The 56856-nt window shown below is 59.9% G+C and carries 49 protein-coding genes and 1 pseudogene; 29 read left to right on the top strand and 21 right to left on the bottom strand.

All coding sequences use genetic code 11. From position 1 onward, the window contains the following. Positions 1 to 257 precede the first annotated feature (257 nt). Positions 258 to 938, bottom strand: a complete 681-nt coding sequence (locus M0D69_RS30565) for a flagellar basal body L-ring protein FlgH (protein WP_301785634.1) — start codon at positions 936 to 938, stop codon at positions 258 to 260. Here M0D69_RS30565 and M0D69_RS30570 point away from each other — a divergent pair. Then, on the top strand, positions 928 to 1134 hold the full coding sequence (locus M0D69_RS30570) for a hypothetical protein (RefSeq protein WP_301785637.1): 207 nt from the start codon (positions 928 to 930) through the stop codon (positions 1132 to 1134). The genes M0D69_RS30565 and M0D69_RS30570 overlap by 11 nt on opposite strands. On the opposite strand, the gene M0D69_RS43895 is transcribed toward M0D69_RS30570, so the two are convergent. Both M0D69_RS43895 and M0D69_RS30580 read right to left on the bottom strand, forming a co-directional pair. Beyond that, complete coding sequence (locus tag M0D69_RS43895) at positions 1064 to 1450, bottom strand: DUF6726 family protein (protein ID WP_367619777.1); 387 nt, start codon at positions 1448 to 1450, stop codon at positions 1064 to 1066. The two genes, M0D69_RS30570 and M0D69_RS43895, sit on opposite strands and share 71 nt — an antisense overlap. 210 nt (positions 1451 to 1660) lie before the next feature. Further along, complete coding sequence (locus M0D69_RS30580; RefSeq protein ID WP_301785590.1) at positions 1661 to 2362, bottom strand: hypothetical protein; 702 nt, start codon at positions 2360 to 2362, stop codon at positions 1661 to 1663. A 479-nt stretch (positions 2363 to 2841) separates the two neighbouring features. On the opposite strand from M0D69_RS30580, the gene M0D69_RS30585 reads away from it, so the two are divergent. After that, entirely contained in the window at positions 2842 to 3102 is a 261-nt protein-coding gene (locus M0D69_RS30585) for a hypothetical protein (RefSeq protein WP_301785591.1), read from the top strand. A gap of 58 nt (positions 3103 to 3160) precedes the next feature. On the opposite strand, the gene M0D69_RS30590 is transcribed toward M0D69_RS30585, so the two are convergent. The 4 genes from M0D69_RS30590 to M0D69_RS30605 all read right to left on the bottom strand — a co-directional run bounded on the left by M0D69_RS30590 (position 3161) and on the right by M0D69_RS30605 (position 6748). Beyond that, a complete protein-coding gene (locus M0D69_RS30590) occupies positions 3161 to 3388 on the bottom strand; it encodes a hypothetical protein (protein WP_301785592.1) in 228 nt (75 codons plus the stop codon). 972 nt (positions 3389 to 4360) lie between these two features. Beyond that, complete coding sequence (locus M0D69_RS30595) at positions 4361 to 4915, bottom strand: ATP-dependent Clp protease proteolytic subunit (RefSeq protein WP_301785593.1); 555 nt, start codon at positions 4913 to 4915, stop codon at positions 4361 to 4363. Positions 4916 to 5050: 135 nt separating this feature from the next. After that, positions 5051 to 6271 carry an HD-GYP domain-containing protein gene (locus tag M0D69_RS30600; RefSeq protein ID WP_301785594.1) on the bottom strand — a complete coding sequence of 407 codons (1221 nt, stop codon included), beginning with the start codon at positions 6269 to 6271 and terminating at the stop codon, positions 5051 to 5053. A gap of 282 nt (positions 6272 to 6553) precedes the next feature. Next, on the bottom strand, positions 6554 to 6748 hold the full coding sequence (locus M0D69_RS30605; protein ID WP_301785595.1) for a hypothetical protein: 195 nt from the start codon (positions 6746 to 6748) through the stop codon (positions 6554 to 6556). Positions 6749 to 7185: 437 nt separating this feature from the next. On the opposite strand from M0D69_RS30605, the gene M0D69_RS30610 reads away from it, so the two are divergent. Then, positions 7186 to 7740, top strand: coding sequence for a lysozyme inhibitor LprI family protein (locus M0D69_RS30610; protein WP_301785596.1), 555 nt, complete (start codon positions 7186 to 7188; stop codon positions 7738 to 7740). Between the two features lie 171 nt (positions 7741 to 7911). Here M0D69_RS30610 and M0D69_RS30615 read toward each other — a convergent pair whose 3' ends face one another. Further along, complete coding sequence (locus tag M0D69_RS30615; RefSeq protein WP_301785597.1) at positions 7912 to 8415, bottom strand: hypothetical protein; 504 nt, start codon at positions 8413 to 8415, stop codon at positions 7912 to 7914. Between the two features lie 378 nt (positions 8416 to 8793). Between M0D69_RS30615 and M0D69_RS30620 the strand changes: the two genes are divergently transcribed. Together M0D69_RS30620 and M0D69_RS30625 are read left to right on the top strand one after the other, a co-directional pair. Beyond that, a complete protein-coding gene (locus M0D69_RS30620; RefSeq protein WP_301785635.1) occupies positions 8794 to 10143 on the top strand; it encodes a nodulation protein NfeD in 1350 nt (449 codons plus the stop codon). Then, positions 10143 to 10916 (top strand): slipin family protein, encoded by a 774-nt coding sequence (locus M0D69_RS30625; protein ID WP_301785598.1) that lies wholly within the window; start codon positions 10143 to 10145, stop codon positions 10914 to 10916. The genes M0D69_RS30620 and M0D69_RS30625 overlap by 1 nt, the downstream gene beginning before the upstream one ends. 309 nt (positions 10917 to 11225) lie before the next feature. On the opposite strand, the pseudogene M0D69_RS30630 reads toward M0D69_RS30625, so the two are convergent. The 5 genes and pseudogenes from M0D69_RS30630 to M0D69_RS30650 form a co-directional block, all read right to left on the bottom strand. After that, a pseudogene (locus M0D69_RS30630) lies at positions 11226 to 12460 on the bottom strand (IS110 family transposase). A 548-nt stretch (positions 12461 to 13008) separates the two neighbouring features. Beyond that, a complete protein-coding gene (locus tag M0D69_RS30635) occupies positions 13009 to 14268 on the bottom strand; it encodes an LVIVD repeat-containing protein (protein ID WP_301785599.1) in 1260 nt (419 codons plus the stop codon). A gap of 105 nt (positions 14269 to 14373) precedes the next feature. Beyond that, the gene (locus tag M0D69_RS30640; RefSeq protein ID WP_301785600.1) at positions 14374 to 15480 is read right to left on the bottom strand and encodes a substrate-binding domain-containing protein; all 1107 of its coding nucleotides are present in this window, start codon (positions 15478 to 15480) and stop codon (positions 14374 to 14376) included. 30 nt (positions 15481 to 15510) lie between these two features. Then, positions 15511 to 16650: an ABC transporter permease gene (locus M0D69_RS30645; protein ID WP_301785601.1), complete on the bottom strand. Its 1140-nt coding sequence runs from the start codon at positions 16648 to 16650 to the stop codon at positions 15511 to 15513. 8 nt (positions 16651 to 16658) lie between these two features. Then, positions 16659 to 18218, bottom strand: coding sequence for a sugar ABC transporter ATP-binding protein (locus tag M0D69_RS30650; protein ID WP_301785602.1), 1560 nt, complete (start codon positions 18216 to 18218; stop codon positions 16659 to 16661). A 175-nt stretch (positions 18219 to 18393) separates the two neighbouring features. Here M0D69_RS30650 and M0D69_RS30655 point away from each other — a divergent pair, with 175 nt between their 5' ends. Then, entirely contained in the window at positions 18394 to 19266 is an 873-nt protein-coding gene (locus M0D69_RS30655; protein WP_301785603.1) for an AraC family transcriptional regulator, read from the top strand. Between the two features lie 21 nt (positions 19267 to 19287). On the opposite strand, the gene M0D69_RS30660 is transcribed toward M0D69_RS30655, so the two are convergent. Continuing rightward, positions 19288 to 20202, bottom strand: coding sequence for a LysR family transcriptional regulator (locus M0D69_RS30660; RefSeq protein ID WP_301785604.1), 915 nt, complete (start codon positions 20200 to 20202; stop codon positions 19288 to 19290). A gap of 139 nt (positions 20203 to 20341) precedes the next feature. Here M0D69_RS30660 and M0D69_RS30665 point away from each other — a divergent pair, with 139 nt between their 5' ends. Genes M0D69_RS30665 through M0D69_RS30675 form a run of 3 tightly spaced genes read left to right on the top strand, consistent with a single transcriptional unit; the run spans position 20342 to position 22739 of the window. Continuing rightward, the gene (locus M0D69_RS30665) at positions 20342 to 20896 is read left to right on the top strand and encodes an ester cyclase (protein ID WP_301785605.1); all 555 of its coding nucleotides are present in this window, start codon (positions 20342 to 20344) and stop codon (positions 20894 to 20896) included. Between the two features lie 43 nt (positions 20897 to 20939). After that, positions 20940 to 21653, top strand: coding sequence for an SDR family oxidoreductase (locus M0D69_RS30670; RefSeq protein ID WP_301785606.1), 714 nt, complete (start codon positions 20940 to 20942; stop codon positions 21651 to 21653). A gap of 33 nt (positions 21654 to 21686) precedes the next feature. Continuing rightward, positions 21687 to 22739, top strand: a complete 1053-nt coding sequence (locus M0D69_RS30675; protein WP_301785607.1) for an SDR family oxidoreductase — start codon at positions 21687 to 21689, stop codon at positions 22737 to 22739. Positions 22740 to 22772: 33 nt separating this feature from the next. Here the strand turns inward: M0D69_RS30675 and M0D69_RS30680 are convergent, their stop codons facing one another. After that, positions 22773 to 23705, bottom strand: coding sequence for a LysR family transcriptional regulator (locus tag M0D69_RS30680; protein WP_301785608.1), 933 nt, complete (start codon positions 23703 to 23705; stop codon positions 22773 to 22775). Between the two features lie 104 nt (positions 23706 to 23809). Between M0D69_RS30680 and M0D69_RS30685 the strand changes: the two genes are divergently transcribed. The 13 genes from M0D69_RS30685 (at position 23810) to rfbD (ending at position 37824) form a co-directional block, all read left to right on the top strand. Further along, entirely contained in the window at positions 23810 to 24991 is a 1182-nt protein-coding gene (locus tag M0D69_RS30685; protein WP_301785609.1) for an alkene reductase, read from the top strand. Positions 24992 to 25001: 10 nt separating this feature from the next. Beyond that, the gene (locus M0D69_RS30690; RefSeq protein WP_301785610.1) at positions 25002 to 25796 is read left to right on the top strand and encodes an SDR family oxidoreductase; all 795 of its coding nucleotides are present in this window, start codon (positions 25002 to 25004) and stop codon (positions 25794 to 25796) included. Between the two features lie 435 nt (positions 25797 to 26231). After that, positions 26232 to 27158: an alpha/beta fold hydrolase gene (locus tag M0D69_RS30695; RefSeq protein ID WP_301785611.1), complete on the top strand. Its 927-nt coding sequence runs from the start codon at positions 26232 to 26234 to the stop codon at positions 27156 to 27158. Then, the gene (locus M0D69_RS30700) at positions 27155 to 27721 is read left to right on the top strand and encodes an isoprenylcysteine carboxylmethyltransferase family protein (protein WP_301785612.1); all 567 of its coding nucleotides are present in this window, start codon (positions 27155 to 27157) and stop codon (positions 27719 to 27721) included. The genes M0D69_RS30695 and M0D69_RS30700 overlap by 4 nt, the downstream gene beginning before the upstream one ends. Before the next feature lie 17 nt (positions 27722 to 27738). After that, positions 27739 to 29001 carry a glycosyltransferase gene (locus M0D69_RS30705; protein ID WP_301785613.1) on the top strand — a complete coding sequence of 421 codons (1263 nt, stop codon included), beginning with the start codon at positions 27739 to 27741 and terminating at the stop codon, positions 28999 to 29001. A 77-nt stretch (positions 29002 to 29078) separates the two neighbouring features. After that, the gene (locus M0D69_RS30710; RefSeq protein WP_301785614.1) at positions 29079 to 30647 is read left to right on the top strand and encodes a DHA2 family efflux MFS transporter permease subunit; all 1569 of its coding nucleotides are present in this window, start codon (positions 29079 to 29081) and stop codon (positions 30645 to 30647) included. Between the two features lie 10 nt (positions 30648 to 30657). Then, positions 30658 to 31650, top strand: a complete 993-nt coding sequence (locus M0D69_RS30715) for a glycosyltransferase family 2 protein (RefSeq protein ID WP_301785615.1) — start codon at positions 30658 to 30660, stop codon at positions 31648 to 31650. A 2-nt stretch (positions 31651 to 31652) separates the two neighbouring features. Beyond that, the gene (locus M0D69_RS30720) at positions 31653 to 33218 is read left to right on the top strand and encodes an efflux transporter outer membrane subunit (RefSeq protein ID WP_301785616.1); all 1566 of its coding nucleotides are present in this window, start codon (positions 31653 to 31655) and stop codon (positions 33216 to 33218) included. A 3-nt stretch (positions 33219 to 33221) separates the two neighbouring features. Further along, on the top strand, positions 33222 to 34325 hold the full coding sequence (locus tag M0D69_RS30725; RefSeq protein WP_301785617.1) for an HlyD family efflux transporter periplasmic adaptor subunit: 1104 nt from the start codon (positions 33222 to 33224) through the stop codon (positions 34323 to 34325). A gap of 73 nt (positions 34326 to 34398) precedes the next feature. Further along, positions 34399 to 35478 (top strand): dTDP-glucose 4,6-dehydratase, encoded by a 1080-nt coding sequence (rfbB, locus tag M0D69_RS30730; RefSeq protein WP_301785618.1) that lies wholly within the window; start codon positions 34399 to 34401, stop codon positions 35476 to 35478. 12 nt (positions 35479 to 35490) lie between these two features. Beyond that, complete coding sequence (gene rfbA / locus M0D69_RS30735; RefSeq protein WP_301785619.1) at positions 35491 to 36384, top strand: glucose-1-phosphate thymidylyltransferase RfbA; 894 nt, start codon at positions 35491 to 35493, stop codon at positions 36382 to 36384. Continuing rightward, a complete protein-coding gene (rfbC, locus tag M0D69_RS30740) occupies positions 36369 to 36920 on the top strand; it encodes a dTDP-4-dehydrorhamnose 3,5-epimerase (protein ID WP_301785620.1) in 552 nt (183 codons plus the stop codon). Before rfbA ends, rfbC begins: the two co-directional genes overlap by 16 nt. Positions 36921 to 36930: 10 nt before the next feature. Next, positions 36931 to 37824 (top strand): dTDP-4-dehydrorhamnose reductase, encoded by an 894-nt coding sequence (gene rfbD, locus M0D69_RS30745; protein ID WP_301785621.1) that lies wholly within the window; start codon positions 36931 to 36933, stop codon positions 37822 to 37824. 466 nt (positions 37825 to 38290) lie between these two features. On the opposite strand, the gene M0D69_RS30750 is transcribed toward rfbD, so the two are convergent. Both M0D69_RS30750 and M0D69_RS30755 read right to left on the bottom strand, forming a co-directional pair. Beyond that, complete coding sequence (locus tag M0D69_RS30750) at positions 38291 to 39652, bottom strand: MFS transporter (protein ID WP_301785622.1); 1362 nt, start codon at positions 39650 to 39652, stop codon at positions 38291 to 38293. A gap of 744 nt (positions 39653 to 40396) precedes the next feature. Then, on the bottom strand, positions 40397 to 41602 hold the full coding sequence (locus tag M0D69_RS30755; protein WP_301785623.1) for a peptidyl-alpha-hydroxyglycine alpha-amidating lyase family protein: 1206 nt from the start codon (positions 41600 to 41602) through the stop codon (positions 40397 to 40399). A gap of 394 nt (positions 41603 to 41996) precedes the next feature. Between M0D69_RS30755 and M0D69_RS30760 the strand changes: the two genes are divergently transcribed. Both M0D69_RS30760 and M0D69_RS30765 read left to right on the top strand, forming a co-directional pair. Beyond that, a complete protein-coding gene (locus tag M0D69_RS30760) occupies positions 41997 to 42725 on the top strand; it encodes a DUF899 family protein (RefSeq protein WP_301785624.1) in 729 nt (242 codons plus the stop codon). A 174-nt stretch (positions 42726 to 42899) separates the two neighbouring features. Further along, positions 42900 to 44105, top strand: coding sequence for a multidrug effflux MFS transporter (locus tag M0D69_RS30765; RefSeq protein ID WP_301785625.1), 1206 nt, complete (start codon positions 42900 to 42902; stop codon positions 44103 to 44105). Between the two features lie 97 nt (positions 44106 to 44202). Here the strand turns inward: M0D69_RS30765 and M0D69_RS30770 are convergent, their stop codons facing one another. Then, complete coding sequence (locus tag M0D69_RS30770; RefSeq protein ID WP_367619778.1) at positions 44203 to 44685, bottom strand: hypothetical protein; 483 nt, start codon at positions 44683 to 44685, stop codon at positions 44203 to 44205. A gap of 643 nt (positions 44686 to 45328) precedes the next feature. On the opposite strand from M0D69_RS30770, the gene glpK reads away from it, so the two are divergent. Together glpK and M0D69_RS30780 are read left to right on the top strand one after the other, a co-directional pair. Continuing rightward, positions 45329 to 46828: a glycerol kinase GlpK gene (gene glpK / locus M0D69_RS30775; RefSeq protein ID WP_301785626.1), complete on the top strand. Its 1500-nt coding sequence runs from the start codon at positions 45329 to 45331 to the stop codon at positions 46826 to 46828. A 189-nt stretch (positions 46829 to 47017) separates the two neighbouring features. Then, positions 47018 to 47878, top strand: a complete 861-nt coding sequence (locus M0D69_RS30780) for an MIP/aquaporin family protein (protein ID WP_301785627.1) — start codon at positions 47018 to 47020, stop codon at positions 47876 to 47878. Between the two features lie 152 nt (positions 47879 to 48030). On the opposite strand, the gene M0D69_RS30785 is transcribed toward M0D69_RS30780, so the two are convergent. Further along, positions 48031 to 48342, bottom strand: coding sequence for a DUF4148 domain-containing protein (locus tag M0D69_RS30785; protein ID WP_367619780.1), 312 nt, complete (start codon positions 48340 to 48342; stop codon positions 48031 to 48033). Between the two features lie 280 nt (positions 48343 to 48622). On the opposite strand from M0D69_RS30785, the gene M0D69_RS30790 reads away from it, so the two are divergent. The 3 genes from M0D69_RS30790 to M0D69_RS30800 are packed head-to-tail and all read left to right on the top strand — an operon-like array spanning position 48623 to position 54485. Continuing rightward, entirely contained in the window at positions 48623 to 51814 is a 3192-nt protein-coding gene (locus tag M0D69_RS30790) for an efflux RND transporter permease subunit (RefSeq protein ID WP_301785629.1), read from the top strand. Between the two features lie 23 nt (positions 51815 to 51837). Further along, positions 51838 to 53037 carry an efflux RND transporter periplasmic adaptor subunit gene (locus tag M0D69_RS30795; protein WP_301785630.1) on the top strand — a complete coding sequence of 400 codons (1200 nt, stop codon included), beginning with the start codon at positions 51838 to 51840 and terminating at the stop codon, positions 53035 to 53037. Positions 53038 to 53048: 11 nt separating this feature from the next. Further along, on the top strand, positions 53049 to 54485 hold the full coding sequence (locus M0D69_RS30800) for an efflux transporter outer membrane subunit (protein WP_301785631.1): 1437 nt from the start codon (positions 53049 to 53051) through the stop codon (positions 54483 to 54485). Here the strand turns inward: M0D69_RS30800 and M0D69_RS30805 are convergent. Continuing rightward, positions 54466 to 55872: a heavy metal sensor histidine kinase gene (locus M0D69_RS30805; protein WP_301785632.1), complete on the bottom strand. Its 1407-nt coding sequence runs from the start codon at positions 55870 to 55872 to the stop codon at positions 54466 to 54468. The genes M0D69_RS30800 and M0D69_RS30805 overlap by 20 nt on opposite strands. Then, entirely contained in the window at positions 55872 to 56549 is a 678-nt protein-coding gene (locus M0D69_RS30810) for a heavy metal response regulator transcription factor (protein WP_301785633.1), read from the bottom strand. Before M0D69_RS30810 ends, M0D69_RS30805 begins: the two co-directional genes overlap by 1 nt. Positions 56550 to 56856: the final 307 nt, after the last annotated feature.

A 56856-nucleotide genomic window follows, 5' to 3' on the forward strand; every position in this document is an offset into this window, starting at 1 on the left:
CGCCGTTGGAAAAAGAAATGACGTGCCGCCACGCACAGTGGCTAATAGTGATAAAAAACACAGCTAATTCACGCAGACCACTAACGCAGAAAGCACCAACCCGGCACCGACCCCCAACCGCCCAACCCAAAACCCCGTCCACCGGCGCGAGCGCCCCCCGACCTACTCAACTAATTTCGCAACAGCGACTTAGGGAAATTGACTGACGCCAGAACGTCGCTCGCGCCTTACGTTCCAATCCGCGCACCCTCTCCGGATCAGAATGTCAGCACGCTAAGAAACATCCGCTGCAGCCAGCCCAGTGTCGTCGCATCGGCAAGCATGCCGACTCCCGCCTGCTCAATACGCGCATTGGCGACCTTGCTCGACGACACGTAGTTGCCAACTTCAATATCTTTAGGATTGACGATACCGGATAACCGCAAGCGATCCCGGTTCGAGTTCATCGCGATGATCTTGTCGCCTGCGATGACCAGATTGCCGGTGGGCAGGGTCGCGATAACCGACACTGCCAGCGTGCCCGTCATCCCCGTGGTGTTCGACACGGCGCCCTTCCCCTTGAACGTCGTGCTCGCGGACCCTACGTTGAACAGCTTGGCAAGTTTTGCTGCCGCGTTGGTCGACTTATCGGCGGCTTCCGCGGTGATATCGCTTGCACGGTCAGCTGATGCATCGCCGCTGTTATTGGCTGAATACGACTCGGCGAGACGGATCGTCAACACGTCGCCCACGTGTTGCGCGCGAGGTGTTTCGTAAAAAGCGAGCGTGTTGCCGCCCTGGAAAATCGACCCCCCTGTTTCCATATTCAGAGGGCTCGAGACCACGACCGGCGCGAAGGTCGGCATATCGACAATGGACTTCTGGTCGCCCACGCATCCAGCCAATGAGACCAACCCGCTAGCCAGGATCACAAACTTTAACGAGTTCATGTTTTCAATGTATCGCCAGATTAAGGGTGTTGCTCAAGCACTGCGCGATGGTGATCCTGGCCAGCGTTTAGTTGCTGACTTACCACTGAACGCCACTCGCGCGCTCGTCATGTCGAGCCGTGGCTCAACCATCATCAATCGATTGCAGCAGCGCACGTATCAAACGGCGCGGCAACCGCGTTACCCACGCCTGGCACAATCTTGACCGTGGCCGACACCAACCGGCACGGCAGCGCAGCCAACCCGCAACCTTCCATTGGCAATACGACCGTGCCGGCTATCAGGCATGCGACTAGCCGCGCGTATGATTTGTAAGACCGAAAATTCAGCATAGAAGAGACCACTACCTTGTTATGCGCTGGTGTTGATGCGGGTGCCAACCAAGCCGTTCGAAGGCGGCGCTGCAGGAGTTGGCTCAACCGGCAGTGATGGGCCTGACTTGGCGCTATTGCCGGCAGCATTGCCAGCGCTACCGCCGGCAGGGCGCGTCGGCGTCGGTGCAACACGTTCCGCAGGGGCATAACTGTTGACGTTCATGATCAAACTCGCTTTCAATAAAGATGAAGGGATCGAGGCAGCATCAGAGCGGACTTGAACGCATGCCGGGTCGCTAGAATTCTCTTTCGACAACGAATGATCACGCGTTACGGCTCGCGCTGATTAATGAATGACCACACGCTTTTCTCGACTCCTTACGAGCACTTACCGCATAGTCAGGATCGCCATCAATCCTAGATCTTCACGTCGACCAGCAACCCGAGCGGATTCCAGCTAAGGCCTTTAGTCTCGGCACCCAAACCGTCGAGAACATCGGCAAGCGACACCTCTCCCGTGTCACTCGCAGGCGTTACATAGGATTGCAACGCGTTGTCCAGCGTGCTGACCGCGCCAGCTATCGCGCTGCTGTCAGCGGAACCCGGATCGCTGGTGGGCGTTGACTGGTGTACGTCGTCGAGTTGCCAGTCCCATGTGTCGCTGGGACTACTGCTATTGGCAGAAGAGGTTGACCGGACAGTCTTCGCAAGCTCTTGTATGGACGAGCCAAGATCGGCATAAGCGGAAGTCACTGCGTCGGTTGGCGCGGCGTCGCCCTCTTGCTGAGCAGGTCCACCAATCGCATTCTGCAAGACAAGCGCCTGGTATAGCGCAACAAGGAACTGCTGACCGGCGCTCCTGTTCGCCTGCCCTCGTGCCTGAGAGTCCGCCGTGCCCGAGCTGCCTCCCAAGGAGTCCGTGTCAGTGAGGCTGATGCTGGTGGGCGGAAACCCGTTCGCGTCGAGCCCCAAGCGCTGCAGGGTTAGCTTGAGCGCCTCCAACAAGGTATCCCCACTTGCCGACGACGTCACCGCCGACCGCTCAGGAAGTGCGCTGGGTACATTGTTGGAAGGAGGTTTCGCCGTGCTATTGGGCAAATCCGAGGATGAAACTGACATGCTGGAGTCGAGTGCCATAGCTTCTCTCAGTTGGTTGTTCCGCGATGCCGAATCGGTTGCGTCGAGCGAAAATCGCAGTGCCGCGCAGAGTTGAATGGCGAGCGCGCGGAGTCGTTCGCCCAGACGTCATATCGACCGGCGGGCGGGAATCTGTAGCGTTGGAAAGACGATGTAAGAAGCCGATTCACGCTTGTGTGCCAGCACGCCTTGCGGGCTATGCGATGACCGGAATCGCGATGAAATATACGGTAACGGATGCATCACTTCGCGCCCTGTATCAGCTTGTAAACCGTGCAGGTTTTTTATGGATTGTCTAAGCTTGGAACATTGCGAATGCGGCCAAGAGATCGGTCTATTGATGACTTATTTGCCTGACGATCTGAGCTCCTTTGCTCATTCTCTTACCGGGCCTTTCGTATCCTAATGTTGTTCGCACCGCTGACGTTATCACTGAGTATTGAACGTACTTGGAGGATGAAATGGATTTTTCTACGACAGGCGAGATTGCTTGCAAAGTGCGCATCAACCCCATCATGCTTGTTAGCGGCCAGGGTGTATCAAGTCGCGCAATCCGGTATCGCGGGAAACATACGCTGCGTGCAATACTGGGATTCCTCGATAGCCAGCGTGAGGTTCGCGCGTTGGTCTTCAGCCACTCGTCCAACGGAGAGATGTTGTGGGTCGACGTTCAGACCGGGGAGTTGAGGAGCTTTGAGGAGTGGCGATTCGAAGCGGCGTGAACAAGCTCACTTGTGAACCTCCGGCACCCCGCAATCAACGGGGTGTCGTGCGCGGTGATCAGGTAATAAAGACGATCCGATCCCCTGTCTTCGAACCGCACTCCACGAAATACGCAGTACGGGCAGCCCTCACGTCGAGGAGAACGCGTTCCACGCCTTCAACACCGGGACTGTCATGCAAATGCGTTTTAACGATGACTTCCGAACTCGGATTGGCTAAAGCGTCACGCCTGATTTCCACGAGATGCCTGACGGCATCCCGCTGGTTCATAAAATACAGAATCATTAACAACGTGTCCTTACCGCAGTTAAAACGGCGCTAGCTGGCGCTACTTTCCGTCGCACCTGCAAGCGGCACAGGAAACGCAGGGAGACGTTGGCGCTCCACTACCGGGCGGTGACTTCACCCGACATCACGTCGATCCAGACAGGGCCCTCATCAGCTTGGTGGCTATAAACGAGCGCTCGTGCTTGCGGTCCCGCTATTCTTAGAAAGCGCAGTACGTCGCTACGACGCTGCTTGCCGCGATAAGGGACGCGGCGCATCCTTTGACCGCACTCCATGAGCAATACGACATCGTTATGCTTCAGGAGCCGCTCTATCATTGTTTCGGTCAATCCGTGGGCTGATTCGATTGCCGCCGTTCGCTGACTGATGTGCGTAACACCGTTATCCGGTGACGATTCGAACTGTGCGGGCGGCGAAAGGAAGAGAGTGACATTCCTCATGCCTTGATTGGCATACCGAACGTCTTGCAGAGCAGTGGCTGCTTTCCGCCTGGGAATGTCGCGAACCCCGGCCGCCCGTTTCGTGGCGCGAGTCATTTACATCCGACCGAGCATACGAGGGCCGACACGCCTGCCACCGCACCGAAAAGTCCGCCCAGCGCGAACGTTTCCACCGAAGTGGCGCACGCTTGAAGATTGAGTATGCAAAAGAGCATCGCGATGAAAATACAGCGCCGCAAGATTTTTCTCCCTCAAACGTCGTTGCTGCGGGTCGGACCGGCTGGAATTACGACGTGCCTGACGCAGCTTCCATTGATAAATATCGAGTGCGTCTGGGGAGTCCATGCCTCTGGACTCCATGCACGCACAGAGAGATTAGAGCGGTTTGGGGAGGGGCATTTCGGCAATTACGGGCTGTAGATGCCATCTGCTTACAGGGCATTACCCGGTTGACCGCGCAAAGGCAACAAGGCTCTCAAGGGTCCTTTAGCGCGCCGTGTTCGTTAAATATAGGCGGTGCGCCGACACTCTAATAAGCGGCAGCTACCTGCATCACTTCCGAGCCGGCAGGCATGGCAAGCGCCCTGATTTCGTGAATCAGTCCATGAGTCTTCGCCTCATCTGCGTTCATCGTGCGGCCGTGGAGAAAAATCCCGCCTATGTTCGTTTTCTCAATCGACGTTTCCTGAGCAATGATCGTCGCCATGCGCTCGTTATCTGACCTTAGCGAGCTTAGTGCTTCCTCGACTGCGGCAATGCCTTGCGGTCCGTTGAAGGTGCGATTGCTGCTATGAAGATAGAAGGTCGCGCTAGGCACGGCGATGCGTCTCGCGCCTGCAAGGAACACAATGCTCGCGATCGAGTCGACGTTTCCAACGTTGATGAAGTTGATCGGCGCGGGAAGCGCCTTGATGAAGGAATATGACGCGATGCCCGCGTGCACCTGTCCACCCAACGAATTCATCAGCACGGTGATGGACGTGGGAGGTGCCGGCCGGGTCAAAACGATCGTGAGCAGCGTGTGAAGATTATTGATGCTCGGTTCGTTGATCGGCGCCTGGTAGTTCAAGAATAAATCACCCACGAAATTGCCCTTGCATGGTCACGTTGAAATAGTAGCGGCTCAATGGCCCGCTTGAGCTTCCGCGCGAGGAGGCGGGTGCAGCCCGGATGAGTTCGGTAAGACGATGCGAGGGCGCCAAGGCGCAACAGGTGCCGCTCAAATAAAGGGGGCTGCCTGATTCAACCAAAGGTCGTCGACTGGTGGAAGATTCCACAGCCTGGGGTCTTCGATTGCCACTATCCGGTCCGCACCTTTAATTTTCTTCAGGTCCACGACCTGAGGCAAAACAGGTTGGTTCGACTTGCACGAAAAGAACATCTTGACGATTGGCGTCAGGATGGATCCACTGCCCTGATCGAGCACGACAGCAAGAAAGCCGGATTCCAGCCGAACCACCGCGCCCACAGGGTAGATGCCGACCGTGCTGATAAAAGCCGCGAGAATGGTCTTGTCGAACTGCCCTTCCCACGAAGCCATGCTGCGCAGCGCCTGAGTCGGATGCCAGGACGATTTATACGGGCGATCGGACGTGACGGCGTCATACACGTCGCAAACCGCACCCATCCGCGCAAGCAAGGGGATAGCCTTGTCCGCGAGTCCATCCGGGTAGCCTAGGCCATTGATCTTTTCGTGGTGGTGTAGCGCAACCTCCAGCACGCCCGCAGTGACATCGGCTGACTGCAGCATTTTCCAGCCATCGTAGGCATGCTTCTTTGCAACCTCGAATTCTTCGGTGCTTAGTTTTCCCGGCTTGTTAAGCACGGCGAGTGGCATGAGCGCCTTGCCCAGGTCATGCAGCAAGCCGGCCACGCCGGCCTCGAGGACGTCCGGTTCATCAAAACCGAGTTCGCGCGCCAGCGCCGTCATCAACGCGCATACGGCGACAGAATGCATGTACGTGTAACCATCGTGGTGTTTGAGGCGCGCCACGCTGATCAATGCATGCGGGTTACGCATGACGGATGCGGCAATAGTCTCGACCAGGGGCATCATGGTGCTGCCGGCGACCACCTTCCCCATGCGGGCTTGCTGAAACACCAGCTTCATCTCATTGGACGCCGATTCAAACAAACGCTTCGCGTGTTCGATTTCCTTGCCGATCGGTTTTCGCGATGTTTGCGAGCGTGTCGCAACGGGTAGATGATCGTCCTCGGCCTCCCCGCCGGACTCGACCGGATCCAGGGAGTCCTCGGCGCACTCCAGGCCTCTGTCCGTATCGATCACAATCGACGTAATTCCGCTTGAGACGATCTTCTCGATATCACCGGCTGTGAGCAAGAACGAGTTCTTCCAGAACGGGTGATCGATCCAGCGCCGATCCAGACTGTGCAGGAACATGCCAGGACGCAATGATGAGGCTGCGACCGTTTTCAACATAAGCCAACTCCGATGAGCCATGTTTTGGAACTGGTGAGGGGATAAGCAACAACACCATCAGCTTCGACCCACATGCACGCGCTCCACCAATGCACTAATCAGATCCTTGATTTCTTTCACTCGATACCTTGCTTGCCAACGCGAGAGCATAGGCCTTAAGCCCGTTGCCCTCGATGATAGTGACAATCTACACGACTCGCTCCAGGCGACTGGAACCTATTGCATCTTCAGGACCGAGGCCCCGCCGTAAATGTCCTGGATAGGGAAAATTCGACTATCAGGTCATGCGCTGGTGTTAATGCGCGTACCGACCAGGCCGGACGACGGCAACGCCGTAGGGGAGGTTTCCTCAGCAGGCAGCGACGACGAAGCCGGTTTATTAGCGCCTTCGCCGGTTGCCCTGCCTGTGCTTGTACCGGTCGGGCGGATGCGCGTCGGTGCAATGGGTTCCGTAGGCACTTGACTGGTCACTTTCATGGTCAGGCTCCCTTTCAATAGAGACGACGGGATCGAGGCAAGCTCAGGGCAGGATCGAGCGTGCGCCACGTCGCCAAGCTTGTTTGGACATTGAATGATCGCGCGTAACGGCTCGTGATCATTAAAGAATGATCGCAAGATTTTCCAGACTCCTTACCGGAGATTACCGCTCGCCCGATATCGCAATCCAGCGTTGCCAAGCGACCGTGAAAGCTTTATGTAAAGGCCCACTAGCGCGGCACGTGAGGATACTAGCGACGGTCCTGCAGCGTGCGAAAAAACACACCTGAACACACCCTTGCATCTTTCTTTGGGCGACAGCCTGATTCGCGAGAAATATTTCGTAAGGCCAGGCCGAACCCTGCTTCTTATCTGCGCATCCCGGGCACCGGATCCAGCCGAGTATGAGTGAAAGGCCCATTCTTCTCGTGACAACAATGACCCTCTTCAAGACCGCTCTGATCACTGTGATTCTGTTAAGCAGTCCGCTTGCCGCCCACGCGACCAGCTTCGATTGCAAGCTTGGTCGCTCAGCCGCTGAAAAGCTGATTTGCCACAACCCCGATTTATCGAAGCTCGACGACGAGCTCGGAAAGCTCTATTGGAAAGCGCGCCGCGCGGTTGCCGACACACGTTCGTTCCGCACGGACAGCGACGCCAAATGGACTTGGCGAGAGATGCACTGTACGGACGAAACGTGCCTGACAACATGGTATTCCGGCCGGATAGAAGAGCTTCGACGGCTGGTCGATGATCTGCAATCCATCTCGAAGCCCTCACCGGTTCGCACGGCCTCTGAGCAAGCGCTGCCGGAGCCCACGATCGCGATCGGTCAATGCACCGTCGCGCAGCCGGGCATGATTTCGCTTGATCACTGCAGATCGCTGATGAAAGCCAACATGCGCTGGAAATACGATGTCCATGGAGGCGACTGGTTCTGCGGAGTAGCCGTGCTTGACGAATCGAAATTGCCTAAGGTCGCCCTTCAGTGAGCGGCCACCTCGCCTGGGTGACAGTGTCGAAAACGAGGTGGCGTCTTATTCATCCCGTTTTCGGCCAGTCCATTATTTAATAATTTCAATACTCGCCCAGGTCATCGCGGCTTGGTGCGCGTATTTCCCAAGCCGGGTTCTTGCAGCCGCGAATAGACGATTGACCTGGCTCTAGCGCCGGTGCATTCCTCCGAACGTGTGCATACCACCCATGCCGCCCATGCCACCGCTAAATCGTGGTCGCTCGCCGTGAAAGCCCGAGCCAATTGGCCCACCGACGCGCACATGATCCATTTGATGAAAATGGTGGAAATGAGAAAAGTGGTGGAAGTGATCCACGAAGATAAAACTCACGCCCGCACCGAAGTAAAGAGGTGGCCCCCAATACCAGGGATCGGGATAGGGATAGACCGCGACCGGGTACATAAGCACGCTTCCGTCAGGGCTTTGCACGATCTGCCATGTACCGTCGCTTTGCAGGCATGCCCGTCCAACAACCTGCTGCATCGAACCATCTATCTCCGCCTGCCCTGCCACCGCCCGGCAATTGGTTCCAGGGTCGACGTTCGCCGCGACTGAATCGTCGTACGCTTGTGCAAGCACAGGCGCAGCAAAACCCATGGCGGCAAGCACTATTCCCAACCGAAGTAACTGACGCATCATCGCCTCCTGCATGAACCCGGTCTATTGGCGCGTGCTCGTGTCGCAGCCATGGTCGTTCGCCAATCGCGTCGGGATACAAGGATTAAACGGTCGAACCCGCGCAAATATTCCCGCATCGCGCGAAACACGCTGTACGAGACATCTCCCGGAAATGGCGTGGGTTTATCGTGGAAATCCTTAGAGCGGGCAAACTTGGTAAACGCTTAATTTGGCATAAGCTTTATATCAGGCAACCTTTGTTGAGCCGGCGCCACCCTGTCCGCAAAAGACGCCGCTCTTACCGTGATGGACCGCTATTCGTCTCGCTTGCTTCACCCGGATGCCGTGCGCGAGCTTTCCGGCACAGCGGGGTTCCTGTTGCGCAAAGCGGTGGCGTTTCTAGCAGCATTGATGCTCTGCAGCGCCGCGGCTGCAAGCCCTGCCGTCGTGGTCATTCCGCTCAACGGCGCTGTCGGTCCCGCAAGCGCCGACTTTGTCGTTCGCGCGCTTTCTCGCGCGGCTGAAGAACACGCTCAACTCGCCGTTCTCGAAATCGATACGCCCGGCGGGCTCGACCCGTCGATGCGGTCGATCATCAAAGCCATCCTCTCGTCACCCGTTCCCGTTGCGGCGTTCATCGCTCCGGGAGGCGCACGGGCGGCCAGTGCGGGCACGTATATCGTCTATGCAAGTCACATTGCGGCAATGGCGCCGGGCACTAATCTTGGCGCCGCCACGCCGATCCGTATCAGCGCGGGCGGGTCCACGGAACCATCATCGGCGGAACCCGGTCAGGCGAAGACAGACTCGGGCGCATCGGCTTCTTCTGGCCCGAGCACGGCATCCACCGAGACCACCAAGCAGGTGCAGGACGCCGCGGCCTACATACGCGGCCTCGCGCAACTGCGCGGCCGCAACGCGCAATGGGGTGAACGTGCCGTTCGCGAAGCGGTCAGTCTCTCGGCCAGCGAAGCGCTCGCGCAGAACGTGATCGACCTGAACGCGTCCGATGTACCCGACCTGCTCACGAAGCTCAACGGCCGGCATGTACGTACGATTACGGGCGATCATGTACTCGCCACGTCCGGCGCTGTGGTCGAGCCGATCCTGCCTGACTGGCGCAGCCGCTTTCTCGCGACCATCACCGACCCAAGCGTGGCGCTCATTCTCGTTACGATTGGCATGTACGGGCTGTTCTTCGAGTTTGCGAATCCCGGGCTTGCGTTGCCCGGCGTCGCGGGCGCAATCAGCCTGATGCTGGGTTTATTTGCGTTGCAGTTGCTGCCTGTCGACTTTGCCGGGCTCGGCCTGATTTTGCTTGGCATCGCCTTTCTCGTTGCGGAGATTTTTTTGCCGACGTTCGGCACGCTCGGCTTCGGCGGCATTGTCGCGTTCGCGATCGGCGCGCTCATGCTGTTCCATACCGATGTTCCCGGCTACGGCATTCCAGTCTCGCTAGTGATCGGCCTGACCGTCGCCACGGTGCTGTTTGTGTTTGTCGTTTCGAGCATCGCGCTGCGGGCACGCCGGCGTCCTGTTGTGAGTGGCGCGGAGGCGATGCTCGGCAGCATCGGTGAGATGCTGGAAGACATGCCGCCAAGCGACAGCGGCTGGGCTCGCGTGCACGGAGAACGATGGCGTGTGTGTTGCCACGAAGCCCCTGCACTGCTCGCGCGCGGGGAACGGGTGCGTGTTCTCGGACGTCACGGTCTCATGCTGACCGTGGCGCGGCTGGACGAGGTAAAACAAGGAGAAAAATAATGGCCGGTTTTACGTTTGGCTTCAGCGGTATCTTGCTTGCGCTTGTCATTCTCATCGTGTTCTCATCGATACGCATCTTTCGTGAATACGAACGCGGCGTCGTCTTCATGCTCGGCCGCTTCTGGAAGGTCAAGGGGCCGGGTCTCGTCCTCATCATTCCAGCGGTACAGCAAGTAGTGAGAATGGATTTGCGTACCGTGGTCTTCGACGTGCCTCCGCAGGACGTCATCACTCGGGACAACGTGTCCGTGAAAGTGAATGCGGTTGTCTACTTTCGCGTAGTCGATCCGGAGAAGGCTGTGATTCAAGTCGCTCGCTTTCTGGACGCGACCAGCCAGTTGTCGCAAACGACCTTGCGCGCGATTCTCGGCAAGCATGAACTTGATGAGCTGCTTGCGGAACGCGAACGTCTCAACACGGACATTCAAAAGGTACTCGATGCGCAGACCGATGCATGGGGCATCAAGGTGTCGAACGTCGAGATCAAGGACGTCGACCTGAACGAGACCATGGTGCGGGCAATCGCCCGGCAAGCCGAAGCGGAGCGTGAACGGCGCGCCAAGATCATCCACGCGGAAGGCGAACTGCAAGCATCGGAAAAACTGCTGCAGGCAGCGCAAATGCTTGCGCAAGCACCGCAAGCCATGCAACTGCGCTATCTGCAAACATTGACGACGATCGCCGGCGACAAGAATTCAACCATCGTTTTTCCGATGCCTATCGATTTGATCAGTTCGCTTCTTGAGCGGCTCAAGGGGCCGCCTCAAACTTGAAGGTCTTGGTAGTGCGTTGACGACACGCTTAGGCCTCGTATTAATCGCCGGGGAGCTGGTGATTTTGTCTAAGGGCGGTCGGTGGGATGCGGGTTTTTTGGGTTAGTGCTCGGGGGATGCTGGGTTGCACGGGGTTTTCGGGCGTAATGGTCGGGGTCAATGCCGGGTTGCTGCTTTCGGCCTTAGCGGTCTGCGTGAGTTAGCTGATTTCTTTATCACTGTTAGCCACTGTGCGTGGCGGCACTTCATTTCTTTTTCCAACGCGGCGAAAAAGAAACAGAAGCAAAGAAAACGCCTCCCAACAATCGGCTAGTAAGAAACGCTCCCCTTGAGGGCAACGGGTTGGACCGGACAGCCGAGGTCGGTCAGGCGTTTGAGCAGACGCTGGATAGTTTTGCCAGTGTCGTGGTGGCTGAAGTGGTCAGCTCCCAGGTCAGCGTATTCGACGCCGTCGCGCAGCATGTGGTACGCGGCCGTGAGCATCGAGGCCGCCACTGCCAGGATGGCCTTTTTCGCGCCGCGCCGGGCCTTGATGCGCAGGAACTGGGCGTGCAGGTAGCTGGTCCTGACACGCACCGCCGCCCAGGCGGCAGTGACCAGTGCCGTCTTTAGCCAGGTGCCGCTCTTGCGCACACGCGTGCTGCGGCGTTTGCCGGCGCTTTCGTCATTGCGCGGGCACAAGCCGGCCCAGGACACCAAGTGACCGGCATCCGGGAAACGCGTCATGTCGACGCCGATCTCCGCCAACAGGACCTGTGCGGTCAAGTTGCTAACCCCGGGCATGGTGGTCAGCAGGCGGGCGCGCTGTTGGATCGGCGCCAGCGCTTTTCCCACTGCGGCATCCAACTCTGCCAGCGTGTGCTCCAGTGCGCCGATGATGTCCAGGTGCAGCTTGAGCATCGTGCGGTGATGGTCGGTAATGCGCCCGCGCAGCGCCTCGCGCAATTCTGCGTTCTTTTTGCGCGCGGTGCCCTGGGCCAGCGCGGCCAGCCGTTCGGGGTTGTCTTCGCCGGCGACGATGGCCTTGAGCATGGCGCGCCCGCTGCAGCCCAGAACATCGGACAGCACGCTGCCTAGCTTGAGGTTGGCGTCCTCGAGTACCTTCTGGATGCGCAGGCTGTGCTGGGAGATCTCGCGCACGAGTTGTTTGCGCGTGCGCGTCAGATCGCGCAACTCTTGAATCGCCGCTGGCGGCACGAAGCTGGATCGGATCAGCCCGTGTGCGAGCAGATCGGCGATCCACATCGCGTCATTGACGTCGGTCTTGCGACCCGGCACGTTGCGGATATGCTGGGCGTTGGCCAGCACCAGCTCGAAGCGGCCCTCGAGGATGTGCCAGACCAGCTTCCAGTAGACCCCGGTGGCTTCCATTGCCACATGGGTGCACCCGTGGCCAGCCAGTCGGCCAGCGCCAGCAGTCCGGTGGTGGTGCTTTCGAAGCTTCGCACCTCGTGGTGTTCGGGCGCTGAAACACAGCGCACACAGGCCACGATGGTGTCCTTGTGCACGTCGAGTCCGGCGCAGCGTGGATAGAGTACCTGCATGGGACCTCCTACCAGAGTCAATGGCAGCGGCAGCAACCCCCGTTATCGAACTCTAGTAAGCGTGCTCCACGGGTGTCATCACCCGTGGTCACAATCCGGGGTGCGCGCAGGGCTGCGGGTCCAACTAGTTAACGGGCTCGGGGCACCAAGCACGACGCCGACCTCGTTACCGCTGCAAAACTAGCTTATCCCATCGCGCGGCGACACGCCGCTCGCAAGTCCGTTTCATCCTCCGGGGACGGGCTCGCACGATGAACAACTAGTTAGTGTCCCTAGCGTGCAGGCCTCACTTTTTGGCACCTGATAGCACGGTGCTCGCCAGACTCGATAGTGTTTGAACCCCTCCTTCTCCGAACACCGATACCCACACGCTTCGCCACCAGTGACTGAACGTGCCCAAGGGACACCCCGCGCTATCCGCTAGGTCGATATGCCCAGGATGAAAACCAAACGATCCCGCCGGACCACATCAGCCGCTATCCAGCAGCGTGTTCGCGTTCACATGTCGCCTCGGTTTGTCGTTACGTTCATTCAGGACCTGAATCGCCTCAAGCCTGGAACTCGAGAATGTAGAGACCGCCGTTGTAGTCGGTCGAGTAAACCAGCCCCTCTGCATCGACGAATACATCGGAAGACTGGATGACATTAGGCCGGTTCGGACGGTGATCCATCAAGCGTACCGGCTGCGGCGGCACAAACGCCGCGACCTCAACTGGCCGATACGGATCGCTGACATCGAATGCTCGCACGCCCGCGTTCTGATAGGTCGCAAAGATCAGTTGAGAACTGACGAAGCTGCCCGGCCGGTTCTCGTGCAGGTTGTGCGGACCGAAGTGACCGGGCTTCTGCCGGTACCCGGTCTCGCGCGGTCCGGGAAACGTCGAGATGCTCACAGGATTGGAAGGCTCGCGGACATCGAATAGCCAGATGAATTTTTCACCGTCCTCCTGATGATCGAGTACCGCCTCATCGAGTATGACCAGCAGATCGCGGTCAGGCAAAGGCAGGCAGTTGTGCGTGCCGCCGCCGAACGGCGGTGACCAGTTGCGGTGCGCGATCAGCTTCGGTGCGCTGCGGTCGGCCACGTCGAGCATGACAAGACCTGCGTCGCGCCATGCGCAATAAGCGGTGTCTCCGTGCACGATCGGATGATGCAAACCGTAGCGCCGTTCCGCCGGCCATGATGGCGTTTCGCCGGCGGCAACATGCATGCCGGGTAGCCAGAAACGCCCCGCTTCGCGTGGATGGCATGGGTCCGACATGTCGATCGTGATGAAGATGTAATCTGAAAATCCGTCGAGCAGCGCCGACGCGTACGCCCAGCGTCCGCCCGTATACCAAACCCTGTGGATGCCGCCGCCTTCGACCGGCATAAAGCCGATCTCACGCGGCGCATCGCCTCGCGAAATGTCGTACACCGCGAGGCCCGCGCGCCAGTTGCGCACGCCCGCCGAGCGTTGCGCAGTGCCGACTTTCTTGCCGAGCGCGCCTTGATAGTACGCCCGCTCGTCCTGGAACTCGGTAGCCGCGAACATGTCCTTGGCGTTGATGACAAGCAGCAGGTTGTCATGCGTCTGCAAGTGGATGTTCCATGTGTTCGGCGGTGCCGGCACATAAGCGACGGTCGCGGGCCGGCGCGGGTCGCGCACATCCACGACACTGAAGCCCTTCGAGAACATGTGACCAATGTAGGCGTACCCGCGATGCACCATCAGTTGCACACCGTCAGCACGGCCGCCTTGGTCGCTATGGCCAATCAATCGCATATTGCGAGCAAAATCGGGAACAGGTAATTGAGTGTCAGTCATAGCTGGATCATGAGTTCAAGAGTTCTGCTGTTCCTGGATACACGCTGCTCGCGCATGAGCACACGGAGCATCGGTATCCGATACGGACTACCAACTTCTGAGCTGTTATTTCACGCCCCAGATGCGTCGATACGCATCGCGATAGTGATTGTCCGGGTCATAGCGATTCGTCTTCCCCCCATCGAATGCAATATCGGTCGCCGTGACCAGATGCACCGGCGCCGTATAGCCGCTCACCGGCACCGCGTCAAACGCGCGGTTCAGTTCGTCGACCGCCTGCCAGCCGTGCAGTGAAACAGGTTCGGCAACGGTAGCCGCCTGATATTCGCCGTTGCGGATACGCTGGAACGCCGACTCGCTGCCATTGCCCGCCGAGACGCCAAGCAACGGCCCTGAACCCTTGTAGCCAGCCTGCTGCAACGCGGGCGACATGAAATCGAAGGGCAAGTCGTTGATCGTCAGCGCCCATGTCCACTTTGCGCCGTAGCGTTGCAGCATGGTCGAAGTGAGTTGCGGCAGGCGCGTCGCGGTGTCGGATAGCGGCGTGTCTTCTATCTTCAGCAACTGGCAGCCGGTGCACTTCTTGACCAGGTCGGCCATTGCGTTGGATTTGGCGGTCGCGATCTCATAGGTGGAGTCCGTGAAGATGACCACGCCCGCTTTGCCGTTCGACTGCGCGATGACGTACATAACCGCCGCTTTCGCCACGTCGAGCGGGTCCGTCGCGAGGTTGGTGACGAACCCTTCCTGCGGAGCGGGTCCGGGCTTCGGCAGCGAATGCCAGCCCACGATCTTGATACCGCGTGCCACTGCCTGATGGATCAGTGACGCCTGCTCTCTCGCGTCCACACTGCCGAGCACGATGCCATCCGGTTTGAGCGCGATAGCCTGGTTCATCGCCGCCGAGCGTCCGGAGATGGAACCCTGACCGTCGATCAATCGAAACGTCCAGCCCATCGCGCTTGCCGCTTCCTTGACGCCTTCAGCCACGCCACGCGGTCCGCTGTCGCGTTGGTCCGCCGATACGAACACGATTGTCTTGCCGTGCTGCGCGGTAGGGCCGGTGGTCGGGCCGCCCCACGGTTGGCCGGACTTCGTGGCCTCCTCGGTGTATGCCTTCGCTTCGGCAAGAAAGGTGTCGTCTGTATGTGCGCTCAGTGCGGAAGATGCAACCAGCGCGACACAAAGGGGGGTGATCAGGCGGTGCTTCATGGTGTCTCCTGTTGGTTATATAAGTCTCGTTCACTCGGTGCGTTCGGTGCGTTCGGTACGCGACGGCGGTGTGGACAACGTGCCCGCCGATCCATCGTTGGTTTCCTTCGGCAGCGTGGCCGCGGTCGAGGGCGCCGCGCCTTGAACCGGCTTGCGCGGACTGCGGCGCCGGCGCTGCGTATATCCCGCAATGCCGATTGCGACAAGCAGCGTGGCGCCGTTGAACAGCGGCTCGACGTAGAAGTCGCCGCCAAGCTGCTGGATCCCCGCGATGCCGACGGCCAGGATCGACACACCGAACACCGTGCCCCAGACGTTCACCCTCCCAGGCTTGATCGTGGTGGAACCCAGGAATGCGCCGACCAGCGCGGGCAACAGGAAATCGAGTCCGACACTCGCCTGGCCGATGCGCAACTTGGCCGCGAGCACGATGCCGGCGAAGGCCGTCAGCACGCCCGAACTGACGAACGCGAGGATCACGTAGCGGCGTGCAGGGATGCCGTTGAGCGCGGCTGCACGCGGGTTCGCACCGATCGCGTAGAGGTAACGGCCGATCGGCAGATAGTCGGAGGCGAGCCACAGCACGACCGCGATCACGATCACGTACGTCGCCGCGATTGGTAGTCCGAACAACGAGGTCGTGAAAATGGAGGTGAACGCGTCGGGCAATGTGCCGATGACCTGACGTCCGCCTGTATGCCACATCGCGGTGGCGTACAGCACGGTGCCCGTCCCCAGCGTGGCGATGAACGAATCGATTTGCGCGACCTCCACCAGCAAGCCGTTGAGCAGGCCGAGCAGCGCACCCAGCGCAAGGACGACTACCACTGCAACCCGCCAGTCGATCCCGTAGGACGTCTGCAAGCTGATGGCGAGGATGTGCCACAGCACGATGCCGTAGCCGACCGTCAGGTCGATGCGGCCAGTAGCCATTGGAATCATCGCGGCGAGTGCGAGGATCGCGATGATCGATTTGTCGCCGACGATGGAGCGCACGTTCAGCAAGGTGGGAAACGTGTCGGGCAGGATCAGCGAGAACAGCGCGATCAATAGAAGCGTAAGGATCGGCAAGCCGAACACCGGCAACAGACGTACGAAGCGGGAGAAAGGCGAGAGGCCGGCCAGTTCACGGCGCGTCGGCTCGAGCGCGTTGGATTTGAGCGATTGCATGGAGTACCTCAGGCAGTAAGGGGAATGGCGGCGGCGCAAGTCACGCCATAGTCGAGCGATGCACAATGCAGCAACTCCGACACGCTAAGCTGTTCAAGCGGCAACTCACGAGCAATCGTGCCCGCACGAAATACCAGCGCGCGATGACAGATCTGAGCGGTCTCCTCAAAGTCCGACGAGATCAGCACCACCGCCATACCGGTGCGCACCGCCTCGCCAAGCAGCCGATAAATTTCCGCCTTCGCGCCAATATCGACACCTGCGGTGGGGTCCTCGAGAATCAGCACATGTGCGCCAATGCGCAGCCAGCGCGCGATCACGACCTTCTGCTGATTGCCGCCGGAGAGTGTTTCGATCAGCGCCGCCGGATCGTTCGGGCGCAACGCAACGCGTCGTCCAAGCGCCAGCGCTTCGTCGGTTTCGCTAGCCGCCGAGCGCATGTGCAGCCCTTTGCGGCCACTCGCGCGAGGATTGAGAAAGAGGTTCTCGCGGACGCTGAGGCCTGGGCCTATCGACTCGCCGTAACGGTCGCCGGCCACCAGGCACAGGCCATTCGCCACGGCCGCGCCGGGCGATGACAAGTCGACTTGCTCGCCATTGAGCAGCACCGTCCCCGACAGGATCGGCGCCGCACCGAACAGCGCCTTGCCGAGCGAGTCGTGTCCCGCGCCGCGCAAACCGACCAGTCCGAGGATCTCGCCGCGACGGACATCGAAGTTGAGCGGACCGGCTTCTTCCGTGTGCAGCCTGCGCACCGATAACGCGATGGGCGCAGCGCCCGGTGCCGGTGGCCGTACAAATACCGAGTCAGGTTCACGCCCGACAATATGGCGAATCAACTCGGCAGGCGCGGTGTCCGCCGTTGTCTGTTCCGCGACGCGCCTGCCATCGCGCAGGACAACAATGCGGTCTGATAACGCGAACACTTCGTCGAGCCGATGCGATACGTAGATCATCGCCACACCTTGCTCACGCAGACCCAGCAGTACGCGATGCAGGCGCTGCACTTCACTCTCGGGCAGGCTCGCTGTCGGTTCGTCGAGCACCAGCAGATCGGCACGGCTCGACAATCCGCGCGCAATCGCCACCAGCGATTTCTCCGCGCGCGACAACGTGAACACACGGTGCTCGGGATCGATGTCACCGCCCACCAGCGACAACGCCGCCTCGGCAGCCGCACGCACCGACCGCCACGAAATCAGGCCGCGCCGCTTCGCATAAGTAGTCGCGAGCGCGATATTCTCGGCGACTGTCATCCAGTCGACGAGCCCAAGATCCTGATGCACGAACGCGACGCGGCCGCGCATGGCGCGCGCATCGGTCGGCGTACCGCGAAACAGCAGCGTGCCGCTCGACGGCGCATGCACGCCGGCCAGTATCTTGATCAGCGTTGATTTGCCCGCGCCGTTCTCGCCGAGCAGCGCGACGATCTCACCGGCGGCGACATCGAAACTCACGTCCTCGAGCGCTGTCACGCCGTTGAAGCGCTTGCCGACGCCTCGCACGGCGAGCACCGGAATACGCGGCGCCGCGCCTTGGCCGGACGCGCCTTGCATCGTTGTAAACATGTCTCACTCCATCAATCGTCCGTTGGCCGAATTTAGTGTTTGCTAACCTGTTTTTTTGTTTTTACTATTATTGGACGAGGTTTTAGCGGCCGCCTATCGGAAATCGGCCAGCCCAACATCGAAATACGGCCAGCGTCGACTGGATGCAAAAAGCTGAGGAATGGAGCGAGACAGCATGAAAACTAGCGACGAACTCATCGACTGGGTGATGCCTGAAGACGACCCCGTGAACCCGTTTCGCTGCAGCGATCCACTGCCGGAATGTGTCGAACGCGTCGAGCCGGGCAAAGCGGTGATCGGCTCGCGCGGCGATCCGAAGAACAAGATCCTGTGCGTCGAGCAAGGCCGTTTGAAACTCGAAGGCCCGCATGGCCAGTGGTTGTTGCTGCCCGCGCATATGGTGTTTATTCCGCATAGCCGGCCGTACCGGCTCTACACCAGCGCCGATGCGGTTGTGGTCGTGGCGCACCTTGGCGCGCAACATACGGTGTGGCAGCACGAAGGCTGTTGGGCGGCGCCGGTCAGCGGCCTCGCGCGCGAGATGTTCGGTTATGCGCTGCGTTGGGGACCTGAACGCGCCGCCGACGATGCCGTGGCCAATGCCTACTTCCAGGCACTGGGCCTCTTGTGCAAGGACTGGTTCGAGTGCTCGCGGATGATGTGGATTCCCTTCGGCGAGTCACCCGTGCTCAAGCGCGCCATCGCTTATACGCGCACCCGGCTGGACTCCGCGACGATTGAACTGGCGGCAGAAGCGGCTGGCACGTCGGTGCGCACGTTGCGCCGATACTTCCAGGACGAGCTCGGAATGAGCTGGCGCCGCTTCTTGCAGGAATTGCGCATGGCGCGCGCGATCGAACTGATGACCCGTAAGCGACTGTCCGTCACGCAGACTGCGCTCGAGGTGGGCTTCAACAGCGTGGCCGCTTTTACGCTGGCCTTTTCTTCGTTCACGGGCAAGACCCCGAGCTCTTACACACGCGACTTCCTGAACGGAACGTTCATTCCGAACAATGCGATGGGAAGTCGCGCCGAGAGCGAGGTTTAAGCGGGCCTGCTGATGTCCTCTTCAACGCTTGTCCCAGCGCCATGCCTCGCGCAAGCGTTGCCCCAGGAACTCGACAAAAACACGCACGCGCGGCGCGAGGTGCCGGCTATGCGGATAGAGCGCATGCAGCGGCGCGGCCGGCATGGAGTACCCGGGCAAGATGCGCTGCAGTCGGCCTGCCGCGATGTCGTCGCCGACGTCCCAGATCGACTTCAGCGCAATGCCGACACCATGCAACGCCCAGGCGTGAGCTGCAGCGCCATCGTTCGTGATCAACGAACCCGCGACCCGCACCCCGATGCTGTCGTTGCCCCCGAAGCGCCATTCGGCCCGTGGCTGGTCGCCAATCAGAATGCAACGGTGGCGGCTGAGATCGTCGGGCTGGGCCGGTGCGCCGTATCGCTCGATATAAGCCGGCGCCGCGCATAACACGCGATAGTTCGGCGCGAGGGGGCGCGCGATCATCGAAGAGTCGGCGAGACTGCCGAAGCGCACCGCCATGTCCAGGCTGCTGTCGAGCAGGTCGACGACCACATCGGTCAGGTCCAGTTGCACCGTCAATTGCGGATGAAGCTGCTGGAAATCCGCCATGATCGGCGCGATCCACTGACGTCCCAGCGCGCCCGGCGCGCTCACTCTCAACAAGCCGCTCACCGCCTCGCGCCTGCGCGACATCAGCGTCTCGGCCTGCTCGACCTCAGCAAGGATCCGAAGGACCTGCTGATGGAACAGCACACCCTCCTCGGTCAGCGTCTGCCGGCGCGTAGTGCGCTGGATCAACCGCACGCCAAGGCTCTCCTCGAGCTGTGCAAGCCGCTTGCTGATCACCGCCAGCGACAAGTCGAGTTCCCGCGCCGCCGCAGACAAGCTGCCGGCTGAAACGACACGCGCGAAAGCAACGAGGTTGGGCAGGTTATCGATCATGGTGACAATCATTCTTCACGATTTGGAGAGGATGCATCTCTGAAGACACCGTATTCCATCGGAAAACGGAAAGCTAGCATAAGAACTTCAGCGTGGTGGCCGCTTTGACTGCACGTTCGTCTCCAACGCAATGCCTCTATAAGGAAATCCAATGTCTTCCTCGCTCTTTAGAAGCCGTATAGGTTCTTTCGCGCTTGCCCTCGTGGCTTTTGGCGCCGCCGTCCCCGCGCTCGCTGCAACCGAAACGCTCGTCAAGCCCGCCACGGTCATCGTCGGCCATGGACTGCCTAAGGCGCAGATTGCCGCGCAAATCCTGGCCGCGCGCCGCTATGACACCTTCTGGTCCACCGGCGACGAAGCACTGGCCCGCATCGCTCTCAGCCCCGCATTTATCGATCGAACGCTCCCGCCCGGCCGGCCGCAAGGCATCGACGGCCCACTGGCGGCATCGAAAATGGTGCACGCCGCCATCCCTGACATTCATTGCGACGTCGAGCAAATGATCGTGGCCGGGGATAGAGTGGTTTCGCACCTGCACTTCACCGGCCACTTCACGGGAACGTTCAAGAACGTGCAGGGCAAGGGCCAGCCAATCGACTTCATCGCCACCGACATCTATAGGGTCGCCGATGGTCGCATTGCCGAGAACTGGCATCTGGAAGATAACCTGACCTTCTTGCAACAGCTAGGCATCGTTGCAAAGTAAGGATAGCTATACAACTCGAAACACACCGCAAGGAGTCGACATCATGAACAAGTTCGAATCGCAAACCGTATTAATCGTGGGCGGAAGCTCAGGCATTGGCGCCGCTGCCGCGAAGGCCTTCGCCGCGCTAGGCGCCGAGGTCACCATCGCCTCGCGTAACCAGGCGAAGCTGGACGCCGTTGCGGCAGATATAGGTGCGGCCGTCCGCACCGCCGTGCTGGACACCACCGATGAAGCCTCCGTGGAAGCCTTTTTCGCCAAGGCCGGACGCTTCGATCACGTGGTGATCTCGGCCGCGCAAACGCCCGGTGGTCCCGTGCGCGAACTCGCGCTAAGCGACGCCTATGCCGCGATGAACAGCAAGTTCTGGGGTGCGTATCGCGTGGCACGTGCAGCGAATATTTCGGAAGGCGGCTCGTTGACGCTGGTCTCCGGTTTTCTCAGCGTACGTCCCAGCAAGAGCTCAGTGTTGCAAGGCTCAATCAATGCAGCGCTGGAAGCGCTGGCCCGAGGCCTCGCGCTGGAGTTGTCGCCGGTGCGGGTGAACACCGTATCACCGGGGTTGATCGCGACGCCGCTGTGGTCGAAGCTCGGTGAGCAGGCTCGCCAAAGCATGTACCAGGGCGCTGCCGCACGCTTGCCCGCAAGACGGGTCGGCCAGCCGGAAGACGTCGCCAACGCCATCGTCTATCTCGCGAGCACGCCGTATGCAACAGGGTCCACCGTGCTGGTGGACGGCGGCGGTGCGATCGTCTGACTCGTCGGCTGACTACTACAGGAATCAACACCCATGAGCACGAAATACAAAGCACTGGTCTCCGGTGGCCTTGGCGTCATCGGCCTGCAACTGGTGGAGCATCTGGCAACCTTGCCAGACTGGGAAGTGATTGGATTGTCGCGGCGTACACCCTCTGCCGAGGCGCCGGCTCCCTACATCGCGGTCGATCTGCTGGACCCCGCCGACGTCCAGGCCAAGCTAGGCGGCCTCACCGATGTGACCCACATTTTTCATGCCGCTTATCAGGAACAGCCCACACCGCAAGCGCTGATCGACGCCAATCTCGGCATGCTGCGTAACCTCGTGGACACGGTGCAGGCCGCGTCGCCCGCGTTGCAGCGGGTCGCGCTGTATCAGGGCGCGAAGTACTACGGTGCGCATCTGGGCAGCTTCACCACTCCGGCGCGCGAGGACGACCCGCGCCACATGCCGCCCGATTTTTACTACGACATGCAGGACTGGCTGCTCGCCGAGGCTGAGGGCAAACGCTGGGATGCAACGGTACTGCGTCCCGACGTGGTGTGCGGTTTCGCGCTCGGCAATCCGATGAATCTCTCCATGCTGATCGCGGTCTACGCATCGATCAGCAAAGAGCTTGGACTTCCGCTGCGCTTTCCCGGCACGGTTGAGTGCTACGGCAAGCTCGCCCAGGTCACCGACGCCGCGCAGCTCGCGCGCGGCTCAGTGTGGGCCGTCACGCAGGCACCCGGCGGCGAAAGCTACAACCTCACCAATAGCGATCTGTTCCGCTGGAACCAGCTATGGCCTGCTATTGCTCGATACTTCGACATGCCGCTGGCAGAACCCCAGACGCTGAACCTGAGCACGTACATGGCCGACAAGGGGCCACTGTGGGAACGCATGACGGCGAAATACGGCCTTGCACCGGTGCCGTATGAGCAGGTAGCGGCCTGGGGCTTCGGCGACTTCATCTTCCGCTGCGACTGGGACGTGATCACCAGCACGACGAAGATTCGCCAGGCGGGTTTCCACGACATGGTGGACAGCACCGCCATGTTCCTGCGTCTGTTCGACGAGTTCCGCGCCCGCAAGGCGATTCCCTGAGGTGTGGATCATCGACCCCGCGAGCACCCGACTTCAGCGCGCCGGATCGAGATACGCCTTCAGGTCACCGGATACCGTAGCGAAACGCTCGATCAGGAAGTCGAGCAGCGCACGCACGCGTGGCGCCATGTATCGGCTACGTTGATACAAGGCGTGCACGGGGACATCGGGAGAACGCCATTCCGGCATCAGGATATTCAGCCGCCCCGCTCGCAAGTCTGCCCCGATATCCCACACCGACTTCATCACGATGCCGTAACCGCCGACGGCCCACTCGCGTGCGAGCGCGCCGTCATTGGTTTCGCGCGCACGTTCAAGAGGGACGGTAAAGGTCTCCGTCTCGCTGCCGCGGCTGAATCGCCATTCATTCGCAGACCCGGACGCCGAGCTGAGCACGATGTAGTCGAAGCGCTCGAGATCCCGGGGATGCTCAGGAATGCCATGTATTTTCAAATACTCCGGCGATGCGCACAGCACGCGCCGGTTCGGCGCCAGACGGCGGGCAACGAGTGAACTATCCGGCGGCACGCCGAAGCGGATGACAAGGTCGATGTCGTCCTGTACCAGGTTCGACAAGGAATCCGACAACGCCAAAGCAAACGTGACCTCGGGATACAGGACATTGAATTCGTCGAGCCAGCCCTTGAGGACATGACGGCCGAAATCCGACGTCGCCGACACCCTCAGTTTGCCGCGAACCACACTTCGACCCGCCTGCAGTGCTGCACGCGCGTCGTCGAGCGCCTGAATGGCCTGTTGACAATGGGCGAGATACATCCGGCCTTCTTCAGTCAGCCGCAACTGCCGCGTCGTGCGCTCAAAGAGCCGGGCATTCAGGCTCGACTCCAGCTTCACCAGCCGTGCGCTTGCGGCGGCGGGCGACAGCCCCAGCTTGCGCCCCGCTGCTGACAGACCGCCTAGATTCGCCGTTTCCACAAAAAGCCGGATGTCGCCAAGGTTCTCCACGATATTTCCGTTTTTTTTGAAAATGCTTCAAATCGTACACCCGTTATCAAAATGCATCGGGGTTTGCACAATGGCCACATCGTCAACCAACCTGGATCGCAATCATGTCGACTACTGCCGCGCCACTCGCTTCGCCTCTCTTCACGCCGACCGTCGTCGCCGGCCACACGCTCGCTCATCGCATTGTCATGGCGCCCATGACGCGTGCGCGCAGCACTCAGCCCGGCGATGTGCCCAATGCACTCAACGCCCTCTATTACGCGCAGCGCGCCAACGCCGCGCTGATCGTGACCGAGGCCACCCAGATCTCGCCGCAGGGCAAGGGGTACTCCTTTACCCCTGGTATCTATAGCCCCGAGCAGGTCGCCGGATGGCGCCTCGCGACCGATGCAGTCCACGCAGCCGGCGGCAGGATCTTCGCGCAGATCTGGCACGTGGGACGCATGTCCCACCCGGACTTCCACAATGGTCAACTGCCGGTGGCCCCGTCCGCCGTTCCTTTCGACGGCCAGATCTGGAAGGTCGACCCGGCCACCGGCGTGGGCGCGATGATGGCCAGCCCCACTCCGCGCGCGCTGGGCCGCGACGAGATCGCAGGAGTGGTAGCGGATTTTCGCCGGGCCGCACGCAATGCAATGGAGGCAGGTTTCGACGGTGTTGAAATTCACGGCGCCAACGGATACCTCATCGACCAGTTCCTGCGTACGACGTCCAATCTTCGCACCGACGAATACGGTGGTTCGCGTGAGAACCGCCTGCGCTTTCTCAAGGAAGTCGTTAATGAGGTAGCGGATGAGATCGGCGCCGATCGCACCGCGATTCGCCTCGCCCCGTTCCTGACCGCGCGTGGCATGAACTGCCCCGACATCCTGCCAACGATCCTCGAAGCCGCCGAATTCCTTCAGGCACGCGGCATCGCTTATCTGCATCTGGTTGAAGCGGACTGGGACGACGCACCGCCGTTCACTGAGGAATTCCGCCAGGCCCTCCGTACCCGGTTCACGCGGCCGATCATTGTGGCCGGCAAATACGACGAGGCGCGCGCCAAGTGGGTGCTGTCCAGAGGTTATGCCGACCTGGTTGCCTTCGCCCGGCCCTTCGTGGCCAACCCCGACTTTCCGCGCCGGCTTGCCGAGGGCCTGCCGCTCGCCGCCTTCGACAGCAGCACGCTGTTTGGTGGCGATGAGCGCGGCTACACCGACTATCCCGCTTTGCCGGAGGCAGAAGTCTCAGTTGAGGCCAGTCATCAAACGGTACGCGACGCCAGCACACATTCATCGCTATAGGGAGCAGGACATGTTTGTTTATCGTGGCTCGACCGCCCTCATTACAGGGGCATCGAAAGGACTCGGAAAAACCTTCGCTGAAGCACTTGCCGCGCGTGGAATGAATCTCGTGCTGGTGGCCCGGTCTGGGGATACCTTGCAAACGCTGGCGCAGGACCTGACTGCCCGGTACGGCATGCAATCCGTCGCGCTTAGCGTCGACCTAGCCCATCCTGACGCAGCCCTTCACATTAGTGAGGAAGTCGAACGACGCGGCATTCAGGTCGACCTGCTGGTGAACAACGCAGGGCTTGGCCTGACCGGCAGCTTCCTCTCACACGATCTCAAGAAGAAACACGCTGAGATCCAGGTGAACGTCCATGTGCCGGTCGCGCTCAGCCACCTGCTTGGCAGCGCGATGACAAAGCGTGGCAGCGGCGGCATCATCAACCTGGCATCGAACGCCAGCTTCCAGCCGCTTCCTTACATGGCCACCTACGCCGCGACCAAGGCATTTGTGCTCTCCTTCAGCGAGGCCCTGCAATACGAGCTGGCCGGCACCGGTGTTCATGTGATGGCGGCTTGCCCGGGGCCAACGGCAACGAGTTTCTTCGACGGGGTATCGACCGATGTTTCGGCCAAGGACATGGATAGTTCGGAATCCGTAGTTAACAAAACGCTCGGAGCGTTCGACCGGAGGAAAGCCGTCGCCTACCCGGGACGACCAAGCGTACGAGTCGCGACCTGGCTGTCGCGATTGCTTCCTAGAGCGCTTGTTGTCCGGATCGCGGCGATGGCGTCGGGGAAAATGGGACTCCACGGCTGAACGGTTTTGATTGCACGTGGAGCGTGCAAGGCGCGCTCCCGCTTTTTCTACATTTCCATTCTTGTCTTGCGGCTGCCCCGGTCGCTTGCGCTTTAATCCCGGCCCTTAAACCGACCGATCAGCCCAGCGCTTATCTTCACCACGCCGCTTCACCAAACTTCATAATAGATCCATCCCTTATTTCTAAAGGGATAAGCGACGTTACATTACCAATCCTTAACAAAAGTGACCGATACAATATGTAAATATTTTTTATTTTTTATTTATTTTTCTATTCTTCATATCATATCTTATGCACAGGCTTCAGTATGCCTGCGCAATCAGAAAAACCACTTCTTCGCTAATGACATTCGCCGCTGGCAATGTCCGGCGAAGCCGTGGACACGACCACCCAAATAACAATATTCCATTTTCCGAGCACGTTCGGGGGTTTTTATGTCTATCAGGAAGACCGTACTCCGTTTACCCAATTCGCTTCATGTGCAGGCCGAGCAGCATGTTTTTGCAGAAGGACGAGACAACGTCATTCTAGTTAACGGCGCGCTGGCAACCACCGCTTCATTCGGTCAAACAATCAAGTATCTAAGCGAACGCTATAACGTCGTTTGCTTCGACCTGCCTTACGCCGGCCAGTCCCGACAGCACAATCCGCGAGAAGTTACCTTGACCAAGGACGACGAGGTCGAGATTCTCCTGCACGTTATTCGATGGTTTCAGCCGAAATTCCTATATTCCGTCTCGTGGGGCGGTTTAGCGTCGCTTCTGGCGTTATCGCACGAAAAAACGAGCGTAGAACGCGCTGTGATTGGTTCATTCTCGCCTTTCCTGAATGGCGCCATGATCGATTATGTCACCCGTGCACGCGATCATCTGAATGTCGGCGAAAATCTTCAAGCCGCCCATTTGCTCAACGATACAGTCGGAAAGCATCTGCCACGCATCTTGAAACTCTTGAATTATCGCTACCTCACGGGCTTACCCGAGGAACAACAAGCTCAGGTCGCGTTTCATGCCGAGCAGATCCTCGCACTCCGGCCGGAAAGTTATGTCGATAAGCTCGTGAATATAAAGAGCCGGATCAAGTTCGTGAATGGCGAACTCGATGAATACACGACCACGCAGGATATCCGGACTCTCGCGCGTTATATCGGACACGTGCAATTCGTCAGCGTGCCGGATACCGGCCATTTCCTCGAACTTGAAGGGCGGGCTCAGGCAGCGGCCATGCGCGAAGAATTGCTCGATTTCTTCGGTACAGGCCGGGCTGGCGAGCAGCCGCGCGCCGAGGCAACCGTTCTGCCGGCGCTTGCGCAAACGTTTGCGAGCACAGAGATGAAGCTCGATCTCGGGAGCGGAAAATGACCGTTTACCATTCGATTGCCATCCTGTTGCCCTGGGCCGCGTGGCTTGCTTACTGGATGAAAGCTTCGTCCTGGGCCAAGCAGACCGTCAAGCGGGAAGACCGGCTTTCGCGTACGTTGCAGTCCATTCCACTTATCGTGGGCTGCTTGCTGATCGTATGGCCGGACGCTTCGGCTTCATGGAATAGCGCCAATGTCAGCTTCGATCTGCTGCAATGGTTCGGCCTTGCCGTGGTTGTCGCCGGGCTATTGTTTTCTGTTTGGGGACGCCGCCATCTCGGCTCCAACTGGAGCGTATCGGTCACGCTGAAGGACGGGCACGAACTCGTGCGCAGCGGCCCCTATGCCCTCGTCCGTCATCCTATTTATTCCGGCTGCCTCCTGGCCATCGCAGGTTCCGCCCTCGTCTGCGCGGAGCCGCGCGGCGTCATCGGCTTCGCGCTGATCTTCGCATCGCTCGCCTACAAAGTGCGGGTTGAAGAACGATGGCTCTCGGACTATTTCGGCGACCCGTATCGCACATATCGCCGCGAAGTTCGCGCGCTCGTGCCCTGGCTGTATTAAGCGAGAGAGACATTTAAATGACACAGATCATCATTACCGCAATTGGATCGGCGGGCGACGTCCATCCGTTCATCGGCATTGCGCGCACGCTTGCTCAACGCGGGCATCGCATCGTGTTTTGCACTCATCCGCAGTTTGCGGAACTGGCCGAGGACAACGGTTTTGTGTTCGTGCCGATCGGCACTTGGGACGAGTACTCACGGGCGATGTCGAACCCGGCGCTGTGGGATCCGCGCACATCGTTCAAGACGCTGTGGAACCTGATCGCACCGTCCATTCGTCCTCACTTCGATGCGCTCGCGGCACTCACGACACCCGATACCGTGCTCGTAGGCTCGCTCTGGGCGTTCGCCGCGCGGCTCATGCAGGAAGTGCACGGCACGCCGTATGTATCGGTGCAGGTCTCGCCCTCCACCCTGCTCTCCGCGAGCGCGCCACCGACCCATAAGCGCCTCACCGTGCCCATGTGGCTGCCGCGCGCCGTACGAGCAAAGTGCCTCGCGCTGATCGAGACGAGTGTGCTCGACAAGGCCTGTGGTCCCGCGCTCAACAACGTGCGGGCGACGCTCGGACTGCCGCCGGCAAGCCGCATCCTCGGCCAGTGGCTGCACTCGCCGGACGGCGTGTTGTGCCTGTTCCCTGACTGGTTCGCCCCGGCCCAGCCGGACTGGCCGCGTTATCACTTCATGGCCGGCTTTCCGCTATTCAACGATGTCTCGACGCCCGCTATCGATGACGAACTGAGATCGTTTCTCGCTTCAGGCGCGCGGCCCGTCGTCTTCACGCCGGGCTCGACCCAGATCGACCAGCGCGCGTATTTCGACGCGGTGGATGACGCCGTGCGCCGCACCGGCGTTCGGGCAATCGTGCTCTCCCGCGCGGCGCGTGCCCGCTGGCCTGGCGACAGCAACCTGCTTGCCCGCGACTACGTGCCGATGTCCACGTTGCTGCCGCACTGCGCGGCCATCGTTCATCACGGCGGCATAGGAACAGCGGCGCTCGCATTCGCGGCGGGTATTCCACAGGTCGTCACGCCATTTGCGCACGATCAGTTCGACAACGCGCAGCGCGTGGCGAAAAGCGGTTGCGGACTGCGCATCGACGGTCCCGCGAGCGGCCGGGCACTCGCAACGGCAATCAAGCGCGTGACCACGGACCCGCAGGTCGCGCGGTATTGCGCGCACTCCCGGCGGCTTCTCGACAGGTCTCCCAACGCGTGCGATATGGCGGCACGGTATATCGAAGACGTTGCATGGCTCGGCGCCCAACGCGCGGCCTGAGCGCTCGCGGAGCCTCGCATGGAGGCTCGCATAGGCCTAGTACGCAACCCTTCCCTACGTGAACAGCCCCGGCCTCCATGAACACCTTGAGCAGCGATGTCCCTGAAAGCGTCGAACCCCGCGCAGCGCCGTTGCGCGGGGCATGGCTGGCCCTTCTGAGCTTTGCACTGTCGCTCGCCACGTTTATCGAAGTGCTCGATTCGACTGTGACGAACGTTGCCGTGCCGTCGATTGCGGGGAGCCTCGCTGTATCGAATGCTCAAGCGACCTGGGTGATCAGTTCGTATTCGGTGGCAGCAGCGATCGCCGTGCCGTTGACCGGCTGGCTGTCGCAACGCTTCGGCGACGCCCGCCTGTTCGTCTGGTCCGTGCTGCTGTTCACGCTCACCTCATTGCTGTGCGGCATCGCGAGCAACCTCGAGATGCTGGTCGTGTGCCGAGCGATGCAAGGCCTGTGCTCCGGTCCGATGGTGCCGCTCTCGCAAGCCATCCTGTTGCGCTCCTTTCCGCCGGAGAAACGGGTATTCGCACTCGCGTTATGGGCCATGACCGTGCTGCTCGCACCCATCTTCGGGCCGGTGCTGGGCGGCTGGATCATCGACCAGTTTTCCTGGCCCTGGATCTTCTTCATCAACCTTCCTATTGGACTGTTCGCGTTCGCCGCCTGCACGGCGCTCTTGCGGCGCGATCCGCCCAGCCTGAAACAACCGCCCAAGGATCTGGTCGGCATAGCGTTGCTCGTGGTCGGCGTCGGTGCGCTTCAAGGCGTGCTGGACCTTGGCCGCGAACACGGCTGGTTCGACTCGCCGCTGATCATCACGCTCTCGATCATTGCCACGCTCGCGTTGCTGTCGCTGCTGATCTGGGAGTCGGCTGAGCCGTATCCCGTCATCGACCTGAGTCTCTTTCGCGATCGCGCGTTTTCATTCGGTGTTGCCGTCATCTCGCTCGGCATGGTCAGCTTCTCCGTCATCGGCGTGATCTTTCCGCTCTGGATGCAAACCGTGATGGGTTATACGGCCTTGCAGACGGGTATGGCGGTCGCGCCGCTAGGCATCCTCGCCCTCGTGTTCTCTCTGTTGATCGGCGTGTTCCTTGACCGGCTGGACGCGCGCTTCGTCACGTCGTTCGGATTTCTCGTGTTCTTCGCCGTGCTCTACTGGGACACGCATTTCACGCTGAGCATGTCGTTCTGGCAGATCGTCACGCCGACGTTCATTCAAGGCATCGGCCTGCCGTGCTTTTTCATCCCGCTCAGCGCGGTGACCCTGTCGCGCATCTCCGATGAAAAACTCGCTGCAGCATCGGGCATGTCGAATTTCCTACGGACCTTGTCGGCAGCACTCGGCACGGCGTTAAGCGTCACGTGGTGGGATAACCGTGCCGCGCATCATTACGGCACGCTGGCGCAGTCGGTCACGCACGAATCCCTCGGCACGGGGCAGTTTGCCCGCGCCTTGCAGAACATGGGACTCGCGGGCGACCGCAATCTTGCTGCAATCCGCCAGGTCGCACAGCAGCAGGCATACATGATGGCGACCAACGATCTCTTCTACGTTGCGAGCCTTGTATGCCTGGCGCTGGCGGTATTGATATGGACTACCAGACCGTGGCGCGGCATATCGGCCGCGCGGGTCGGGCACTGAGGCGTTTCCCATGTCCGCAACAAACGTCATTCTTTTCAAAGCCGATAGTGCGACCAGTCATGCGGCCTGTGAAGCGCCCGTGCTCGGCGCGCTGGTGGTGCTTTATAAACCGACGGCCGGGCAGTTGCGCAACCTGATTGACCTGCGCGCACGGTGCGGTGTGTTGCTTGCGGTCGACAACTCGCCGGCCGCCAACACCGCCAACGTCGGTTTGCTTGGCGATCACGGCATCGACTATGTGTTCAACGGCAATCGCGGCGGGATTGCGGGGGCCTATAACCGCGGGCTGGCACGGCTATTCTCGCAAGGTCTCGATGCCGTCGTGCTGTTCGATCAGGACTCGCACACGAGCGTCGATTATTTTCCGGTGATGCGCGCCGCGTGCGCCGCGCTCGGCGCGCGTGCATTCGCCATCGGACCAAGAATCTACGATGAAAACGCCCGGCGCTTCCTGCCGCAGCTCTACAGCAATGGCTTTTATGTGCGCACGCTGATGTTCCCTGAAGGCGCCGCCTTGCAGCCTTGCTCGTTCCTTATATCGTCGGGATCTGTCATCTCGCGGCTCGCTTATGAACAGCTGGGCTCCTTCACCGAAGCCCTCTTCATCGATCATGTGGACACCGACTATTCAATGCGCGCGCTGGTGCGTGGCGTCCAGTTTTATGTCGAACCGAAGCTCGTGCTTTCGCATCGGATTGGCAACAAGCGGGAACATCGGCTGGGACCACTGGGTGTCACGTCAATGAATCACCCGCCCATGCGCCGGTACTACATGGCGCGCAATGGCATGCACCTGAGCCTCAAGTATTTTCAATCCTTTCCGGTCGCCCTCGTGCCTAATTTCATTACGCTTCTGCAGGTCTTGCAGATATCGCTGTTCGAGTCGGACAAACGCGCGAAGTTATCGAGTATCGGCTGCGGTCTGGTCGACGGGCTGCTGGGGCGACTCGGCCCGCTGGAAACTACGCGGCCGCGCCTCGCCGCACGCATCGCGCGCGGCTAAGGATGAGGATCAACGCCATTCGCCCCGCGCAGGTTCGCAAACGCATCGGCGTGGTTGCGCTCGGTTTGCTCATCGCTCTATCGAGCGGCTGTGCCGACACGACGCCACGTAACGCACTTGCGATGCGCACGCCGTCGGCTGAACTGCTTCCGCATGGCGCAGCGGACGCTACCGGCTCGTGGCCGCAAGCGAACTGGGTTGCATCGTTCCACGACAGTCAACTGAATACGCTCGTCGTCGAAGCGTGCTTGGCTAATCCCGACATCCAGATAGCAAGCGCGCGCATCGCGCAGGCCCAATCGCAACTCGACCAGTTCGGTGCGAGCGAGGGACTGACAGGCACGGCCATGCTGTCCGCCTACAAAGCTCGCATGCCTGAAATCAACGGAGCGGCAAGCGTCGATGTGCAGGGCACCACTGTCCCGATCAACCTTTTCAGCGATCCCTGGGTGTCGCCTGGGAGCGCGATCGTCGGTGCGAACTATGAACTCGATTTGTGGGGGAAGAACGAAGCGCTCACGCGTTCGCTTCTGTCTTCGCGCGACGCCGCGCGTGTCAATGCGCAACAGGCTCAACTCACGATAGTGACGTCGATAGTCACGCTGTATGTACGCCTCGCCAGCGACTATGAACGCCGCGATCTCATCGACGCAAAGCGCCGCGTAACCACCGAACTCGACGCTATCCGGCGCGAGCGCCAGACGCGAGGCATCGACAACACCTACGACATCCAGGCTACGCGCATAGAGCAGGCTACGTTGCGAGCACAAGCGCAGCAGATCGACGATGCAATCAGGCAAACACAATTGCAGATCGGCATCCTGGTTGGCGCAGGTCCGGAACGTGGTCTTGCCTTGCAGCGGCCAACGCTGGCTAGCGCCAACGAAGAAGCCGCCCTGCCACCGAACCTGCCGCTCGATCTGCTCGGACGCCGCCCGGATATAGTCGCCGCCCGGCTGCGTGTTGAAGCCGCTACGGCAAAGATCGCTGTGACACGTGCGTCGTTTTATCCGAACATCAATCTGTCGGCGGCGGGCGGATTGTCGTCGCTATCTATCGGCTCGCTGTTCTCCAGCGCGTCGGCATTCTTTGCGCTAGGCCCTGCCGTTACCCTACCGATCTTCGAGCGCGGCCGCCTGCATGCCCAGCTCGACGGCGACTATGCGCAGGCAGACGAAATGATTGCACTCTACAACCGCACGCTCAATGAAGCGCTGACCGATGTCGCCCGGTCCATCCTGGCAACACGCAGCACCGCCGCACTGATCACCGAGCAGCAGGAAGTCGTGAGCGCGCGTGAGCACCTTGCGTCAGTCGTTGCGGACCAGCATCGTCGCGGCCTTGTGCGCCAGACCGATGTCCTCCAGCAACAGAACGCACTGCTCGATGACCGGCTTCGTCTCATCGACCTCACGACACGCCGGCGCGACGCGCAAGTCGCACTGATCCGCTCGTTAGGCGGTGGCTTCGAAGCGATGCCTGCGCAACAAACCAAGTCCTCGTCGATCGGGTCCGCTAACCGGACACCCCGTGAAAGCTCACCCCCCATTCCTCCTTCGTCCAGCTAACGCATGAGTACAGAAAACCTGCTTGACGATCGAACGTCGACCGTGGCGCCGCATCGGAAAAAAATCACACGCCGTAACCGGCTGTTCCTGCTGCTCTTCGGCATGGCGTTATTGCTCGCGCTTGCTGCGGGCGCGCACTGGTGGACCGTCGGTCGCTATGTGGAGGAGACCGACAATGCGTACGTCGGCGGTAATGTCGTGCCGATTGCCGCTCATGCAGCCGGTACCGTGCGCGAGGTCACCGTCGGTAATACGCAATACGTGAAGGCGGGGCAAGCGCTCGTGCTACTCGACGATACCGACGCACAAGCCGCACTGACCCAGGCGCAAGCGCGCCTCGTCCAGGCGAAGCGACAGGCGCGCAGCGCGATCTATTCGAACGCGATGTACGCAGCCGCCGTCGACGCCCGCACGGCCGAACTGAAGCTTGCCGAACAGATGCTCAAGGCCCGTTCGGGGGCGAGCGTTGAAGTGGTATCGACGGAAGACTTTGCACGCGCGACGGAATCCGTCGCGCTCGCACGGGCAAACCTTGCCTCGGCGCAAAGCCAGTTAGCCAGCAGCCTCGCGATGAGCGGATCAGGACCAGTAGAAGCCGATCCCGCCGTGGTCCAGGCAGAACAGCAAGTGAAGCTTGCACAGGTCGCGGTGACACGGACCGTGATCGTTGCACCGGTCGAAGGCAGCATCGCCCAGCGCTCGGTCGAGGTCGGGCAACCGGTCAACGCGGGTATCCAGCTCATGACGGTCGTGCCGCTCAAGCACCTATGGATACAGGCAAATTTCAAGGAGGGGCAAGTCCGCAATATGCGGATCGGTCAGCCCGCAACGATCGTCTCAGATCTCTATGGCTCGAGCGTCAAGTTTCACGGCCGGATTGGTGGACTGTCACCGGGAACAGGCAGCGCCTTTTCGATGCTGCCTCCGGAGAACGCAACCGGAAACTGGATCAAGGTCGTGCAGCGTGTCCCGGTACTCGTGCTGCTCGATCCCGCGGAACTGGCCGAGCATCCCTTGCGCGTGGGGCTCTCCACAACCGTCGAGGTAGATACGCACGATCTTGGTGGCAAGCCGGTCAGTGCCGCTGGCAGTGCATCGATCCGATAAATGAACTCATGTGTGATTCCGCCTCGAACATTCCGGTCAGCTTGCCGACCATTCACAACTTGGAACACGTCAAATGATCCTGGTCACCGGCGGTGCTGGTTTTATTGGAGCTAACTTCATTCTTGACTGGCTGCGGACATCGGACGAGCCCGTTCTGAATGTGGACAAGTTGACCTACGCGGGCAATCTGCAGACGCTGTTGCCGCTGCGGGACAACCCCAGGCACGTCTTCTCTCAAGTCGATATCTGCGACCGGACCGCACTCGATGGCTTGATGAAGCGGCACGCGCCACGTGCGGTGCTCCATTTCGCAGCGGAAAGTCACGTTGACCGGTCGATTCACGGCCCGGCGGATTTTGTTCAGACCAATCTGGTGGGTACTTTTACGTTGCTCGAAGCCGTGCGTTCTTATCTGCATACGCTCAGCGAAGCAAGCAAAACCAGGTTCCGCTTCCTGCATATTTCGACAGACGAAGTGTACGGATCGCTATCGGCCACCGATTCGCAGTTTTCCGAAACTACGCCCTATGCACCGAATAGCCCGTATGCCGCGACGAAGGCCGGATCGGATCATCTGGTTCGCGCCTATCACCATACGTACGGTTTGCAGACGCTAACCACTAACTGCTCGAACAACTACGGCCCGTGCCAGTTCCCGGAGAAGTTGATCCCGCTGATGATCGCGAACGCTCTCGCAGGCAAACCCCTGCCCGTCTATGGCGATGGCCAGAACGTGCGCGACTGGCTGTATGTGGGCGACCATTGCAGCGCGATTCGCGAAGTGCTTCAACGCGGCAAGCCCGGCGAGACGTACAACGTCGGCGGCTGGAACGAGAAAAAGAACCTCGATGTCGTGCATACGCTATGCGATCTGCTCGACCGGCTTAAGCCCAAGGTGAGCGGTTCGTATCGCAGCCAGATCATCAGCGTCAAGGATCGCCCGGGACACGACCGGCGCTATGCAATCGATGCACGCAAGCTCGAGCGTGAACTTGGCTGGAGACCGACCGAGACGTTTGAAACCGGATTGACCAGGACGGTCCAGTGGTATCTCGAGAATCAGGCATGGTCCGATGAAGTCGCATCCGGTGAATACCGGACGTGGGTTGAGACCCACTACGCACAGCGTGCTGTGACACCAGAACATTATTAGGGGACTACAAAAATGGGGCGGAAAGGTTTGATTCTCGCCGGCGGTTCTGGCACGCGGCTGTATCCGATAACGCATGTGGTATCGAAGCAATTGCTGCCCGTGTACGACAAGCCGATGATCTACTATCCACTGTCGACGCTGATGATTGCCGGTATTCGCGATGTGCTTGTCATCTCGACGCCGCAGGACACACCGCGTTTCGAAGCCATGCTCGGCGACGGTAGCCAGTGGGGCATGAATATTCAGTATGCCGTGCAGCCCTCGCCCGATGGTTTGGCGCAGGCGTTCATCATCGGGCGCGAGTTTATCGGCAATGACCTGTCGTCGCTGATTCTCGGCGACAACATTTTCTATGGCCACGATCTGGTCACACAACTGGAACGCGCGAACTCACGCACGCAAGGCGCAACAGTCTTCGCTTACCACGTGAACGATCCGGAACGTTACGGCGTGGTGGAATTCGATACGAACTTCCACGCTTTGTCGATCGAAGAAAAACCGCTTAAGCCGCGCTCGAATTATGCGATAACGGGCTTGTATTTCTACGACAACACCGTCTGCGACATTGCCGCCGATATCAAACCATCGTCGCGCGGCGAGCTTGAGATCACCGACATCAACTCGTGTTATCTCGCGCGGGAAAAGCTCGATGTCGAAATCATGGGTCGCGGTTTCGCATGGCTCGATACCGGTACGCACGACTCGCTGATCGAAGCAGCGACCTTTATTGCGACGCTTCAAAAACGGCAAGGCTTAGTGGTTGCTTGTCCGGAAGAAATTGCTTACCGGCGTCAATGGATCGACGACGAGCAATTGCTCAAGCTCGCTAAGCCACTCGCCAAGAACGCGTACGGCCAATATCTGCTCAACCTCTCCACGGATCAAGTCGCATGGCCATCCAGGTAACCGCTACGGCGCTGCCCGAAGTCAAGATCATTGAACCGAAGGTCTTCGGCGATGCGCGCGGCTTCTTCTACGAAAGCTTCAATGCCCGAGAGTTTTCCGAGCAGGTAGAGACGGACGTCGCGTTCGTGCAGGACAACCACTCGCGTTCGGCACGCGGCGTATTGCGCGGGCTGCACTACCAGATCGAACATGCGCAAGGAAAGCTGGTGCGTGTGGTGGAAGGCGAAGTGTTCGATGTCGCCGTCGATATCCGCAGACGTTCGCCGAACTTCGGCAGGTGGATCGGAGTAAATCTGTCGGCGGAGAATCATAAGCAAGTATGGGTGCCGCCTGGTTTTGCACATGGATTCGTGGTGCTGTCCGAATCTGCGCAGTTTCTCTATAAGACGACTGACTATTGGTATCCCTTGCATGAGCGCACCATTCTTTGGAACGATCCGGAGATTGGAATTGAATGGCCGATCGACTTCGAGCCGCTGCTCGCCGGCAAGGACGCGGCCGGCAAACGCCTTGTGAATGCGGAACACTTTATGTGAGGGTCTCCGGATGATCAGCAACGAACAACGAACCATCCTGCTCACAGGCGTCAATGGTCAGGTCGGGTTCGATCTTGCACGCAGTCTGCAAGGGCTTGGCCGTGTTGTGGCGTTTGATCGCAGCAAGATGGACCTGACCGACCTGGATCAGATCCGGCACATTGTCCGCGAAGTGAAGCCGGCGCTGATTGTGAATCCGGCTGCCTACACCGCAGTAGACCGCGCCGAGAGTGAAGCGGACTTGGCCAAACGCATCAACGCGGAAGCGCCGGGCGTTTTGGCGGAGGAAGCGCGGCGCCTTGACGCCGCGCTCATTCACTATTCCTCCGACTATGTCTTCGATGGCACGAAAGACGGCCCTTATGTTGAAGACGATATTCCGAACGCCTGCAACGTATACGGCAAGAGCAAACATGCCGGTGAACAAGCGATTACAGCGTCCGGTTGCGCGCATCTTATTTTTAGAACGAGCTGGGTGTATGGCGCTCGCGGCAAAAATTTCCTGACTACCATGCTTCGCCTGGGCACTGAGCGCGATGAGCTGAACGTCGTCGCGGATCAGGTTGGCGCACCGACATGGTCCACTACGATTTCGGCCATGACGTCGAGTGTGCTGTCGCAGGCTTTGAGAGGTGAACAAGACTGGTGGACGCAGTACTCGGGGGTCTATCACCTGAGCGCTTCCGGTGCAACTTCGTGGTGCGGTTTTGCTCAAGCCATCTTCGAACGTTCTCAGCTTGAGAAGACACCTGTGGTGAAGCCAATCGCTACGGCGTCTTACCCGACACCCGCAGAGCGGCCCGCAAACTCCATATTGTCGAACCGCAAGTTGACTGCGGCTTTTGGCCTGGAGGCCCCTGCGTGGGATGAAGCACTGACGCTTTGCATGGCCAGAACGATTTGAAAAGCACAGAAGTCTTACGTCGCCTTAGCATGGCATCCCGCGAGTTTTCGAGTGATCGCCGGCCGCTTCATAAGCCTCCGTTATCTTGAGTAAGGATTTGAATGCACTACGAATTGATGTTCTCTTTAAATCAAAAAAACTGTTCCTTATTTATACCAAGCCTTAAGCATGTTCCTGCTCAAAACGTCTGGACCAGGCCGGTAAGGAACCGATATATGTAGAAAGACACGTTTCACACGAAAACGCCTATGCTGGGTCACGTCCTCGCCGGGTCCCCCTCGTCCAGGCGGGCGACGCTCCGTAAGCTTTTACCCGCGTCTTCGAGAGAGGCGCGGGTTTTTTTCCGTGCGTCATGTGCAACCGTGGCGGGTCAACCGCCAGGCGATCCCGCGACTAAGGCCGCGCTCGCCGATTGGTTGGGACTGAGCTTGGACAAATAGGCCGGCCCCGAAGCAAGCACCGCCTGCTAGTGCGACATAGGTTGTATATCGCTAGCCTTGACGGGTGTGGATCGCGGTTGAACGGCTTGTTTGATCAGCAATGCGACGCATGCCACCACTCCGGGCACTGCTACTACGGCAAAGATGCCGTCGAACGTGAAATGCTGCCGGGTCAGTTCGGCAACCAGGAACGAGCCCGCAATGCCACCGAAGCGGCCAATGCCCAGCATCCACGCAACGCCGGTGCCGCGCCCCTGAGTGGGATAGAACGAAGCCGCCAGCGCAGGCATGGACGACTGTGCCGTGTTCATCAGCACGCCCGCGGCGAACACGACGAGTATCAGCAAGCTGATATTCCCGACTGCGTGACCAATGCAATACACGCTGATAGCGGTCAATGCATAACATGCCGCGATGATCTTGTTCGGATTGAATTTATCCATCAAGACGCCGCACAGCACGGCACCCACGCCGCCGAGCGGGAAGAGTGCGGAAATCAACGTGGCACGCTGCGGGCTCAAGCCCGCTTCCTTCAATAGGATCGGCATCCAGTTGATCGACGCGTAGAAGATGACCAGTCCCATGAAATAGGTCAGCCAAAGCATGATCGACCCGACGATGTACTGCCTCGACAGCACAACCTGAATGCCGCTTTTTCCGGGAACAGCCTGGGCATGTTCTGTCATGACAAACGAAGCGGCATCGGCAGCGCTACGGCCGATGCGGCTAAGCGTTGCACGAATCTTTTCGACGGGATGCGCATGGGCGACCCGGTAACGAACCGATTCCGGAAGTGCGAGCAGCAGCACGACCGCAAGCAGCAGCGGCGTAACTCCACCGAACAGCAGGACGCTGCGCCATCCGAAGGCGGGGATCATCCAGGCCGCGAGAAAACCACCGAATGCCGCCCCAAGCGGAAAGCCGCAAAACATCAGGTTGATCAAGGTCGCACGGCGGCGATCGGGGCAAAACTCGCTCATGATCGTCACCGCGTTCGGCATGGCGGCGCCTAGCCCGAGTCCCGTGATGAAGCGCAGCACGGTCAAATGCGTCAGGTCCCCGGCGAAAGAGGAAGCCAGGCAAGCGACGCCAAAGATCACAACCGAGGTGACGAGAAGGATGCGGCGTCCCAGGCGATCAGAGAGCGGGCCGGAGAGGAGCGCGCCGAACGCCAGTCCGAATAATGCGGCGCTCAATACCGGTGCGAGCGCCGGCCGGCTGATGTTCCATTCGGTGATCAGCGACGGTGCGATAAAGCCGATAGCGGCTGTATCGAATCCGTCCAGCAGGACGATGACAAAACACATCGCAAAGATCAGCCATTGGAACCCGCCAAACGGGTGCTCGTTGATGAAGGTTTGAACGTCGACTGCGGGACTCCTGCTCATGTCTCTTCCTTATGTTTTGTTACGTCGTCTCCAAGCATGCCACACGACGTATGATTATTGGCCGCTCTCTTAGCGCCAGGCGCACGAGATGGCCGGTACTGACGAAAACCGGCTAATCGGCAAAGCAGTCTGGCACTGCCGCCGGTTTGTTAAGTCGCTTAGTAAGAGTCGCCCATTCATTGCGCTTGGTTTGTCAGCATATCCGCTCCTGCAAGCTCACACGCACGTTGGAAACCCTAAGCGATTGTGAGAATTCCAGGAGCCGCAGCGTAGTTGCCGCCCTTTATAACTTTTGAACGCGCGACGAATGCGCGCCATTCAACTCGTCTGATTCTGCCTCGCACCTCGCGTGGTGCCCCCGCCGCATTCGCATCCGAGACATATTCGATTCAGGTACCAAGGATTCCGTACAAAGTCACGCTGCTTCACGCGAACGCAGGTTCGCTGAACACACTGAGTCCGCCTGTTAGCAATGTTGAAAGTGTCATCGATCTTCGTCTCCCTGAGTTTTTAGAATGGCCCCTGTGTTCGCTATATGAATATAATTTCGCTTTGCGAACCGCGTAAGGCGTGGCCCGGATACTAGTGGCGGGATATCGGCGTTGCCTATGCGGGGCAACCCCTAAACGCGGGTTTGTGCGTCCTGCCCACCGGCTCTGATCCATGTGGCACAACGCTTCTCAAGCACTATTCTGGATTTGGATAATGTTTATCGCCGCGCGGCAGTTTCTTTCAAAGCAGCCGTCAGGAATGCAGCACCAGCTTCTGTACACGCCAGTTCAGGAGTTCGGCAACAAACAGCACGTTCTCGGACGGACAGGCCATCTCGTGAATCCAGCCGAACTGCTTCAATTGCTTGCCTGATTCGCCGAGCACCCCCAGAACCTCGCCGTCGAGCGACAGCTTGTAGATCCGCCCGGGAAATCCATCAGAGCTGTACAGCACCTGGTGCGGGCCCGGCGAGATGCATATCGCCCAAGGCGAACCCGGTGCAAAGGTGCCGGCGGCTATTGCCGCCTCGTCCGGCACATAACCAATCGCCGGCCGCGCGCCGGGAGGTACCGGCACGTCGATGGTGAACTGGCGCTGGAAATTACCTTCGCCGTCGAACACCTGGATGCGCCGGTTGCTGCGGTCGGCTACATAGACCAGTCCCTTGGCGTCGAGCGCGATGCTATGCGGCGTGTGGAACTGGCCAGGGCCGGTGCCGCGCTCACCCCACGACTTGAGCCAGTTACCGTACTTGTCGACCTTGGCTACGCGCGAATTGATATAACCGTCGCTGATATAGGTGTTGCCTTCGGTGTCCCAGGCCACGTCGGTCACTTGGCGGAAGCGGCCCGGTTCGGCTGCAAGCGGCGGATTCGGATGCTTCAGCGGACCGGTCTCCTCGTCCGCCGCCTCTTGCTTGCGGCCGAAGACCATCGCGACGCGGCCATCCGGCGTGAACTTGATCACCATGTCCGAACCTTTGTCCGTCACCCAGATATTGTCCTCGCGGTCGACCTTGACTGTGTGCGCGAAAGACCAGGCATAGAGGTTGCGGCCGATCTCGCGAACAAAGCGGCCGTTGGGCGCGAATTCGAGTAGCTGCGCCGCGGCCGCACCATAGGCCGGGCCGCTGCTATTGCCGCGCGAAAGCACGAAGATGTGGCCTTTGGAATTCAGCGCGACGCCGGAACACTCGCCGAAATAAACATCGCGTGGCAAGTGCAGTGGATCGGGGATGGAGTCGTAAGTGATGACCGGAGGCGCCTCGGCGGCGTAAGCGGAACGCGGCAGCAAGGCGAGTGCCGCAGCGCCCTCGCCTGCGAGGGCCAGGAAACGACGGCGAGTGAGCAGGCGGCTCTGCGGATCACCGCAGCATGGGCAAGATATCGGATGTCCCTGGATCATTGGATCACGCTCCTTCTTGTTCTTCATGACGGTGCCGGACAGGGTGGTGGCCATCTGAGCACGCCGGCGCGGATTCCACTATAGTGCACCTCATGCGTGGCAGAGGCAGAATTCGGGTCCGCTTAAGACACATGCTTTTGCGAAAGCCTCAGTGCCTTAGTGTCTTAGCGCAAGCATCGGGAATTCAAAACCAGCGCCGTTTCGCACTCGCGTTTCCAACCATGGCTAAACCAGACCGGTTATCGCCGCGCCCACATTTCTTTCCGATGTGAAAGCCTCGCCCCTTACGTTGCGGCGCGCGTCTTAGCGAACATCGAAATATATAAAGCGGGCAATGTCGATTTCCTTAGGCGTCGCTCGTCGTGTTCATAGGGCGGTGATTCGGCAATGCGCCAATAAATGCGCTGCATCGCGCCCCCATTTCCTTTAACTCGTGAGGAGATCATTCATGGCTTCCTTAGACGGATCTGCGCAGACATTAAAACCGGCCCAGGCGCTCGCAGAGTCGACGCGCCGGTTTCCGGGCGAAAGCACGCAATATCGCAGCGCACGTAACGCATTGCTTGCAGAAGAAATCGAGTTGCGGCGGCACATCGAGCGGGTGGCGGCCCTTCGGCGGGCTCTTCCGCCCGGTGGCGAGCTGCCGCAGGACTACCGTTTCGACGGTGAGAACGGGCCGGCCACGCTGACGCAAATGTTCGACGATCATGACACCCTGATTACCTATAACTGGATGTTCGGTCCCAAGCGCGAACGGCCTTGTCCGATGTGCACCTCACTGCTCAGCGCACTCGACGGCGAGATGCCCGATATCTTGCAGCGCGTCGCTTTTGCGGTGATCGCGAGAGGGCCGATCGAGCGGTTGGTGGCCTTCAAGAACGAGCGCGGCTGGCGCTACTTGCGCGTGTATTCGTCGGGCAGCAACAGCTTCAATCGCGACTATGCCAACGAAGATCCCGACGCTGGCGACAACCCGGCGTTCAACGTTTTCACTCGATCAGGCAGTACCTTGCGCCACTTCTGGGGCGATGAAATGGGCCCGCAAACAGCGGATCCCGGCCAGGACCCGCGGGGCGCACCGGACCCCATGCCGCTGTGGGCGATGCTTGACCTGACACCCGGCGGACGCGGCACGGATTGGTACCCGAAACTGGAATACGCCGCCTCGCGTGTTTAACTTGGGCTGGCGCGCGAGGTGACTAGATGCTTCGCGGGTGAGCCGATTGATTGCACGTTGGCATCGGATATGAAAAGAGGGAGTGCGAGTCCCAGCTAACCCCCCGGGCTAAACGCCGAGCCGCACACCCCTCGTTTCGATTGCAATGCCGCCACACTTTCCTACCGATAAATAATGACACGACGCTTTCTTCAACTTGCCATTGTGCTGGGCCTGATTACCGCCGTGGGTCCATTCGCCATCGATATGTACCTGCCCGCCCTGCCTTCGATCGGGGGGTCGCTCAATGCCACCCCGGCCGCGGTGCAGATGAGCCTCATGGTGTTTTTCATCACCCTCGGCGTGTGCCAGCTCGTGTATGGCCCGCTCTCGGATATCTTCGGCCGCAAGATGCCGATCTATGCCGGTCTCGCGATCTTTACCATCGGCAGCGTGGGCTGCGCCTTCGCACCGGACATTCACGTCCTGATCGGTTTCCGCGTGCTCCAGGCGTTGGGTGCGTGTGCCGGCATGGTCGTCCCGCGTGCAATCGTGCGGGACCTTTACACCGGCCACGATGCAACCCGACTCATGTCGCTTCTCATGCTTGTTGTGAGCGTTTCGCCGTTGCTTGCGCCTCTTACGGGAAGCTTCATCATCGCGGCATTTGGCTGGCGAGGTGTCTTCTGGGCACTGACCGTGGCCGGTGGGCTTGCCTTGCTGCTTGCGGCTACCCAGTTAAAGGAAACGCGAGAAATCCATCATCGCGCCGATAGCTCGTGGGCCAGTGCATTCGAGGGTTATCGCAAGCTTCTCACCGACCCGACGTTCCTTGGCTTGACCTTTATCGGTGCGTTTGGAGTCTCGTCGTTTTTTATCTATCTGGCGAGCGCGTCATTCGTGATCATCAACCACTATGGTTTGTCGCCGACCATGTTCAGCCTGTGCTTCGCGCTTAACGCGGCAGCGTTCTTCGGCTTCAGCCAGTTGACCGCACGCCTGACCGCCAGGTATGGATTGCCGCGCGTCATTCGCGTGGCTGTTACGGGCTTCGCGATTTCGATGAGCATCGTCGCCGCGCTGTTCCTGGCGGGTGCCGACAGTCTCGCGCTCATGATGGTTTTCTTGTTTGTCGGATATGGCTTCCTGGGACTCGTATTGCCGACCAGCGCTGTCTTGTCGCTTGAAAGTCATGGTGCGATTGCAGGCACGGCTTCGGCGCTGATGGGCGCATTGCAGTTCGTCGTAGGCGCAGCAGTGATGGCTGTGTCCGGCCTCTTCGCCGACGGCGCACCGAAGCCTATGGTGATCGGGATCGCCGTCTCAGCGTTGATGGCCTTTGCCATCGCCCGCTTCACCCTGCACGCTGAAAATACTCGGCTGTCAGCTGCTGCGGAATAACAAATCTGCTTAGCGTTTTGAGCGGCTCGGCTCTCGTGGTTGCCGAGCCGCTCAAAACGCTTGCAGGAATGCCCTCGTGTGCTTAGCGGTTCGCCCTTCAGTGAGACTGACAAAGAATTACCGTCATCACCGGCGTCACTTCGCGAACGGTAGCGCTACTGCCTATCTGGCGCAGGCGGTCCTTGACGTCGTCCGACGAGCCCGTAACCACCACGCCGTACGCTGAGTCCCCGATAGGGTCGCCCTTGCCCGGCTTGAAGATCGGATCATCCTTTTCATATCCGAGCACAACAAAGACCTGAAAATCGAAAGCCGTCAGCTTGACGCCCCGAGCAGGCCGGAACGCGTTGATGGAATTCGACTCGACCCGCATCGGCTTGGACTGTATCTCCCCGCTTTGCAACAGCGCGCTGATGAATCCATGGCCCGTCGATTTGCAATCCAGCTGTTCATCGATCGAGCCTGCATGCGCGAGCGTTGACGACAACCCGAAAGACATGGCCGCGACTGCGGCAGCAACGCGAATGGCCCGCGTAAGCCGCTCATTGGGCCGCTTGATGACCTGTTTAGTGACCCGCATGTTCGCCTCTTCCTCGACGTTGCATCAGCCGCGGCAAACTTTTTGGTCGCGGAGTTTTACTCTACCTGCACCCGTGAATTACTGCCGGATTGCCTTGGGTCCCCTGAATCTAAACATCGGCTTCAACTTTTCCTTCGAAGCATTCATTCATTTCGGACGCTATTCGAAGTCATGTCCGTTCTCTTTCGAACCTTCACGAACTTTCACTTCGCCGTTTTCGAGTTTTCCACTAACTAACAATCACAGCCCACGCCACGGCCGCACGTCGCCAAATGTGCCTTTACATTTTCGATTTTGTTCACTAGGATTCGAATTCGAACATTATCGGTTCGATAGGTTTTCTTTTATTGACAAGGGACAGACATCGCGAAACAGCGAGAAATGGCTGATCTGCTGGCTATAGAGCGTCGTATTGGCATTGCGTGCGATGCCATCGGCGCGCCCTGTCAGTGTTGTTTTGCGAACAAGGAGCAGCCGCCCTTTTGACCGTATAAAGCAACCACCTGTTTTTAACGTCGCAATCAAAGCTCAATGCTGTAGAAGTGCCCGTATTACCGAAGCCGTAGTCAAAACAAGAAGTCAGCAACGTCGCGAGGCATCATGCACGAAGCGGCGATCCATTCAAAAACCAGTGGAGAAGACAATGCAGGATCAATACATCCTCGCGCTCGATCAGGGCACGACAAGTTCACGCGCCATGGTGTTCGATCGCCAGGGCAACGTAGTGGCGGTGGCGCAGAAGGAATTTGGCCAGATCTATCCGCAACCAGGTTGGGTCGAGCACGACCCGCAGGAAATCTGGTCGACCCAGGCTGGCGTCGCCGCCGAAGCCGTCACGCGCGCGGGTCTGAACGGCGCCTCGATCGCCGCCATCGGCATTACGAATCAGCGCGAGACAACCATTGTCTGGGATCGCGAGACCGGTCAGCCGATCTATAACGCCATTGTCTGGCAGGACCGCCGCACCGCCGACTTCTGCGACCAGTTGAAGGCGCAGGGGCTGGAGGAAAAGGTCCGCGCCAAGACGGGTCTGCCTATCGATTCCTACTTCTCCGCAACCAAGATCCGCTGGATTCTCGACAACGTGGAAGGTGCGCGTGAGAAGGCGAAGCAAGGACGGCTCGCGTTCGGTACGGTCGATAGCTGGCTGGTGTGGAACTTCACGAAACACGGCCTGCATATCACCGACGTCACCAACGCGTCGCGCACCATGCTCTTCAACATCCATACGCTGCAGTGGGACGACGAACTGCTCGACGCGCTCGACATTCCGCGCAGCATGCTGCCCGAAGTGCGCGCCTCGTCCGAGGTATACGGCCCGACCAAGACCACCGTATTCGCCTCGAAGATTCCGCTGGCGGGCATTGCCGGCGACCAGCATGCGGCGCTCTTCGGCCAGATGTGCACCAAGTCCGGCATGGTGAAAAACACCTACGGCACCGGTTGTTTCCTCGTCATGAACACGGGCGACAAGCCGATCGAATCGCGCAACAACCTGGTCACCACCATTGCATGGCAGATCGGCGACCAGGTCAACTACGCGCTGGAAGGCAGCATCTTTATCGGCGGCGCCGTCGTGCAATGGCTTCGCGACGGACTTGGCATCATCAAGAGTGCCAATGAAATTGAAGCGCTTGCGCGCAGCGTTGCGCATAGCGACGGCGTCTATATGGTGCCCGCATTTGCCGGCCTGGGTGCGCCGCACTGGAATGCACGCGCACGCGGCACGCTGTTCGGCGTGACACGTGGCACGACCTCCGGACACATTGCGCGGGCGGCACTCGAAAGCATCGCCTTTCAATCCATCGATGTACTGAAAGCCATGGAAGCCGATTCCGGTATCCGTATCGGTGAATTGCGCGTGGATGGCGGCGCGGTTGCCAACAACCTCCTGATGCAATTCCAGGCCGACATGCTCGGCGTGGATGTAGTGCGCCCGCAGATCAGCGAGACCACTGCGCTGGGCGCGGCCTATCTGGCCGGGCTGGCAGTCGGTTACTGGAAAGATGTAAATGAACTGCAAAGTCAATGGAAGCTGGACCGTCGTTTCTCGCCGGATATAGCGGCCGAGGACGTCAAGCGTCAGATGCACGGCTGGCAACGTGCAGTGAATGCCGCCAAGGCCTGGGCCGACGCCACCTGAGCTCCGGGCTCAGGCCCAGTCTCAGTCTCAGTCTCAGTCTCAGTCTCAGTCTCGGTCTCGGTCTCGGTCTCGGTCTCGGTCTCGGTCTCGGTCTCGGTCTCGGTCTCGGTCTCGGTCTCGGANGGTCTCAGTCGCGTCATCCTGGCGTCCTTCCTGCAGCGCAGTTCATCTTCTTTGGAGTGTCTCCTCGTGTCAGCAACTATTGCAAAACCTATCGGCAGGCAATTCGTCGGCGAGCTCATATCCGAGGCTATCGCCGTTCTCATCATCATTGCGTTCGGCGATTCAGTGGCGTGTATGTACGTGCTATACGATCCGAGCCCGTATGTGAACGCCTACTGGGGCGTCTGCATCTCGTGGGGCTTGGCCGTGACCCTCGCCATCTATGTCACCGGCTCCATCTCGGGCACCCATGCCAATCCTGCGGTGACGCTCGCGCTTGCGCTATTTCGCGGTTTCTCGTGGAAGAAAGTGTTGCCGTACTGGGTAGCGCAACTGATCGGCGGCATTCTCGGCGCCGTCATTGTCTACGCGCTGTTCGGCCCGGTGATCGATCATTACAACGCGGTCCATCACCTGTCGCGTGCGGACGGCGGCGCAGCCGGCGTGTTCTTCACGCATCCGGGCCTGGCCATCACCCCCATGCATGCGTTCTCCGATGAAGTCATCCTGACGGCCTTTCTGTTGTTCGGGATTTTCGCGATCACCGAGCAGTTCAACGAAATGGCTCCCCAAGCCAACGCCGGTGCGCTCATGATCGGTTTCCTGGTGGCAATCCTTGGGTCGTCGATGGGGTATCTGGAGGCCTGGGCGATGAACCCGGCTCGCGATCTCGGCCCGCGCTTGTTTGCGTATTTCGCAGGCTGGGGTTCTTCGGCACTGCCTTCGCCCGACAACTACTGGTGGATCCCCGTGGTCGCACCGCTGCTAGGCGGCGTGATTGGCGGCGGTGCTTACCAGTTGCTGATCCACCCCTTCCTGCCGGCGCGCGTGCGCGCGTTGCAGGCGGAGGCCACGGGCGAGACCCGCGAACAAGGACAGCGCACTTAACAAGCTAAAACCAAGCTAAAACAGCGGCACAGCACCGGACGTTGCTTCGTCCGGCGCTGTGCCGCGCTGTAGTTTCCACTGCTATTTCCATCGGTGGCCCAGGCACCCGCGGCCACGCCCGATTCGCGGCCCCTCCTGCACAACCGTCCGAATCACTGACCGTTGTACACCGGAGCCACAGCTGTTCCGCTCGTCGGCGCATGCGACGTCGACGTTCCATTCTCACCCACTCCGCCGTACCCGCTGGAAGCCGTGTCGCCGGAATGCACGCGTGCTTCCGCAGCCTGAATGTCCGCCGGATAGTAAGTGTCCTCCGAGGTTGGGCGATACCCCGCGTTTTCCAGCTGGATGAGATCGGCGCGCACTTGAGCGCGCGTGACAGGAGCGTCCGTGGTTTGGGCGAACGACATGGCGGGAGCAGCCAAAGCAAGCGCAAGCGTTGTGCAGATAAGTGCTTTCATGATGAGTCGCCTCTTTAAAAAGTGGCTTCACTCTCCATGAATGAAGCCTATCCTCATCTTCCTTGAAGCGGCGATGAGTGGACTTCATTCTGCGCGGTAAGGCCTGACTCGAAGCTGACGCCCAGATGACAAGATTGTCATGTTGCGCATACCCGCCTTCTGTCCCCGAAGATGACGGCTTTGTAACCTTGCGGTCAGTACAGGGTAACGCCCGGATCGCCACACTTGTCGCACATCACGAAGTCTCCGTTTTTCAAGCGCGGCTTATCTTCCGGGAATTGTCATGTGGATTGTCAGACTGGCCCTGAGCAGGCCTTACACCTTTATTGTTCTAGCGATCCTGCTGTTCATAATGGGACCGCTTGCCATCATGCGTACGCCTACGGATATTTTCCCGAATATCAATATCCCGGTGGTGAGCATTGTCTGGTCGTTCAACGGCTTCTCCGCGCAAGACATGGCGCAACGAATCACGTCGAATTACGAACGGGCGCTCACTTCTGACGTTGAAAATATCGAGCATATTGAATCGCAGTCGCTGAACGGCGTCTCGGTCATCAAGATCTTCTTCCACCCCGGCGCCGATATCAACCGCGCCATCGCAGAAGCCGGTTCGAATGCCGAATCCCTTCTTCGTATCCTGCCTCCGGGCACCTTGCCGCCGAACATCATTACGTATAACGCATCGACCGTGCCTATCCTGCAACTCGGCCTGTCGAGCAACACGTTGCCGGAGCAAACGCTCTATGACCTTGGCAACAGCTTCATCCGTACTCAGCTTGCCACCGTGCAGGGTGCTGCCGTCCCGCTGCCCTTCGGCGGCAAGATCCGCCAGATCATGGTCGACATCGATCCCCGTTCGATGCAGGCAAAAGGCTTGTCGCCCAGCGACGTGGTCAATGCCGTCAATGTGCAGAACCTGATCCTGCCGGGCGGCACGGCCAAGATCGGCTCGCGTGAATACAACGTGCAGATGAACGGCAGCACAGACAGCGTCGCGGCGCTCAACAACCTGCCGATCAAGACCGTCAAAGGCGGCGTGGTTTATGTACGCGACGTCGCGCAGGTGCGCGACGGTTACGCGCCGCAGACCAACATCGTGCGCAGCGAAGGCAAGCGCGCCGCACTGCTCACGGTGGAGAAGACGGGCAGCACGTCGACGCTGACGATCATCAGTCAAATCAAGTCCATGCTGCCGAAGATCTCCGCCGGATTGCCCCAGGCCCTGCACATCACGCCGCTTTCCGATCAGTCGGTATTCGTGAAGTCGGCCGTGACCGGTGTTGTTCGGGAAGCCCTGATCGCCGCATGCCTTACCGCGCTGATGATCCTGCTGTTCCTCGGCAGCTGGCGCGCGACCCTGATCATTGCAGTCACCATTCCGCTCTCGGTGCTGACCTCGCTGATCGCGCTCTCGGCGCTCGGGGAAACCATCAACATCATGACCCTCGGCGGCCTGGCGCTGGCGGTCGGGATCCTGGTGGACGACGCGACCGTGGCTATCGAAAACATCACGCACCATCTGGAGAACGGCGCACCGCTGCATGACGCAATCCTCAACGGATCGGGCGAGATCGCGGTGCCAACCTTCGTTTCAACGCTCTCAATCTGCATTGTGTTCGTGCCGATGTTCCTGCTCTCAGGCGTGGCCCGCTACCTGTTTGTGCCGCTGGCTGAAGCTGTTGTGTTCGCAATGTGCGCGTCATACTTCTTCTCGCGCACGCTGATCCCGACACTGGCGATGTATCTAATGAAGGCACCTTCGAAGAACGGCCAGCCGCCACGTGGACCGTTCGCATTCCTGAAACGATTCCAGATGACATTCGAACATCACTTCGAACAGCTGCGTCACGGCTACAAGGGAACGCTGAGCCGCGCAATCGAGAATCGCCGCCGGGTCCTGCTGGTCTTCATGCTGCTTTGCCTGGGTTCGCTCGCGCTCGTGCCCTTCACAGGCCGCGATTTCTTCCCGTCCGTGGATACCGGTGAGATCCGTCTGCACATGCGTGCACCGACCGGCACCCGGATCGAGCAGACCGCGCGTATTGCAGACGAAGTCGAAGCGAAGATCCTCACCGTCATTCCGAAATCGGAAGAGGCCACCTTGCTCGACAACATCGGCGTTCCGGTGAGCGGCATCAACCTGACCTATGACTCATCGGCGCCGGTTGGATCGGCGGATGCCGACATCATGATCACGCTGAAGGCAGGACATGCACCAACCGCGGACTACGTCGCCAATTTGCGCAACGTACTGACCACCTCGTTCCCCGGCACCACCTTCGCGTTCCTGCCGGCGGATATCGTCAGCCAGATCCTGAACTTCGGCCTTCCCGCGCCGATCGACATCCAGATCGTCGGCAACAAGCTCGACCAGAACCGCGTTGTTGCGAACAATCTGCTGGAGAAACTGCGGTCGGTGCGCGGTCTCGTCGATGCCCGTATCCAGCAGCCGGGAGACGAGCCCGCGATCAATGTGGATGTCGATCGTACCAAAGCGATCCAGGCTGGCCTGACGCAAAAGGACGTTGCGCAAAACCTGCTCATCGCACTGTCGGGCAGTTCGCAGACCACGCCAAACTTCTGGCTCGATCCAAAGAACGGCGTAAGTTATCCGTTGATGACCGAAGTGCCGCAATACGATATTCATTCTCTGCAGACGCTCGCGAACGTACCGCTGACGCAAGCCGCTGGCTCGACGACGCCGCAAAACCTGCTGGGGTCACTGGGCACGATGTCGCGCGGTACGCAGCAAGCCGTGGTCTCGCACTACAACGTGCAACCCGTGCTCGATATCTTCGCCTCGGCACAAGGACGCGACCTCGGTGGCGTGGCGTCCGACGTGACCACGCTTGTAGATCAGGCGCGGGCACAGTTACCCCCCGGCTCTTCGATCGTCCTGCGCGGCCAGGTGCAGTCAATGAACGAATCGTTCAGTGGCTTGGGGATGGGACTCGTATTCGCCATCGTGCTGGTGTACCTCCTGATGGTCGTGAACTTCCAGTCGTGGATCGACCCGCTCATCATCATCAGCGGCTTGCCTGCGTCGCTGGCGGGCATCGCGTGGATGCTCTTTGCCACGCACACCACGCTCAGCGTTCCCGCGTTGACCGGAACGATCCTGTGTATCGGCATTGCAACCGCCAACAGCATTCTTGTCATCAGCGCGGCGCGTGAGATGTTGCAGAACGGCGTGGCGCCGCTGACCGCCGCACTCGATGCCGGTTTCAGCCGCTTCCGCCCCGTCCTGATGACCGCGCTCGCGATGCTTATCGGCATGTTGCCCATGGCGCTTGGTCTCGGTGACGGCGGTGAACAGAATGCCCCGCTCGGCCGTGCAGTGATCGGCGGCCTGGCTATCGGCACGGTCTCCACCCTCCTTTTCGTCCCGGTCGTCTTCGGCATGGTCCACGCGTGGATCGAAAAGCGCCGCTTGGAAAAAGCGGCGGCGCAAGCCACTCCGGCCAACCTGTGACTGCCTTTAAAAGAGCTTGAAAAATGGACCATCACAACGACCTGCATGAACCACAGACCTCGGCTGACGTGACCAGGCCTGTCGCGAGGCGACGCTTCGTGGCGGCCCTGGCATTGAGTGCGATCGCTGCCGCGCTGCTTGTCATCGGCATTGTTCCGAGGCTGCACGCAAGCACCGCACTGACCTCGCAAACCGCTGCGCAAAACGCACTGAGCGTCTCCGTCATCAAGCCGCGCAACGCCCCTGCAACCCAGGAGCTTCTGCTTCCCGGCGCCGTGACAGCCTACGCCGATGCGTCGATCTACGCCCGCACGAGCGGCTATATCCAGCATTGGAATGCCGATATCGGTACTCGGGTAAAGGCCGGGCAAACACTGGCCATCATCCAGACACCGGAACTCGACGCCCAGCTTCATCAGGCTCGTGCCGACGAAGCGACGGCACAGGCCAATTTCGAATACGCCAAAGTCACGGCGCAACGCTGGCAGGACATGCTGAAGACGCAGTCAGTCGCGCAACAGGACACTGACACCAAGGTCAGCGACATGCAGGCAAAACGCGCCATGTTGCAGTCCGCTCAGGCCAATGTGCAACGCCTGTCCGAGCTTGTTTCGTACGAGAACGTGAGCGCGCCTTTTGACGGCGTGATCACGGTACGCAACGTGAATGTGGGTTCATTGGTCACGGCAGGCAGTTCACCGGGCTTGGCCGCGCAGCCCGGTGAACTCTTTCACATCGAGCAGACGGATACGTTGCGCGTATTCGTCGATGTGCCGCAAAACGATGCGCCCTACGTCACGCCGGGCACCGCGGTTTATCTGAGCGTGCAGCAATATCCAGGCAGGCATTTCGTCGGTAAGGTCGCGCGCAGTGCGGGCGCGATCGATCCGGTGAGCCGCACTTTGCACGTGGAAGTCGATGTCGACAACCGCGACGGCGCGCTGTTGCCCGGCGCCTACGCGCAGGTGCATCTGGCCTTGCAGAACACACACCCGGCGCTCGACTTGCCGGTTAGCGCACTGCTCTTCCGGCCCAATGGCGTGACGGTCGCGGTTGTCGATAATACCGGCAAGACCGCGCTGAAGAACGTGACCATCGGACGGGATTTCGGCACCCACGTGGAAGTCACGACGGGGCTCACCGCCAACGATCGCGTGATCGACAATCCGGGTGACGCCATCAGTCCCGGCCAGCCGGTGCAGATCGCTTCGTCGGCTTCGTGAGGATCGCGACCATGTTCATGTCACCCTCGTCCTTCACCCGCAAGACACTGGTTGCGTGCGTGAGTGCAGCACTCGCCGCTTGCTCGACCATGCCGGACTACAAGAAGCCGGACGTCGCCATTCCGGCACACTACGCCGGCGCCCCCGGTTGGGCATCCGCCACGCCCGCCGATACCCAGCCGCGTGGCCCGTGGTGGACCGTCTTTGGCGACCCGGAGCTGAACCAGCTCGAAAGCCGTATAGATGTATCGAACCAGACCGTGAAGAAGGCAGTCGCGCAGTTGCAGCAGGCACGCTCGTTCGTCGACTATCAGCGGGCCGGTTTCTTCCCGACGGTGACCGCCGGCGTGTCGGAAACCCGGTTCCGTACATCGCAGAACGTGCAGGGCCACTCGCTTGCGGGCAAGACCATACCTGATTATTCAGCCGGCTTGAACGCTTCGTGGGAACCCGATCTCTTTGGCCGCGTGAAGGACGCAACGGTCAACGCGCAAGCGAATGCCCAGGCAAGCGATGCCGATCTTGAAGCGGTGCGTCTTTCGATGACAAGCGACCTGGCCGTCGATTACTTCGACCTGCGTTCACTCGATACCCAGAAGAAACTTCTCGACGACACCGTGACCGCCTATGCCGACGCGTTGCGGATCCTGAACGACCAGCTCAAGAACGGCGCAATCGATGCCTCAGCCGTGGCACAAGCCGCGACCCAACTGGAAAGTACACGGACACAGGATACGGATATCGATGTCCAGCGCGCACAACTGCAGCACGCGATCGCCACGTTGATTGGCGAACCGGCATCGACCTTCTCGATTCCTCCAAAGCTGGAGTCGTTCGCAGTGCCGGCCATTCCGGCCAGCCTGCCCTCGCAGCTTCTCGAACGACGCCCCGATATTGCCGCCGCCGAACGCCGCGTGTTCGCCGCCAACGCGCAGATTGGCGAGGCTCATGCCGCGTTCTTTCCCGATCTCGCGCTATCGGCAAGCGCCGGCCTGGAAAGCACGTTTTTTGCGCCCTGGCTGACGGCTCCCAGTCTCTTCTGGTCGATCGGTCCGCAACTGGTCGGTACGCTCTTCGACGGCGGCCGGCGCGATGCCACGCTAAAGGGCGCCAATGCGCAATACGACGGCTCGGTCGCCGATTACCGGCAGACCGTGCTCGTGGCCTTCCAGCAGGTCGAGGACAATCTGTCGGCATTGCACTCGCTGGAGAGCGAAGCGGCGAGCCAGCAGCGTGCGACATCGGCGGCAACGCTTGCATTGAAACTCACGACCAACCGGTTTCAGGCGGGTGCGGTGAGCTACCTTGATGTAGTAACTGCCCAGACCATCGCGTTGACAAACCAACGCACCGCGGACCAGATCGACGCACGCAGGCTTGATGCAAGCGTGTTGTTATTGAAGGCGCTGGGCGGTGGTTGGCAAGGACTCACGTCCGGGCAAACGTAAGGATGAACCGCGTGCCGCCCGCGTCGCTTTCGGCGTGGACGGTGCCGCCATGGAGCTCCATGATCGTTCGCACGATGGCGAGTCCCAGGCCGGTCGATCCGCTCGAAGGCGCGCCGCTGGTGCGCGACGGATCGACACGATAGAACCGGTCGAAGATGCGTTCGAGCAGCGCTTGATCAATGGGGGTTCCCTGGTTCGCAACGGTAACGCGCAGACTATCGGCGCTCTCGGCCACCTGCAAAGTGATCTCGCCGTCGCGCGGCGTGTAACGGACGGCGTTTGCGAGCAGATTGCTGACCGCACGACGAAACAGTTCGACGTCGGCCTTTAGCCGCCCGCTACCGATCACACGAATGTGCACGCCTGCGTCCTCGGCAATGCCTTCAAAGTACTCTGCAATCCTCTGCAATTCTGCTTCCACGTCGAACTCACGCGTATTCCTGGCGAATTGCGGATGCTCGGCACGGGCAAGGAACAGCACGTTTTCGATCATGCGCGACAGGCGGTCGCACTCTTCCAGATTCGACGCAAGCAGCGCCTGATATTCCTCGCTCGAACGCGGTCGCGCGAGCGCAACTTCGGTCGCACCACGCAGGTTGCCGAGCGGCGTACGCATGTCGTGCGCGAGGTCGGCGGTGTACTGCGAGAGTCGCTGGAAGCCGCTATCAAGGCCGCCGAGCATCGTATTCAGTGCCGTCACCAGCGAGCCCAATTCCTGGGGAACGTTGTCAACCTTGATGCGGGTGCTGAGCTTGTCGACCGTTACATTGCCCGCGCTTCTCGCGATATCGCGCAACGGTTTGAGCGACTGGCGAACCAGGAGATAACTCATGAGGAATGCGATCAGCATGCCGGCAATTCCCGCCGCGCGCAGGCGATCGCGATAATGGTCGAGCAACAACCACCGGTCGTGCATGTTGCGCGCCACGATGATCGTTACGACCGCGCCATCCTGAAGCACGGCGTCCGCTGCAACGCTGCGTATCGGCAAGCCGTCGGCAGAAATCGAATCCGCGATGAGCGCCTCCGTGATCTGTTGCAATGCCGCGGCGCGCTTCACCGGCGGTACAACAGAACTGGCCACACTGGGGACGTTATGTTCGAGCAGGAGGTGCCCGTCAGGGTCGATCACCTCCACCGACAACGCCCCGTTTCCCAGCACCTGGCTCGTCAGGCGTTCGCTGTAGACGCGAACGTCTGCGAGTGTGTCCAGTTCCTCTGCAAGGCGTCGCGTGTGACGCGCCGCGAGCACAATGTCCAGGTCATCTTGCGCTTTCACCTGGTGTTCGAGCGCAAGATAGACAAAGGTGCCGACTAGCGCAAAGACCGCAAGTGTCGTCCCGGCAAATACAAAAGCCAGCGTGGCCGTCAAGGAGCGGGCACGCATCAACCAGTCTCTTTCAGGTCGATGACATAACCCACGCCGCGTACCGTCTGGATCAGCTTCACGTCGTAGTCGTCGTCGATCTTCGCGCGCAGCCGGCGAATCGCGACCTCGACCACGTTGGTATCGCTGTCGAAATTCATGTCCCAGACATAGGACGCAATCTGCGTTCGGCTCAGCACCTCGCCCTGCCTTCTTGCCAGTAGCTGAAGCAGGGCAAACTCGCGCGGCGTCAGGTCGACGCGCTTGCCGCCACGCCGGACCTTGCGGCGGATGACGTCGATCTCCAGGTCGCCGACCACGATCAGGTCGCTCTCGCGCGGCGGGCCGCGCCGCGCGAGGGTACGCACACGCGCCAGCAGTTCGACGAAAGCGAAAGGCTTGACGAGGTAGTCGTCGCCGCCTAGTTCAAGCCCGCGCACGCGGTCACTGACGTCGTCCCGGGCGGTCAGGAAAAGGACCGGCGTCGCCTTGCTTGCGCGCAAGGTCTTGAGCACCGTCCAGCCGTCCATGGTGGGTAACATGACGTCGAGCACGATTACGTCGTAGTCCTCTTCCTGCGCCTGGATCAGGCCCGTTGCGCCGTCGCTTGCGACGTCGACCACGTAGCCTGATTCTTCAAGCCCTTTCTTGAGGTACAACCCTGCTTTCTGCTCGTCTTCGATGACCAGTATTTTCATGGCTCCGCCTGGATCTGGGGCTGATATGTGCTACTGGCAGTTTACGCCGAAGACGGCGGGGCGCGATTACAAATACGTTATCTTGGGTTGACGACTGAAGGCAATCAGCGTAGCCGTGCGGGTGGTTGGTTTTCGCTCGTGCCGGTGGACGGGTTTGTTGGGTCCTGGCGCTGGTGGTCGGGGTGGGGTGGGGTTTTGCGGGTTGGCGGTTTCGGGGTTGGCGGTCGGGGGTGATGCTGGGTTGCTGCTTTCTGCGTCCGTGGCCGGTCTATTCTGGCTGTTCTCTTTATCACTATTAGCCACTGTG

This window comes from Caballeronia sp. SEWSISQ10-4 2, from assembly GCF_030464885.1.
Classification (GTDB): domain Bacteria; phylum Pseudomonadota; class Gammaproteobacteria; order Burkholderiales; family Burkholderiaceae; genus Caballeronia.

What these genes read in the sequence shown, in the direction of transcription:
- M0D69_RS30620 (WP_301785635.1), top strand. Translation starts at nt 8,794, where the DNA reads ATGCTCTGCAGCGCCGCGGCTGCAAGCCCTGCCGTCGTGGTCATTCCG.
- M0D69_RS30610 (WP_301785596.1), top strand. Translation starts at nt 7,186, where the DNA reads ATGACCCTCTTCAAGACCGCTCTGATCACTGTGATTCTGTTAAGCAGT.
- M0D69_RS30720 (WP_301785616.1), top strand. Translation starts at nt 31,653, where the DNA reads ATGAGGATCAACGCCATTCGCCCCGCGCAGGTTCGCAAACGCATCGGC.
- M0D69_RS30625 (WP_301785598.1), top strand. Translation starts at nt 10,143, where the DNA reads ATGGCCGGTTTTACGTTTGGCTTCAGCGGTATCTTGCTTGCGCTTGTC.
- M0D69_RS30725 (WP_301785617.1), top strand. Translation starts at nt 33,222, where the DNA reads ATGAGTACAGAAAACCTGCTTGACGATCGAACGTCGACCGTGGCGCCG.
- M0D69_RS30600 (WP_301785594.1), bottom strand. Translation starts at nt 6,271, where the DNA reads ATGTTGAAAACGGTCGCAGCCTCATCATTGCGTCCTGGCATGTTCCTG.
- M0D69_RS30750 (WP_301785622.1), bottom strand. Translation starts at nt 39,652, where the DNA reads ATGAGCAGGAGTCCCGCAGTCGACGTTCAAACCTTCATCAACGAGCAC.
- M0D69_RS43895 (WP_367619777.1), bottom strand. Translation starts at nt 1,450, where the DNA reads ATGCCCCTGCGGAACGTGTTGCACCGACGCCGACGCGCCCTGCCGGCG.
- M0D69_RS30570 (WP_301785637.1), top strand. Translation starts at nt 928, where the DNA reads ATGTTTTCAATGTATCGCCAGATTAAGGGTGTTGCTCAAGCACTGCGC.
- M0D69_RS30645 (WP_301785601.1), bottom strand. Translation starts at nt 16,650, where the DNA reads ATGCAATCGCTCAAATCCAACGCGCTCGAGCCGACGCGCCGTGAACTG.
- rfbD (WP_301785621.1), top strand. Translation starts at nt 36,931, where the DNA reads ATGATCAGCAACGAACAACGAACCATCCTGCTCACAGGCGTCAATGGT.
- M0D69_RS30690 (WP_301785610.1), top strand. Translation starts at nt 25,002, where the DNA reads ATGTTTGTTTATCGTGGCTCGACCGCCCTCATTACAGGGGCATCGAAA.
- M0D69_RS30805 (WP_301785632.1), bottom strand. Translation starts at nt 55,872, where the DNA reads ATGCGTGCCCGCTCCTTGACGGCCACGCTGGCTTTTGTATTTGCCGGG.
- M0D69_RS30650 (WP_301785602.1), bottom strand. Translation starts at nt 18,218, where the DNA reads ATGTTTACAACGATGCAAGGCGCGTCCGGCCAAGGCGCGGCGCCGCGT.
- M0D69_RS30605 (WP_301785595.1), bottom strand. Translation starts at nt 6,748, where the DNA reads ATGAAAGTGACCAGTCAAGTGCCTACGGAACCCATTGCACCGACGCGC.
- rfbA (WP_301785619.1), top strand. Translation starts at nt 35,491, where the DNA reads ATGGGGCGGAAAGGTTTGATTCTCGCCGGCGGTTCTGGCACGCGGCTG.
- rfbC (WP_301785620.1), top strand. Translation starts at nt 36,369, where the DNA reads ATGGCCATCCAGGTAACCGCTACGGCGCTGCCCGAAGTCAAGATCATT.
- glpK (WP_301785626.1), top strand. Translation starts at nt 45,329, where the DNA reads ATGCAGGATCAATACATCCTCGCGCTCGATCAGGGCACGACAAGTTCA.
- M0D69_RS30710 (WP_301785614.1), top strand. Translation starts at nt 29,079, where the DNA reads ATGAACACCTTGAGCAGCGATGTCCCTGAAAGCGTCGAACCCCGCGCA.
- M0D69_RS30640 (WP_301785600.1), bottom strand. Translation starts at nt 15,480, where the DNA reads ATGAAGCACCGCCTGATCACCCCCCTTTGTGTCGCGCTGGTTGCATCT.
- M0D69_RS30700 (WP_301785612.1), top strand. Translation starts at nt 27,155, where the DNA reads ATGACCGTTTACCATTCGATTGCCATCCTGTTGCCCTGGGCCGCGTGG.
- M0D69_RS30675 (WP_301785607.1), top strand. Translation starts at nt 21,687, where the DNA reads ATGAGCACGAAATACAAAGCACTGGTCTCCGGTGGCCTTGGCGTCATC.
- M0D69_RS30665 (WP_301785605.1), top strand. Translation starts at nt 20,342, where the DNA reads ATGTCTTCCTCGCTCTTTAGAAGCCGTATAGGTTCTTTCGCGCTTGCC.
- M0D69_RS30810 (WP_301785633.1), bottom strand. Translation starts at nt 56,549, where the DNA reads ATGAAAATACTGGTCATCGAAGACGAGCAGAAAGCAGGGTTGTACCTC.
- M0D69_RS30705 (WP_301785613.1), top strand. Translation starts at nt 27,739, where the DNA reads ATGACACAGATCATCATTACCGCAATTGGATCGGCGGGCGACGTCCAT.
- M0D69_RS30795 (WP_301785630.1), top strand. Translation starts at nt 51,838, where the DNA reads ATGGACCATCACAACGACCTGCATGAACCACAGACCTCGGCTGACGTG.
- M0D69_RS30660 (WP_301785604.1), bottom strand. Translation starts at nt 20,202, where the DNA reads ATGATTGTCACCATGATCGATAACCTGCCCAACCTCGTTGCTTTCGCG.
- M0D69_RS30635 (WP_301785599.1), bottom strand. Translation starts at nt 14,268, where the DNA reads ATGACTGACACTCAATTACCTGTTCCCGATTTTGCTCGCAATATGCGA.
- M0D69_RS30615 (WP_301785597.1), bottom strand. Translation starts at nt 8,415, where the DNA reads ATGCAGGAGGCGATGATGCGTCAGTTACTTCGGTTGGGAATAGTGCTT.
- M0D69_RS30670 (WP_301785606.1), top strand. Translation starts at nt 20,940, where the DNA reads ATGAACAAGTTCGAATCGCAAACCGTATTAATCGTGGGCGGAAGCTCA.
- M0D69_RS30760 (WP_301785624.1), top strand. Translation starts at nt 41,997, where the DNA reads ATGGCTTCCTTAGACGGATCTGCGCAGACATTAAAACCGGCCCAGGCG.
- M0D69_RS30715 (WP_301785615.1), top strand. Translation starts at nt 30,658, where the DNA reads ATGTCCGCAACAAACGTCATTCTTTTCAAAGCCGATAGTGCGACCAGT.
- rfbB (WP_301785618.1), top strand. Translation starts at nt 34,399, where the DNA reads ATGATCCTGGTCACCGGCGGTGCTGGTTTTATTGGAGCTAACTTCATT.
- M0D69_RS30770 (WP_367619778.1), bottom strand. Translation starts at nt 44,685, where the DNA reads ATGCGGGTCACTAAACAGGTCATCAAGCGGCCCAATGAGCGGCTTACG.
- M0D69_RS30585 (WP_301785591.1), top strand. Translation starts at nt 2,842, where the DNA reads ATGGATTTTTCTACGACAGGCGAGATTGCTTGCAAAGTGCGCATCAAC.
- M0D69_RS30790 (WP_301785629.1), top strand. Translation starts at nt 48,623, where the DNA reads ATGTGGATTGTCAGACTGGCCCTGAGCAGGCCTTACACCTTTATTGTT.
- M0D69_RS30685 (WP_301785609.1), top strand. Translation starts at nt 23,810, where the DNA reads ATGTCGACTACTGCCGCGCCACTCGCTTCGCCTCTCTTCACGCCGACC.
- M0D69_RS30695 (WP_301785611.1), top strand. Translation starts at nt 26,232, where the DNA reads ATGTCTATCAGGAAGACCGTACTCCGTTTACCCAATTCGCTTCATGTG.
- M0D69_RS30580 (WP_301785590.1), bottom strand. Translation starts at nt 2,362, where the DNA reads ATGTCAGTTTCATCCTCGGATTTGCCCAATAGCACGGCGAAACCTCCT.
- M0D69_RS30755 (WP_301785623.1), bottom strand. Translation starts at nt 41,602, where the DNA reads ATGGCCACCACCCTGTCCGGCACCGTCATGAAGAACAAGAAGGAGCGT.
- M0D69_RS30590 (WP_301785592.1), bottom strand. Translation starts at nt 3,388, where the DNA reads ATGATTCTGTATTTTATGAACCAGCGGGATGCCGTCAGGCATCTCGTG.
- M0D69_RS30655 (WP_301785603.1), top strand. Translation starts at nt 18,394, where the DNA reads ATGAAAACTAGCGACGAACTCATCGACTGGGTGATGCCTGAAGACGAC.
- M0D69_RS30800 (WP_301785631.1), top strand. Translation starts at nt 53,049, where the DNA reads ATGTTCATGTCACCCTCGTCCTTCACCCGCAAGACACTGGTTGCGTGC.
- M0D69_RS30765 (WP_301785625.1), top strand. Translation starts at nt 42,900, where the DNA reads ATGACACGACGCTTTCTTCAACTTGCCATTGTGCTGGGCCTGATTACC.